The sequence below is a fragment of the Algibacter sp. genome (genome assembly GCF_029245835.1).
GTDB lineage: Bacteria > Bacteroidota > Bacteroidia > Flavobacteriales > Flavobacteriaceae > Algibacter_B.
The window spans coordinates 1-43,097 of record NZ_JAQWOO010000065.1; the positions used below are offsets into that span (position 1 = coordinate 1).

Below are 43,097 nucleotides of genomic sequence, written 5' to 3' on the forward strand. Positions count from 1 at the left end.
CAAAATAAATCTGTAATTTTAGAGTAACAAAACATAGATAGGTTTTTAGATTAATAAATTGAATTTCAGTACTTTAATTTACTAAAAATCTATCTTTTTTACTATTAAAACTTATCTAAATATTAATCGAACTCAGGTTAACACCAAAAACATTATCTGACTTAAATAGGTTTTAAATGTAAAAGATTATTTAAATTCTGAAACAAAATGAAATTTCAAACTCGGATATTTTTGCTGGCTCATTTGAAGAGAAAATGGTGAGTCTGATAAAAACACCAATTGTTTTCTTTTGTCTTTAGCTAAAAAGCGTTGTTTTACTCTCAGAAACTCCTTGAATTCTTCACTTTTTTCATCTTCAGCCTCAATCCAACACGCTTTATGTACATTTAAGTTTTCATAAGTACATTTGGCACCATATTCATGTTCTAGTCTATATTGAATCACCTCATACTGAAGCGCACCTACAGTTCCAATTACTTTTCGACCATTAAGCTCTAGTGTAAACAATTGTGCAACACCTTCATCCATTAATTGGTCTATCCCTTTATTTAACTGTTTTGATTTTAAGGGGTCAGCATTATTAATATACCTAAAATGTTCTGGTGAAAAGCTCGGGACACCCTTATAGTTTAATACTTCTCCTTCTGTTAATGTATCACCAATTTTAAATGTGCCAGTATCTTGTAAGCCAACAATATCACCAGGGTAGGAGATATCTACGATTTCTTTCTTTTCAGCAAAAAAAGCATTCGGACTGGAAAACTTTACTTTTTTATTATGCCTAACATGAAGGTATTGAGTGTTTCGTTTAAATTCACCTGAAACAATTTTAACAAAAGCCAAACGGTTTCTGTGGTTGGGATCCATGTTAGCGTGTATTTTAAAAACAAAGCCTGTAAATTTATCTTCTTCAGGTTTTACTAAGCGCTCTTCACTTTGTTTTGGCCTTGGTTTTGGGGCTATTTCGACAAAACAGTCCAATAGCTCTCGTACTCCAAAATTATTTAAAGCTGAACCAAAGAATACGGGTTGTTGATTTCCATTTAAATAGGCTTCTTTACTAAAGTCTGGATAAATACCTTCTACAAGTTCAATCTCTTCTCGTAATGTATTAGCCGCTTTTTCTCCAACTAATTTGTCTAATTCCGGAGAAGATAAATCAGAAATCTCAATAGTCTCTTCAATATCTTTTCTGCTATCACCACTGAAAAGATTAATATTTTTCTCCCAAATATTGTAAATACCTTTAAAATCATAGCCCATACCAATAGGGAAACTTAATGGAATAACCTTCAATCCTAATTTTTGCTCAACTTCATCAAGCAAATCAAAAGCATCTTTTCCTTCTCTATCCATTTTATTAATGAATACAATCATCGGGATGTTTCGCATGCGGCAAACTTCAACTAATTTTTCAGTTTGTTCCTCAACACCTTTTGCTACATCAATAACTACAATAACACTATCTACAGCTGTTAATGTTCTAAAGGTATCTTCAGCAAAATCCTTATGCCCTGGTGTGTCAAGAATATTTATCTTAATACCATCGTATTCAAAAGCCAAAACAGAAGTTGCTACAGATATTCCACGCTGGCGCTCAATCTCCATAAAATCACTCGTAGCGCCTTTTTTTATTTTATTACTTTTTACAGCACCTGCTTCTTGTATGGCGCCACCAAAAAGGAGTAATTTTTCCGTTAAAGTGGTTTTACCAGCATCGGGATGAGAAATGATACCAAAAGTGCGTCTGCGTTCTATTTCTTTTAAAAAGCTCATAATAATAATAATACAAATAAGTGTGCAAAGATACTATTATTAAGTACAATTAAAATACTGGATATTCTGCATTATAAATAAATTGAAAGTAAAAATTAAGGTTTCTTCATTTTAGAACAAAAATGAATGTATTCAGAACATTTTGTATTAAAATTTTTAAGCTATATTTACTTTATAACATAACAAATTATATATTCAATTTGAGCTTAAATGTGTCTTAAGATGTTCTACAAAAAGAAGTATTTGCATTAAACAACAATAGTCAAAAAGCATTAATATATTTTATTAGTGTCTGGTTAAAATACGATTTTATCTAAAACCAGTCTACAATACCAATAAAACTGTTTTGTTTTTGATTTTTTTAAATAGCAAGGGGTCTATTTTAGAATAGGGTCAATTGTTTGTCTGGTGGTTTGGTTGTTAATTCGATCCATTTTTTATCTGGGTTTTCAAGGAATTTAAACAAGTCTATATAGGTCATCAAATGAAAGCGTATTACTGACACCATATTGGAATACGCCCATCTACGCTTAGTTTTTCGCTGTATTACTAGCATTAGCAATTGTATGATGAGTCCACACCAAATCTGTATTTCGATGGCATTTTGATTGTCTCCCAAGAAGTATTTTAGCGGAAAATTTTGTTTAAGTCTCTTAAACATTGTTTCTATCTGCCATCTGTGTTTATATATAGCTGCTATTTTATCTGGACTAATTAGAAAATTGTTTGTAATAAACTCAAAGACCTTGTTTGTATTTGCATCCCAGTATGCTACTCTTCTGAGTTCAACTTTATTTTTATTTTTACTAACGCTGATATGCTCGTCCTTTAATACGGCATCACTAGTGGTATCGGACAGGTCAAACTCTTGAATGTTTACATAACGAGCATTATCTTTCTGTCTGGTGACAAAATAAATGTCTTTGTCAATCCACCGCGCAAATTGCGTGTAATCGTTGTAAGCTTTATCAAAAACCACAAAAGAGCCCTTTTCCAAATTCAAATCTTTCAAAAAAATGTGGTCGTGTTTTGCAGCGCTCGTAAATCGGACAAGACAAGGAACATCCTCCAAGGCATTAATCATTGTATGCATTTTAATACCACCTTTCTTTTTGCCGTTAATTGGGTTGCGACCAACTCCTTTTAAGATGTCACTGAAGAGACTTATGGTACTGGAATCGACTATTTTTAAATGTTTTACTGGTATAGACAAGGAACTGCTGTCCGATAAAAACCCACGATACTGATTAAACAAGCTATAATAGATATTAGCAAACACCTCACTACTACGTTTTTTATTAGCGTTAGAGAGTGTGCTGCGTTTTGGAAAATGTTTTAGGTTCAAATGTCCTATTCTTCCCTCACAGGCAAGCAATATGGTAGATAGTTCACGTAATGAACTTACCCCGCTTAGAGTTCCATAGAGCATCGTCACTAAGTGGTCATAAGTCTTGAACCGCTTATAATACCTATCACTATTGTATTTTTTAGCTGTCCGACTAATTATTGATGGTGAAAGTAGCTTTAATAGTTGTTTGATAATAGGTTGTCCGCTAAAGTTATTACTTTTGTTCATGTATCGAGTTTTGTGGTAAAAACACGATATAAACTAAAGCGGGAAATCCATACTGGAAATCCCGCTTTTAAAAATGTTTATCGGACACTAATGATTTAAATGATATTTAACAAGTTGTAATTTTGTTTGTATTTTTGTGAAACTATGAAATGAGTGATAATAATTAAGTCGATTAGAACGCATAATTTTATTTACGAATTACATCTGACCCCCAAATAAAAAATAAAAATTAGCAGATGAAAGAAGAAAAAGTTATCCTAGTTAATGAAAAGGATGAACAAATAGGTTTAATGCCAAAAATGGAAGCTCATGAAAAAGCAGTATTACACCGAGCGTTTTCAGTTTTTATTTTTAATGATAAAAATGAACTCATGCTTCAACAAAGGGCATTAAATAAATACCATTCTCCTGGACTTTGGACAAATACGTGCTGCAGTCACCAAAGAGATGGTGAAACCAACATTCAAGCTGGAAAAAGGCGCTTACAAGAAGAAATGGGTTTTGTTGCAGATTTAAAAGAATCTATTTCATTTATTTACAAAGCCCCTTTTGATAATGGTTTGACTGAACATGAATACGATCATGTTTTGTTGGGTAAATATGAAAAAGAACCTGTAATTAATACAGATGAAGTTGCCAGTTGGAAATGGATGCCATTAGAAGAAGTAAAGGTTGATATTTCATTACATCCTGAATCATATACTGAATGGTTTAAAGTTATATTTAATAAATTCTATAAACATATAAACATCACAAATTAATGAAAGTTACCGTTAGTAGAAAAGCACATTTTAATGCCGCACATAGGTTATTTAGAAAAGATTGGACTTTTGAAAAAAATGATGAAATTTTCGGAAAATGTAATAATCCTAATTTCCACGGCCATAATTATGAACTTATTGTAAGTGTTACTGGTGAAATTGATAAGGAAACGGGTTATGTTATAGATATGAAGATTCTTAAAGACATCATTAAAAGTGAAGTTGAGGATGCCTTTGATCATAAAAATTTAAATGTAGAAGTTCCTGAATTCAGAGATTTAAATCCTACTGCTGAAAATATTGCAGTTGTAATTTTTAATAAAATGAAATCTAAGTTAGATTCAGATTTAAGTCTAGAAATTACACTTTATGAAACACCACGAAACTTTGTAACTTATTCTGGATAATAAAAAATGCACAAAACACTATACCCGTTAAAATTTACTCCTATTTTAAAAGATAAAATTTGGGGTGGTACAAAACTAAAAACGCTACTTAATAAAGCATCAGATTTACCAAATATTGGTGAAAGCTGGGAAATTAGCGATGTTGAGGGAGATGTTTCAATAGTTTCAAATGGAGATTTAAAAGGACAACCTCTAAAACACCTCTTAGAAACTTATAAAGACCAATTAATTGGCGGTAAGAACTATAAAATTTTTGGGAATAAATTTCCTTTATTAATCAAGTTTATTGATGCTAAGGAAGATTTATCAATTCAATTACACCCCAATGATGAACTAGCAGCAAAACGACATAATTCTTTTGGGAAAACGGAAATGTGGTATACCTTGCAAGCTGATGAGGGCTCCAATTTAATAGTTGGGTTTAATCAAGACATGACACCCGAAAAATATTTAAGTCATTTAGAAAATAAAACGCTTACCGAGATTGTAAATTTCGATAAAGTTAAGGAAGGCGATACCTATTTTATTGAAGTAGGACGAATTCATGCTATAGGAGCTGGTGTTATGGTGGCTGAAATACAACAAACAAGTGATATTACTTATCGAGTTTATGATTGGGATCGGGTTGATGATGAAGGTAATGAAAGAGAGTTACATAATGATTTGGCTATTGATGCCTTTGATTTTAATATGCCAGATAATTTTAGAGTTAATTATTCTAAAGAAAAAAATCAATCCAATCAAATGGTAAGTTGTCCCTATTTTACAACAAATTATATAGAGGTAAATGGCTTATTAAAAAAAGAAAATAATAAAGATTCTTTCTTTATATATATATGCGTAGAAGGTTCCGCTATAATTACTGCTAATGGTATATCTGAAGACTTAAAAAAAGGGGAAACTCTATTAATACCAGCAGCACTTGAACATTATGAAATTAATTCAAAAAAAGCTACGCTATTAGAAGTTTATGTGTAATTAAAAATAAATTCATCACCGTTTACTTTGATGCATCAAATAAAATTATCATTCCCGCTAAGTCGGGAATCTTTATATAAATTAATTACTTATTTTTGCGTAAATTTTAAAAAATACAAAATGGCAAACGTTAGAGAATTAAAAAAAGATATTAATTACGTTTTAGGCGATATTATAGAAGCTGTTTACATCTGGGAATACTCAAATACAGATAAAGACACTAAAAAGAGTGAAGCTATTATAGATGAAGCCATTGAAACTTTTGACGAGTTAATAGCAAAAGTAAATGCTAAAAATATAGACAATCCAAAAGCACATTTTAAAGCTATTAATAATGATCTTGAAAGAAAAGGAAGAGCTTTAATCGAAAAAATTAATAAACTAGGATAAGATTTTTAATGGAGTACTTGCAAATATTATTTTTGCGATTATATTTGCACCCATTAAAACGCCGATGTAGCTCAGCTGGCTAGAGCAGCTGATTTGTAATCAGCAGGTCGTGGGTTCGAGTCCCTCCATCGGCTCTAAAAAAAGCAAAAGCCTTTCCATGTGGAAAGGCTTTTTTATGAGTTCTTGTTTTATTTTAAAAATGTTAGTTGCTTGCCTCTGTGTTTTTGATTTTTTTGATAAAAGATTCTAATTCTTTTCCATATTTAGAAGCTTTTACTTTAGGTGTTAATGATTTATTTATTGTGTCTAATAAATCAATTCTAGCGTTATAAATTTCGGTAAGTGCTAAATAAGGCGCAACTTCACTATCTTTATTATTTAGTGCAAAGTTTACAGTAAATAGATATTTGCGTTTTAAATTATTGTCACTTTCTTTTATTAGTAAATTAAATGTAGCGGTGTCCCCTTTTTTTTGTGCATCAAATTGTTCTTTAATTAATTCTAAACTTCTGTTATTCATTCTAGAAATCAACTTCTTATAGTCTTCTAATACTTTTTGTTGTTCAGAACCTTTAATGTTAGCTTCAAAAGCAAAATTTTTCAATGTTGTATTAATTTCAGTAATACCTTTATCAGCAAAAAAGGTAATTCTATCTTCTTCAGCACTATGTTTATCTAAGTATAAATAGAATATCTCAGGAGCGTCTAAATCACTATGTAATTGGATATTAGAATGACCATTAACAACTAGTGAGTCTACAGTTACTAATAATGTATCTTCAACTTTTTTAAGATAAAGCGTCCCTTTTTTTAATCCTTTTATATTAACTTTTACAGTTAAGTCTTTTTGGTCTTTACCGCAAGCAACAAAAAATAGAGATATTAATAATATATATGATAATTTTTTCATTGAAATACTAAATATTTAAAGTGCCACAAATATCAAACAATTAAATGGCTTTTACTAGTTGCTTATTATTAATTTATAGTGTTAAATAAATTATAAAATAAGTAAGTAGTAGTTTTTGGCATGAAGTTTGAAATCTATTAAAAGTAATTACATTCGTAGAATAGTTTATTGAGTGGTTACTTTAAACTTAAGAATTGTAATTCATATTTTGGTTGGTTAGTTAGTAAAAAAGCATCCTGTTTCAGGGTGCTTTTTTTATGTTATCTGGTCTTCAATTAATGATTTATTAAAAGTATAAATATGTATTTCATCGATTATATTGATATTTTCATCTGTAAATGTTAAAATTTAGTGTATTACAACGATTTTAAATGTATTTAATCGTATTAGTGTGTTTAATAATTATATATTTGGAGTGTACTAAATAACACACTTTTTAGTTCAATGGATTAATTAATTAATATTTGCATTATGTTGTTAAAAATGGAAACCCCAAATCTAGCATCATAATAAAAAAAGCAAATTGAAAGAAAACCGAGTTTGAGGGAACTCGGTTTTTTTATGCAATAATTCTAAATGTTAAATTAATTCGATTTCCTACATTCTTTTTTGTTTTAGGTATTTGATGAAGCCAATTTGTTTGAGTTTCACCTTGCATCAATAACAAGCTTCCATGGTGTAAAATAAGTTTCTTTTTTAACGATTTATTATTTTTATGTTTAAAGTGAAAGACTCTTTCTGCACCAAAAGATACGGAAGCTATAATTGGGTTTTTTCCAAGTTCTTTTTCATTGTCTGCATGCCAACCATTACTATCATTTCCATCTCGATATAGATTTGCTAAACAACTTGTGAATTTAATTTTTAGTTCCGTTTCAATTGTATTCTTGATTTCTAATAAATCAGCTTCAAAAGGATGCGGCTGCATAACAATGTTGCTATACTTATAGCTGTTTTTATTATCAGCGTAAAAAGCTGTTAAACGCGGTTGCTGGTAAGTTTTTCCAAAGACGGTAATTTCATCTTGTTTCCAATTTATAAACTCTAATAAGTTTTTAAAATATATATCGGCTTCATTGATGTTGAAGAAGTTTGGATAGTAAACAACATCAGCATCTTTTAAGTTTAAATTAATAGAACTTTCAAAAAGCATATTCTTTTATTTTCTAAATTAGCATAATTCAAAATAAAAATGAAGTATACTTTAACTTTTTTACTCTGTTTGTTTTTTTCTAATCTTTATGCTCAACTTCCAAAGGGTTTTGTATACGTTAAGGATATTATTCCAGATTTAGAAGTAGAGTTACGTTATTTCACCTCAAATAATTTTGTAGGAAAGCCTATTGAAGGTTATTATTCTAATAAACTTATTTTAACAGAGGAAACTGCAAAGGCTTTAAAATTGGTTCATGAAGCCTTACAAGAGAATAATTTGTGCTTAAAGGTTTATGATGGTTTTAGACCACAAAGAGCTGTAAACCAATTTGTAAAATGGGCTAAAGATTTAAATGATACAATTAATAAACACACGTTTTATCCTAAGGTTAAAAAAAGAAACTTATTTAAAGCGGGTTACATTGCTTCAAGTTCTGGACATAGTAGAGGAAGTACCGTTGATTTAACCATTGTTGATGGTAATACAGGAATGCCATTAGATATGGGTAGTCTTTATGATTTTTTTGGACAAGAGTCTTGGGTTAATTATAAAAATATAACAGAGAGGCAGAAAGCTAACAGGCAATTGCTTCAAACTTATATGTTGAAATTTGGTTTCAGAAATTATCCTAAAGAATGGTGGCATTTTACGCTTCGGGCAGAACCATTTAGAGATACTTATTTTGATTTTGCTATAAAATAAATTCCTGCTTTCTGATAAGCTTTTTGATTCATAAAGGTTTTAACAAAAATATTTAAATAGTTTATAAATCTAATGCTCCAAAAGTCTAAATTAATACCAGCGTTTCTTTTTCTTTTTTGAAGCTTCACTCTTGCGTCCTTTTCTATGCTTACTCCCTGTTTTTTTAGACTTGTGGATAATTGGTTTTGCTTTAGGGTCTAAAGGATATGGGTGTTCTTCAACTATATCCAATTGTAATTGAATAAGTTGCTGAATGTTTTTTATATACTCTTTTTCGTCAGCAGAACAAAAAGAAAATGCCATTCCTGTATTTCCAGCTCTGGCAGTTCGTCCAATTCTATGTACATAAGTTTCGGGTACGTTTGGTAAATCAAAGTTTACTACGGCATCTAAATCATTAATATCAATGCCCCGTGCTGCCACATCAGTAGCTATTAAAATATTAACGTCACCTTTTTTGAATCTGTTTAAAGCATCTTGTCGCCCAGTCTGACTTTTATCGCCATGAATACTATCTACTTTATAGTTATTCTTTAAAAGTGTTTTTTCCAATTTATCAACTCCAAATTTTGTGCGTCTGAAAATGATAATATTACCTTTAATTGTGTTTCTAAGTAAGTGTAAACACAGTTCAATTTTATTCTTTTTAGGAACATAATATAGTAACTGAGCTACATTTTTTGAAGTAGAAGAATTTTGCGTCACTTCCACACGTTCAGGCGAATTTAAAATAGAATTTGCTAATTGCTCTACTTTATGGGGTATAGTTGCCGAGAACAAAAGAATCTGTTTTTCTTTGGTACATAAACGTTCAATCTTTCTAACATCATCAATAAAGCCCATGTCTAGCATTAAATCGGCTTCGTCTAAAACCAAGGTTTCAACATAATCTAAATTGATAATATCTTGCTTGTGTAAATCCAATAAACGCCCAGGAGTAGCAATTAAAATATCAACTCCTTTTTTTAAAACATCTTTTTGTGGCTCTATAGGTGTTCCACCATAAACAACAGTAGTTCTTAAGTTGGTATAAGTACTATAGGTTTTGAAATTATCTTCTATTTGAATGGCTAACTCACGGGTGGGACTAACTATTAAAGCTTTGATGGTTTTTCCTTTTTTAGGAGCGTCTTGTTGGTCTAATAAGGATTGTAAAATAGGAAGTGCAAATGCTGCCGTTTTACCAGTACCGGTTTGTGCAGAAACTATCACATCCTTTTTATATAAAACAAGAGGAATTGTTTTTTCTTGAACTAAAGTAGGATTATCATATCCTGCTTCTGCTACGGCACGCAAAATGGGTTTACTTATTTTTAAATCTTTAAAAGACATCTATAGTATAATTTGCCGCAAAGATATGATAAACAAGTTCAAAGCTTCATGAATAACACTTCCATCTTTAAATTGCTCAAATAAAAGAAGTCTTTTTGCCCTACTTTTTAAAATAAAAATAAACCGTAACAAAGGCTATGCTTTTTTTTTCTTTTTCAATTAGAACAAAAATCTATCATTTTCTTTTGAGCGCTTCAAAAACAGGACTGTTATAAAAAAGATTGCAGTTTATCTCTTTTTCGTTTTGGCAGTGCATTATTATTTATGATTAATTTGATATGCTCCTTATTTTTTTCTTTGTTGTAAAGTAAATTAAAAAACTGCCAAGTACTCAGGCTGTTTTTAGATTTTTTAACGGGCTCTAAAACATGCCCTGTTTTAACAAATCCTTCCTTTAAAACGCGAATATAAGTCCCAGAAAAACCATGGTCAATAAATTGCTTTAACACGTTTTGAGTGCCAAATTTTACTCCAAATTTATAGCATGGTTCTCTAGGTTGTGTTATTTGAACAAGCGCAGAGCCTATTTTGTAGATATCACCAATATGAATCTCTTTTTCATCTAATCCAGAAACGGTTAGATTTTCACCAAACATGCCCCAATTCCAATCTAGGTTAGGATATAAGCTTTTCCAATATTCATATTGATTTGCTGAAAATAAGTAACAGGCTTTGAATTCTCCACCGTGGTGTTTTCTATCGGTTACTTCGTCACCTTTTACGTCGTGTTTTCCTAAGGAAATCGGTTGATTTGTTGGTATTTTATAAATGCCAGTTGTTTCTTCTTTGCTATTCCAAATGATGGTGGTTGGTTTTGCTATGTTTGTTGAGATTATTTTCAAAAGGTTCGTTTAATACAAAAAAAAGTTTTGTTTCTGTGAGTTTTATTGATTGTTAAACGAAGTTAGGATGTTTTTCTGATAAAGTCAAGTTTCATTTCAAACAAAAAAACCACCCTGCTTTCACAAAGTGGTTTTTATATATAATTTAAAATTATCTTTTAGTTTACAGAAATAAGGTTTACATCGAAAATTATAACTGAGCCACCAGGTATTCCAAAAGTGCCATTGTTACCATAAGCTAAATGAGAAGGTATAAGTAAAGTTCCGTTTCCACCTTCGTTAAAATAGGGCATACCTTCAGAAAATCCTTCAATTAATCCTGTCAAATTAAAATTTACGTTTTGTGCACTTTCATCAAAAATAGTACCGTCAGTAAAATAGCCTTTATAAGTTACCGTAACATTATCAGTAAGGGTAGGTTGTTCACCATTTCCTATAGTGTCTATGGTGTAATACATACCAGAACTTGTTTTTTGCGCAACCAAATCATTATCGTTTAAATAAGTTTGAATGTCTTCATCATTTTCAGTTACATAATTCACGTAGATAAGTTTAATATCAAAAATAATAACAGAGCCTCCGGGGATTTGCTCATTTTTACTACTTCCATAAGCCAAATGTGCTGGGATTATAAGTTTTCCTTCGCCGCCTTCGTTAAAATAGGTAAGTCCTTCTGCAAACCCTGGAATAAGTCCTTGTAAACTACTAAATGAAACACCTGCTTCGTTTTCGTCAAAAATAGTTCCATCAGTTAAGTAGCCTTTATAAGCGACCTTTACTCTGTCTGTTATTTCAGGTTTCTCTCCAGTACCTTGCTCATCAATTACATAGTATAATCCTGAAATACTACTTTGTACATTTAGATTATTGGTTGCAATAAATGCTTGAATTTCTTGGTCGTTTTCTGTTCTATAATCTTTTGGAGCATCGTCAGAACTACAAGCAGTAAAAAAAACGATAGCAAAAGCAATTATTATATTTTTCATCATCTTAAATTTTGAGCAAATATAGCAGAATAAATTAGACTCAAATGTGTTTCTAAGTTTTAAAAAGACTTGAAAATCATTTGTTATTTAGTTTGCGCTCATGTTTTAAAATAGTACTTACAGCTTGTTTGTATTTAAACGGATTGGTTGCTTTTTTTATAGTTTTATACGTCTTTTGAGGATTAGAACACGACTGTGAAAAGAATTCCCAAAAGCCTAACATTTTCATTTTTATGGGTGTAGGTCCAGAAAGGTAATCGTTGTATTGTGTGTAAATAGTATTATGGAATTCCTCAAAAATATCCCAGCGGTTTTTTGGATATTCTGTGGTGTTATTTTTAATCATCTGTGGTAAAAATGGGTCGGCAATTAACCCGCGACCAATCATAAAATGATCTACACTAGGGAAGCGTGCTTGCATGCTTTTAAAAGTCGCTACACTTGTAATATCGCCGTTATAATATAATTTGTGCTTGGTGCTGGTAATACAACGCTCAAAAGCATCCAAATCTACAGGGCCTTTATACAATTGCTTTCCTATTCTGGCATGAATAGCAATGCTTTTTATGGGGTATTGGTCTAAAATAGGGAAGACGTCTAAGATTTCTTCAGCATGCTCGTACCCCAGACGCATCTTCATAGAAACTAAAATATCAGTTTCTTTATGTGTGCGTTCTAAAATGGTATTTATTTTTGATGGATTACAAATTAAACCCGAACCCATTCCAGATTTAGCAACCATAGGATATGGGCATCCTAAATTCCAATTTAATTCTTTGTAACCTAAACTTTGTACGTATTTGGCAACAAACAAAAACGCTTCGGCATCATTGGTTATAATTTGTGGTATAACCTCTAAAGAGGTATTGTTTACTTGTAATAAATCGTTCTGATAAGAAGCTTTAATTTTAAATTTACCATTAAGCCGGATATAAGGCGAATAAAAGGTATCGATACCTCCAAAATAATGATGGAAGGCATTACGAAATCTAAAATCTGTAAACCCTTGTAATGGTGAAGAAAGTAATTTAAAAGCCATTTATAAATGATGTGTTACAAAGATAGGGATATCTTTTTTTTGAATTTGAATAAGTTTTGCGAGTGCAGAGTGGTATTTTTTGAGAATTCTTTTAATATTTTCGCAAATTGATTACCTAGTGATGTCATTTTTTTTTGTACCTAGACTTTAAAATATAATTAATAAACTTGTAGTTTGTATTTTTTAAATTGAGTATCTCTAGGCATCTTAAAAAAAAGTAATTTTAAAATGAAATAGAATGAAAAATTTGTTGTTTTACCTTTTGTTTTTTCCCATCTTTCTTTCAGCACAAATAAACGAAAGTGATACGCTTAGGGTTAAAGCAAGTCTTTCTTTAACTGGTTTTTATCAAAGTGGAAATGTAGAAACTTTAATTTTTAGAGCAAAATCTGATTTAAGTTTTAAACCCTGGAAGGATTGGGTTTTTAAAAACCAAAACTCCTATGTCTTTCAAGAGTTTGGTAAGGCAAAGGCAGATGAAGATATATTGAGTCTCAATTTTTTGTACCTTAATCCTGAACGAAAAATATATCCATTTGTTTTGGGTTTTGTGAGTACTAATTTTCGAAGAGAAATTGATTTACGATATCTGTTAGGTGCAGGAGCCACTTTTCAAATTCTAAGCAAAAAAAATAATTGGCTCAAATTTTCGGTTTCTAGTGAATATGAACAGACTGATTTTTCTGAAACAACCTTTAATTATTCGGAGTATAATGGCAACCAGTCTATAAATACTTTGCGCGGTACTATTTGGGTAAATGGTAAATATCATGTGTTTAAAGAGAAAGTTATTTTAAATCATGAAATTTATTTTCAGCCTTCTTTGGAGCAAAGTAATAATTTTCGTTGGCAAGCAGATCTTGGTTTAGAACTGCCCATTTGGAAGTATTTAAACTTTAAAATAAATTACCGACATACTTATGAAAGTATAGTGATAGAGAACCAAAAACAAGAAGATAAGTTTTTAACTTTTGGTTTTACTCTAAAAAGTTATCAATAAAATAGAGAATCTAACTTTAAGATGTTTTTGTTTATATTATATGTATTGTAGCGATAAAGTTAAGTTTCAATTCAAACAAAAAACCACCTTGCTTTTACAAAGTGGTTTTTAGTTCGTATTCGTTCCGCGTAAGCAAAATAGTCATAGTTTTCTTATTCAATAACAGTAACTAGATCTTCTATAGGTTTTCTAACTTTAGGAAGACTAACTAACCAGTCATTTTCAGTATCTCTATAACCAACAGGAAGCATAACACAACTTCTGAGTCCTTTAGCTCTTAAATCTAAAATTTCATCTAAAGCATCCGGGTCAAAACCTTCTAGAGGTGTGCAATCTACGCCTTGAAAAGCAGCAGCTGCTATAGCTTGTGAAAAAGCAATATAAGCTTGTTTCGCAGCGTGGTTAAAGTTTACTTCTGGATCTTTTTGAGGATAACTACTCAATAACATTTGGCGGTAATTTTCCCAACCTTCATTTTCAAACCCACGAACGGTATTGGTTAAATCGAACATTTTATTGATACGATCTGCTGTATAGGTATCCCAAGCAGCAAATACTAATAAATGCGAACAGTCTGTTATTACTGGTTGATTCCAAGAAATAGGTTTGATTTTTTCTTTCAACTCTTGATTGGTAATAACGATAATTTCAAAAGGTTGTAAGCCACTTGAAGTAGGCGCAAGGGATGCTGCTTCAATAATATTATTTATTTTTTCTTGAGCTACTTTTTTGCCATTCATAGCTTTTGTAGCGTAACGCCATTTTAATTTTTCTAATAATTCCATAGTATTTTTTTGTATTGGTAAAAAAACCACCCTGTTTTCACAAAGTGGTTTTGATTTTTTATTTGTTCCGCGAAAGCGAAAAAAATTATAGTTTTAATTTATGGGATTGCCACGTTATCCGTTCTCGCAATGACGTTTCTATTTAATCATTTCGTAACTGCGCTTAATAAAGTTAGTTAACTCTTCGCCTTTAAGCAACCCTTGAGATAACCTAGCTAAATCTAAACTTTGCTTAATTAAACGTTCTTGTTTCTTTTTGGTTTTAGTACCAAGAATTTCTCCAACCAATTCAGAGTTTGTATTCACAACTAGGTTGTACATTTCTGGCATGCTTCCAAACATATTCATACCGCCACCGCCTCCGGTTGCTTGCATTTCTTTCATTCTACGCATAAATTCTGGTTGCGTTATCGTAAATGGAGATTCATTACTATCCATAGCCTCTAACTGTACCATGAATTTATCAGAAGGAATAACGTCTTTTAATAAGTCATCTAAAGCTTTCGTTTGATCTTCATCTAATTTAGAAATTGTGTTTTCATCTTTCTTAATTAAATTATTAATGTGATCTCCGTCTACACGTGCAAAGGTAATGTTTTCTTTAGTGCTTTCTAATTTCTGAATTAAGTGAGATACAATAGGAGAATCTAGCAATAACACTTCATAATTTTTAGCTTTAGCAGTTTCAATGTAACTGTGTTGTGCATCTTTATCTGAAGCGTAAAGAATCACTAATTTGTCATCCTTATCTGTTTGATTTGCTTTTATTTTATTGAAAAGCTCTTCGTAAGTATAGTATTTACCATCAACCGTTGGGTATAATGCAAAGGCATCCGCTTTTTCAAAGAATTTTTCTTCAGAAAGCATACCGTATTCAATCACGATTTTTATATCGTTCCATTTTGCTTCAAAATCTTCACGGTTATTATTGAATAACGATTTTAATTTGTCAGCAACTTTTCTAGTAATGTAAGATGAAATCTTTTTAACCGCACCATCAGCTTGTAAATAAGAACGTGATACGTTTAATGGAATATCTGGCGAATCAATAACACCACGAAGCATGGTTAAAAATTCTGGAACAATACCTTCAACATTATCAGTTACATAAACTTGATTTTGATACAGCTGAATTTTATCTTTTTGAATTTGAATATCATTCGACATTTTTGGGAAATATAAAATACCTGTTAAATTGAACGGGTAATCTACATTTAAGTGAATGTTGAATAACGGCTCTTCAAATTGCATAGGATACAATTCTCTGTAAAAACCACTGTAATCCTCATCTTTTAAATCTGCTGGTTGTTTTGTCCACGCTGGATTTGGATTGTTGATGATGTTATCAACCGTTATTTGTTTGTGAGGCTCAGTTGTTTCTTTACCGTCTTTATCTTTTGTTGTTTCGGGTGTATGCTCAGGATCGTTTATCTCCTTAGTTCCAAATTTAATAGAAACAGGCATGAATTTGTTGTACTTCAATAACAACTCGCTAATACGAGATTCTTCAAGAAATTCTGTAGAATCTTCAGCAATATGAAGAATAATTTCTGTTCCTCTTTCAGTTCTGTCAGAAGGTTCTAAAGTGAATTCTGGAGAGCCATCACAAGTCCAATGTGCAGCAGGTTCATCTTTAAAAGATTTAGTAATGATTTCAACTTTTTCAGCAACCATAAAGGCTGAATAGAAACCAAGACCAAAATGCCCAATAATCCCTGAATCTTTAGCAGAATCTTTATACTTATCTAAAAACTCTTCAGCTCCAGAAAAAGCCACTTGGTTAATGTATTTCTCTACTTCTTCCGCAGTCATCCCTAAACCTTGGTCTATAATATGAAGTTTTTTACCTTCTTTATCAATTTTAACTTCAATCTGTGGGTTACCATATTCAACTTTCGCATCACCTACATTTGTTAGGTGTTTTAGTTTTAAAGTGGCATCTGTAGCGTTACTAATAAGCTCACGTAAAAATATTTCGTGATCGCTGTACAAGAATTTTTTAATGAGTGGGAAGATGTTTTCTACCGATACATTAATGTTTCCTTTTGTCATGATATAATTGTTTTTATTTTTCTTTTCCACAAAGGTGGAAAACTGTTTATACTTTTTTATTTGTTCTAAAAGTAATAGTCAACAAAAATGCCAATTGATGAAATATGACAAACTGACACGATTTTTTCGTATAAGAAAGTAAAATTCAAAAGCTAAATTTAAAAAACAAAAATATGTTTAGACCTAGATTTGGAATTTGGGTTTTTATAATTTTGGAATTTGATAGTATTATTTCGTACTTTGGTTAATCTAATTAATAGTGAAAACATGTATAATTCAAAAATAATAGGATTAGGTAAGTATCTACCGGATAATGTGGTGACTAATGATGATTTGTCTAAAATGATGGATACTAATGATGAATGGATTCAAGAACGAACAGGTATAAAAGAGCGAAGATGGATTCCTGAAGGATCTGAGGACACATCGGCAGTAATGGGTGCCAAAGCTGCAAGAATAGCTATTGAGCGTTCTGGTTTAACAAAAGATGATATCGATTTTATAGTATTTGCCACGTTAAGTCCAGATTATTATTTTCCAGGTTGTGGTGTTCAAATTCAAGATATGCTAGACATGCCAACCGTTGGTGCGTTAGATGTAAGAAACCAATGTTCTGGTTTTGTGTATGCCATATCTGTGGCAGACCAATTTATAAAAACAGGCATGTACAAAAATATTTTAGTTATTGGTGCAGAATATCATAGTAACGGATTAGATAAATCTACACGAGGCCGAGGCGTAACCGTTATTTTTGGCGATGGGGCAGGAGCGTGTGTACTATCTAGAGAAGAAGATAATACAAAAGGCATCCTTTCAACTCACTTACATAGCGAAGGTAAATATGCCGATAAACTTATTGTAGAAGGACCAAGTATAGCGCATTGGGTTCCAGAAATTCTTGCAGCAGACGAAGAAGATTTAACGTATTTCCCGTACATGGATGGTACGTTTGTTTTCAAACATGCCGTAGTACGTTTTAGCGAGGTTATAGTAGAGGGTTTAACAAAAAATGGCTTGCAAAAGGAAAATATAGATATGCTAATCCCGCATCAAGCTAATTTAAGAATAGCACAATTTATTCAGAAAAAGTTTGGTTTACGAGACGACCAAGTGTTTAATAACATCATGAAATATGGTAACACCACAGCGGCATCAGTTATCATTGCGTTAACAGAGGCTTGGGAAGAAGGTAAAATAAAAGCAGGAGATAATGTAGTTCTCGCAGCTTTTGGTAGCGGATTTACTTGGGGAAGTGTGATTATTAAGTGGGCATAAACTAAGTCAAAACATTTTTGAAAAATAATAGATTATCAAAAAACCCAAAACTTTTTAGTTTTGGGTTTTTCTAGCTATTAATCAACTTCAACTAACACTTAATGTGAAGAATCTTAATGTGTTAAACGTATAGGTTTGAAAAATATTTCATCAACAAACTAGATTTAACGTGTTTTTAAATTATACAAATCCTAAATACGAATGGTATGTTTTGTAGATGACTAACTCTAAATAATTACGACTTCGTTTTTTGGTTAGATTGTATATTATTAAGTTAACGTATTTTCAGGTAAATTATTATGTTTAGTATTATATTTTAACATTATTTTTAACATTTTGGCATAAAATAGCACAATAAAACACAAAACCACTGACTAAAAGTTTAGGGGTTTCTATTTAATAAACCTACATGAACACTAACCATCAAATATTATGCTGGCTATTAAAATTTAATTAAATTTTACAAAAACCCACCAGTGCCAGATTTAGTGTTATTATCTCTTTGTTTTCTTCTTAAAGCACGGTATTTGCCACCACCAAATCTGTATGAAAGTGCAATGTTCCAAGTATTACTTTCCCAATTAAAAGCACCAACAGAAGGGAAAGGTGTATCGCCTTCAAATTCAAATTTCATAGTATTTAAAATATCGCTGTAGTTAAAACTAAACGTCGCTCTATTATCTTCTAAGAAACTATATCGCATCCCCGTATTTAGCATAAACATAGGTTTTCTGGTAAATTGAATGCCTTCTTCCTTGCCACGATACATAGCAAATACTGAGAAACTCAATTTTTTTGAAACTTTAAAATTATTAAAAGCTCTTAAATTCCAAATAACATTATCAACCTCTGTGTCCTGTCTAACAATATCATTAATTGTAGCATTCTGTATATCATCAGCATCTAGTATTTCAGTAATGCCTTGTTGTGTTTGTGAGTATAAATCAAAACTAGCATTTAGGCTCCACCATTTTGTTGGTTTGTAATTGGTTGATAATTCAAGTCCGTATGCTGAGGTATTTTCAAAATTATCAAAAGATAAAATGGCGTTTCCAGAAGTAATGTCTGTTCTGTCTATAGCTACAAATCTACTTATGTTATCTTCAATAATTCTATAAAACACACCTGCTGTAATACTTCCACCTTTAAGCTGTCTAGTATAATTTGTTTCAATAGAGTTGGTAAATTGTGGTTGTAATGCAGAGTTTCCAAAAGATGAAACACGAGGCGTGCTCCATTCTCTTATCGGATTTACTTGTTGTAATCCAGGACGATCTACACGACGACTAAAACTTAGTTGGTACGCATTTTTATCTGATGGATTATATGTTAAAAAAGCAGATGGATACACTTGAAAATAATCATTTGTAAACGGAATTAACTCTGTGCTATTATCATCAAAAAGTCTTAAAGCATCGGCAGTAACATTAACTTGTTCTGCTCTAACACCAACTTGGTAATTCCATTTCTCAAGCGTTTTTCCAAAAGTGAAATAAGCAGAGTAAATATCTCTATTATAATCAAAATCAGTACTTGGTGTTGGTATAATATTCCCTTCACTAGAAAATGTTTGTCCTGTAGACATATAATCAATATCAGAGTTAAATAATAGGGCTTGTAGTCCTGCTTCAATCTTGGTTTTATCGTCTATAGGCTTTACATAATCTACATTTACTGTGGTTTGATGACGCTGAGTATCTACATTATCCACATAGTTAGGCGGGAAATTAAAATTGAAGAAATCAAAATTAGCAATTTCATTATTTTCAAAATCATTTAAATCAATTTCAATATCTAGTGTTTCTTGATCATCATTAAACTCATGCTTATAAGCTAGGTTGTATTGACCAGAATTGTTTTCAGAAATATTAGTAAATAATTGACTTTGAGTTAGTGTACTATAATTTATTATTGTATTTCCAAAACCATCACCTTTAAAAATATTTTGGTTGGTAAAAAATGAAATGGTGTTTTTATCATTCATATAAAAATCTACACCAACTTTATATAAGTGCGATTTGTTATCGTTTCCAAATTTAAAGTCTTGACGCGAATTATCATCTAATCTATCAATGTCTCCAAAGTTATCGTACTTACCAATATTATTTCCGTAGTTACCATAAAAATTGAATTTTCCATTTCTATAGTTCATATCAATAGAACTATTGAATTTGGCAAAAACTTCGTTTGTAACTCCAATATTCATATTTCCGTTAAACCCTATTTGAGTGTTTTTATGAAGTTTAATATTGATAATACCACTCATGCCCTCTGGATTATACTTAGCAGAAGGATTAGTTATCAATTCAATTTGCTTTATGGATGTAGAAGGAATTTGTTTTAAAAGTTGTGCAATAGGTACGTTACTTAATTTGCCGTCAACCATAACACGTACATTTTCGTTTCCACGAAGACTGATGTTTCCTGTTTGTTGATCGACGCTTACTGATGGGATATTATTCATAATATCGCTTGCGCTGGCACCAGCAGTTGTTAAATCTTTACCAATGGTAATTACTTTTCTATCTACTTTTTGTTGAATTGTAGATATTTCTGCTACTACGGTTACTTCATCTAAACCTTCTGCTGATTCTTCAAGCAATATATTGCCTAGGCTAACTTTGTAATTGCCTTTACCAATAGTAACATTTTTATTAATCGTTTTATAACCTATGTATTGAATGCTAACAACAATGTTGCCTTCTTCAACCTTATCAATAGTAAAAGAGCCATCGTCTAAGGTTATACCACCAGTAATAATTTTGCCTGCATTATTTTTAATAATTATGTTTACATAAGGTAAGGGTTCTTTTAAACTTGCGTCTAATACTTTTCCTGAAATAGTGCCAGTTTTGTCAATTGTAGGGTCTGGGTTTGCTGCATGTGCTGCTGAAATTAAAAATAGAATAGCACATAAAAAGAGTAGTCTTTTCATTTGATTGATTTTGATTTTTTGATTGATGTTTTATTTAAAGACGCAATATTTCAATTTCTGTTACTGTAATTAGGGTATATTAACAGTCTTTTAACTTTTTTAACAAATGAATAAAAAAACATTAGTACTCGGAGCATCATTAAAACCAAACAGATATTCTAATTACGCCATACAAAGATTAGTTTCAAATAATATTGATGTGGTCGCTTTTGGTTTAAGAGCTGGAGAAGTATTGGATATTAGAATCGATACGGAATTAATGCCATATAAAGATATACATACGGTTACATTATACTTAAACCCAGAAAGACAAAAAGCCTATTATGATTATATTGTGTCTTTAAATCCTGAGCGCGTTATTTTTAATCCTGGCACAGAAAATCCTGATTTTTTTAGTGTTTTAAGAGCAAATAATATTGATTTTGAAGCGGCTTGTACGTTAGTACTACTGTCTACGAATCAATATTAAACCCAAAAAAGTTATTAAACCGTTTATGGGTAAAATTTCCCAATGAAATTTATATGCTCCAATTATACTTTCAGGTAAAAGGGTTATACAATAGGTTATAATGATTGATAGTAATCCAATAATCCAAGTATATTTATCTTTAATTTTATACTTTGTTAAAATGCCAAATGCAAATAAACCGAGTAAAGGGCCATAAGTAAAGGTGGCAAATTTAAATAGGTTGCTAACCACATTGCCTTCAAGGCTATTAAAAATTATTACGACAATAATTAGTACAATAGAAACACCAATGTGTACCTTTTTACGAAGTGGTTTTTGAGCAGCTTTAGGCAGTTTTTCTATGTTTAAAAAATCTACAGAAAATGATGTGGTTAATGATGTTAAAGCGCTATCTGCACTCGAGTATGCTGCTGCTATTAACCCGATAATAAAGGTAACACTCAAGGCAGTGCCTAAATTTTGATTCATGGCAATCTCAGGGAATAACAAATCTGTTCTTACTCTGCCATCTACTGTTGGTACTTGCAGTCCAAATTTATCTGCGTAGATAAATAATAAAGCCCCAAGAGATAAAAAGAAAAAGTTAACAAATACCAGAAGCGTAGCCATTGTTAACATGTTTTTCTTGGCTTCTCTAGGTGTTTTACATGTCAGGTTTTTTTGCATCATATCTTGATCTAGCCCCGTCATAGCAATAGCTATAAAAATACCGCCAATAAAATATTTCCAAAAATAAGTGGTAGTATTCGGATCATCAAAAAAGAAAATTTTTCCTTTAGCTGAAAATTCTGGAGAGTTTAAAAACGCAACGTAACTCCAATCTAATTTTTCGGTAATTAAGAAAATGGCAACTCCTACAGAGGTTAACATCGCTAGCGTTTGGAGGGTGTCAGTCCAAACAATAGTTTTTATACCGCCTCTATTGGTATAAAGCCAAATTAAAAGAATTGATATTACCACTGTTGCCCAAAATGGAACGCCAATAGCTTCAAAAACAATATACTGCATAGCCAAAGCCACCAAGAAAAGTCTAAACGAAGCCCCCGTAACACGAGATAGTAAAAAGAAAAAAGCACCAGTTTTATAACTTACTACACCAAAACGTTGTTCTAAATATTGATAAATAGAGGTTACATTAAGTTTGTAATAAATAGGTAATAGGACAAAAAGAATAAATAAATATCCAACAAAAAAACCAAGAACACCTTGCATATAAGCAAATTGTTGCCCTTCAACCATGCCCGGAACAGAAATAAAAGTAACTCCAGAGAGTGATGCACCAATCATTCCAAAAGCCACTAAATACCAAGGTGCAGATTTATTAGCTTTAAAAAAAGCATCATTACTATCTTCTTTTCCTGTGAAATAGGATATTAAAATTAAAATTACAAAATAGGCTACTATAAGAAGTATGATTTGAGTGGATGTCATAAAAAAAACTAATTTTCAAAATTTGAAAGTACAAATATAAATTTAAAATAGGTTTTTTAACTTCCCTTTGAAGTTGTCCTTACCCTGAAAGATGGGAATCAAAATACTAATTGGATATTTGTATTCTAAAAGGATAGCTTTAAATTAGTGAAATTCATACCTAAATAGTAATTTCGCGGTTATGGAATTTTCTTCAAAATTATTGGAGCGTGCAGTAAACGAAATGTCTCAATTACCAGGTATCGGTAAGCGAACAGCATTACGTTTAGTATTACACATGTTAAGACAGCCAAAGGAACAAACTTTAGCCTTGTCTGAAGCATTGCGTTCCATGAGGAAGGATGTTAAGTTTTGCAAGTCCTGTTATAATATTAGTGATGTTGAGCTTTGTGAAATATGTTCAAACCCTAAGCGTAATGGCGCTATAATCTGCGTAGTTGAAGATGTTAGAGATGTTATGGCTATCGAGAATACCAGCTCTTTTAGAGGTTTGTATCATGTTTTAGGAGGTAAAATTTCGCCAATGGATGGTGTTGGTCCGCATGATTTAAATATAGAATCTTTAGTGCATAAAGTTAAATCGGGTAATATTTCAGAGCTTATTTTTGCCTTAAGTTCAACCATGGAAGGCGACACAACAAATTTTTATATTTTTAAACAAATTAAAGATTATAATGTAACAACCTCCACTATAGCTAGGGGGATTTCTGTTGGCGATGAATTAGAATATGCAGATGAAATTACATTAGGAAGAAGTATTGTTAATAGAATTCCGTTTGAATCTTCTATAAAACTTTAAAAAAAAAACAGAATTTGAAACTATCAGTAATTATATTAAATTATAATGTTCAAAACTTTTTGGAGTTATGTCTTAGAAGTGTTACCGCTGCAATTTCTAATATGGATGCAGAAATTATTGTTGTAGATAATAATTCTGAAGATGGGAGTTGTGACATGGTGAAAAGGGTGTTCCCGAATGTTAAACTTATTCAAAACAAAGAAAACTATGGGTTTTCAAAAGGAAACAATATAGGTGTACTCCAAGCTAAAGGCGAGTATTTGTGTATCTTAAATCCAGATACAGTGGTTTCAGAAGATACGTTTTTGAAGCTACTAGAATTTTCTGAAAATAAAGAAAAACTTGGTATTGTTGGCTGTAAGTTAATTAATGGAAGAGGTGAGTTTTTGCCAGAGAGTAAACGTAAAATCCCCTATGTTAATGCGGCTTTTAAAAAGTTAATGGGAAATACAGATGATTATTATGCTAATAATATAAAAGAGCAAGAGGTTAGTCAAGTAGAGGTTTTGGTAGGTGCTTTTATGTTTGTTAAAAAAGCAGTTTATAATAAAATTGGAGGCTTTGATGAAGATTACTTTATGTATGGAGAAGATATAGATATCTCTTACAAAGCTCTAAAACAAGGGTATCATAATTATTATTATGGAGCTACAACAGTATTGCATTTTAAAGGCGAAAGTACTCTGAGAAATAAGAATTATGCACGTCGTTTTTATGGCGCTATGCAAATTTTTTACAAAAAGCATTTTAAGAAAAATATACTTTTTGATGTCTTTGTTTGGGTGGGTATCAGATTAGTTTATATTTTTAGAAAACAATATATCAGTAAAATAAAAACAGTGTATAAATACATATTTATTTCTGATAGTATAAATAAAGATTTAGAGCAAATTTTAGATAAAGAGGTTATTTTAAAATCAGAACTAAAAAATATCGAAAAAGAATCAGAAATTATTTTTGATGCAAATGTGCTTAGTTTTAAAAACATTATTGGTTGTATGGAAGCTAATCTTTTAGATGCATCGGTGACCTTTAAAATACTCCCTAAAAACTCTAAATTTATAATTGGAAGTGATAGTACTGTAAACAGAGGTGAGGTTATTAGTTTTTAATTGGTGTTTTTTGAATATAATAAAAAATAATACCACATTTTTTGCTAATTTCGTAAAATATAATTAAAAGTAAAGTGTTACATTATTGATATGGCAAAGTTTGAGCTGAAGTTACCAAAAATGGGAGAGAGTGTTGCAGAAGCAACCATAACATCTTGGTTAAAAGATGTTGGTGATACTATCGAAATGGATGATCCGGTATTGGAAATAGCTACAGATAAGGTTGATAGTGAGGTGCCTTGTGAAGTTGAAGGGGTGTTGGTAGAGCGTTTGTTTAATGTAGATGATGTCGTGCAAGTAGGACAGGTGTTAGCTATTATTGAAACGGAAGGAGAAGATGATTTTAATTCCGATTCAAAAGAAGAAACATCTGTTGAAGCAAATAAATATGAAGCTGTTAAGGAGGTAGAGCAAACAATAATTAAAGCTCAAGATGCGGTTGCTGCAGTGGTTTCAAGTGGCGATCGGTTTTATTCCCCTTTAGTGAAAAATATTGCAAAAGCTGAAGGTGTTTCTCAAGCTGAATTAGATGGTATTTCTGGTACAGGAAAAGATGGACGGGTTACTAAAAATGATATTTTAGATTATATCCAAAATAAAGGAATTAGTCAAAACCAACCTGAAGCTGTTAAAGTCGAAGCACCCGTTACGCAAGTGAAAACTGTTGAAATACCAAAAGCAGAAAAGCCAGCTGTAATTTCTAATGGAGAAGATGAAATTATAGAAATGACAAGAATGGGTAAGCTTGTTGCGCATCATATGGTTGAATCTGTTCAAACTTCGGCACATGTACAAAGTTTTATTGAAGCCGATGTTACTAATATCTGGAATTGGAGAAAGAAAGTTAAAGATGGTTTTATGAAACGTGAGGGTGAAAACTTGACATTCACACCCATTTTTATGGAGGCTATAGCCAAAGCGTTGCGAGATTTTCCAATGATGAATATCTCTTTGCAAGGGGATACTATTGTAAAGAAGAAAAACATCAATTTAGGTATGGCTGCAGCTTTACCGGATGGTAATTTAATTGTGCCAGTTATAAAAAATGCAGACCAACTCAACTTAGTTGGCATGACCAAGCAGGTAAACGATTTAGCCACTCGTGCTAGAACAGGTAAATTAAAACCAGATGATACTCAAGGTGGTACTTACACAGTAACTAACGTTGGAACTTTTGGAAGCATCATGGGAACTCCTATTATTAACCAACCACAAGTTGGTATTCTAGCGCTTGGAGCGATAAGGAAAGTGCCTGCGGTAATTGAAACACCAGAGGGTGATTTTGTTGGTATTCGTTACAAAATGTTTTTATCTCATTCTTACGACCATCGCGTGGTTAATGGCGCATTAGGTGGTATGTTTGTAAAAGCTGTTTCAGATTATCTGGAGGCTTGGGATATTAATAGAGAAATATAAAATCAAAATATAAAGAATAGTTAAACCCGACCTTAAAACTGTTGGGTTTTTTTATTTTTGTGAAATATCATAGTAATAAAACAATTAAAATTAATGCAATTAAACCTAACAAAACCCATCTGTTTTTTCGATTTAGAAACTACGGGAATCAATATTACTCACGACCGTATTGTAGAAATTTCTATTCTAAAAGTATTTCCTAATGGTACAGAGGAAAGTAAAACGTGGTTAGTAAATCCGGAAATGATTATCCCGAAGGAAGTTATAGAGATTCATGGAATTTCTAACGAGAGAGTAGCGAATGAGCCAACCTTTAAGGAATTGGCTAAAGACGTTTACAATATGATAAAGGATTCAGATTTGGGCGGGTTTAACTCAAACCGATTTGATATTCCGTTATTGGCTGAAGAAATGCTGCGTGCTGGGGTAGATTTTGATATGAAAAATACGTTAGCCGTTGATGTACAAACCATATTTCATAAAATGGAACAACGCACATTGAGCGCCGCTTACAAGTTTTATTGTGATGAGGGTTTAGATAATGCACATAGTGCCGAAGCCGATACTAAAGCCACTTATGAAGTTTTAAAAGCACAGTTAGATAAATACGAAGATTTGGAAAATGATACTAAGTTTTTAGCTGAATTTAGCTCGCGTAAAAAGTTTGCTGACTTTGCTGGTTTTATTTCTTTTAATAAAAAAGGCGAAGAGTGTTTCTCATTTGGAAAGCATAAAGGGAAGTTAGTTACCGAAGTTTTAGAAAAGGAACCTGGGTATTTTGGTTGGTTGTTAAATGCCGATTTTCCGTTGTACACTAAAAAGGTTTTAACGGCCATTAAGTTGAGAAGCTTTAATAATAAGTTAGGGTAAAAAGGAGTCGCAGTTGTCAGTCTTAGTTACAGGCTTTGGCGGATGGTTGCGTTAGGGATTGCAGAGGAAAGCCCACAGCGAGGTACGAGTGAGGACTTGTAACGAAAAGCCCGACCCTTGTGGTAACGCCGAAATAAAAATTAAAAAAATGAAACTAATCTGCATAGGTAGAAATTATACCGAACATATTATAGAATTGCAAAATGAAAAACCGACTGATCCTGTTGTTTTTCTAAAACCAGACACGGCCATTTTGCTTAAAAAACAGCCATTTTTTATTCCAGACTTCTCTGACGATGTGCATTATGAGGTTGAGGTTTTAGTTAAAATTAATAGGGTAGGGAAGCATATTGATAAAAAGTTTGCGCATAAATATTACAGTGAGATTGGTTTAGGAATAGACTTTACAGCTCGCGATTTACAAAGTGCGTTAAAGGCTAAAGGCTTACCATGGGAAAAGGCAAAATCGTTTGATGGTGCAGCGGTAATTGGTAAATGGATTGCTAAAAATGAGGTGGCTAATGTTAACGATTTTGAGTTTTCCTTAAAAAAGAACGATGATATTGTTCAAAATGGCAATACAAGCCATATGCTTTGGAAAATTGATGAAATAATAGAATATGTGTCAAAATATTTTACTTTAAAGATTGGAGATATTATATTTACAGGCACACCGGCAGGAGTTGGCAAAGTTATTGCTAATGACAAATTAAAAGGATTTATAGAAAACAAAGAAATGTTTTCGATAACAGTAAAATAAATGGAATTACATTACAAATTATTTAGAGTACGAGAATTAGCTGATAATGATGAAGAGTTTATCGCAGCTCTTGCTGAAGCCTTTTTAGAAGAAGTTCCTGAAGATGCAGAACGTTTAAAAAATGCCGTTGCTGCTAAAGATTATCAGGAAGCTTATCAAGCGGCTCATAAAATGAAACCTACAATTGATTTATTTGAATTAGGTGTTTTAGATAAATTGATTGAAGTACAAGATTGGGGTAAATTTACGCAAACAGATGTAGATATTACTCCGCAGTTAGAAACAGTTCTTTCTGCTGTAGAGCGAGCTAGTGCAGAAATTAAGTCTGATTTTAAACTATAATGCTAGCAGAAATTATCACCATAGGTGACGAACTTCTTATTGGGCAGGTGGTAGACACCAATTCCGCTTTTATTGCTAAACAACTTAATAAAATTGGTGTTTCTGTTTATCAAATCACTTCTATTCAAGATGATAAGGAACATATTTTACAAGCTTTAGAAGACGCTGAAAATCGTGTAGATATTGTTATTTGCACAGGAGGTTTAGGGCCAACAAAAGACGATATTACCAAAAAAACCATCGCCGAATATTTTAATGATACATTAGTTAAAAACGAATCTGTTCTTCAAAATATTGAAAACATCTGGAAACAACATGTAAGAACAGAGTTGCTTCAGGTTAATAGAGATCAGGCTTTAATTCCTTCAAAATCAAAACCACTAATGAATCGTTTGGGGACAGCCCCGGGTATGTGGTTAGATAAAGATGAAAAAGTTTTTATTTCATTACCAGGCGTGCCTTACGAGATGAAGGCTTTAATAGATGGTGAGGTTATTCCTGGAATAAAAAATAAATATAACTGCCCTTTTATTCTTCATAAAACCATGATTGTTTATGGTTTAGGGGAAAGTGCTTTAGCTGCAAGAATAGAAGTATGGGAAGATGCTTTACCAAAACATATTAAACTGGCTTATTTACCTAACTTAGGTAAGATGCGTTTGCGTTTATCAACAAAAGGTTATGATGAAGTACAACTAAAACAAGATGTACAAGACCAAATAAATAAAGTAATTCCTTTTATTGAAAAAGAATATGCTGGTTTAGAAGATGAAGATGGTTCAGTAGAAATGGTTATAGCCAAACAACTTACTAAACTAGGACATACTTTGGCAATCGCAGAAAGTTGCACAGGTGGTGCCGTTGCAGAGCGTTTTACAACACATTCTGGTGCGTCAGCGTTTTTTAAAGGCGGTTTAGTAACCTATTCTACAGAGTCCAAAATTAATGTTTTAAAGGTATCAAAAGCAGATATCGATACGTTTTCTGTTGTAAGTTCTCAGGTAGCTGAGGCTATGGCTAAAAATGCACAACAATTATTTCAGTCAGATTACGCTATTGCAACTACTGGAAATGCAGGACCAACAAAAGGAGATTCTAATGCCGAGGTTGGAACTGTTTTTATCGCTATTGCTAATAAAACAGAGGTTTATTCACAAGAATTTAACTTCGGAAATTCGCGTTTAAAAGTTATAAATAAAGCCGTAAATAAAGCGCTGGAAATGATGCTCAAAGAAATTTTTAAAAATTGATAAAATTTAGGTTGTCATAATATAAAGATTTTATATATTTGCACCTCGATTTTAAGCAACAAAGAATTTAAAGTTATATAGAATGTCAAGAGTTTGTGAACTTACAGGAAAGAAGGCCATGGTTGGAAACAATGTGTCTCATGCAATGAACAGAACTAAACGCAAATTTCATGCGAATTTAGTAAAGAAACGTTTTTACATTCCAGAAGAAGACAGCTGGATAACTTTAAAAGTTTCAACATCTGCATTAAAAACTATTAATAAAATAGGTATATCTGCAGCAATTAAGGATGCTAAATCTAAAGGATTTTTAAAATAATAGCTGTATTTAATAATAACAAGACATGGCAAAGAAAGGCAATAGAATACAAGTAATCTTAGAGTGCACAGAGCACAAAGGGACTGGAGAACCAGGAACTTCAAGGTACATCACAACCAAAAATAAAAAGAATACGCCAGATAGAATGGAGATTAAAAAATTTAATCCTATCCTTAAACGTATGACAGTTCATAAAGAAATTAAATAATTAGAGATTTTTAAAAAATCTCAAATAACCTTATAAAGTATAGGTCATGGCAAAGAAATCAGTAGCATCATTACAAACAGGATCTAAAAGATTAACAAAAGCAATAAAAATGGTTAAGTCTCCAAAGACAGGAGCTTACATGTTTGTTGAGTCTATAATGAATCCAGATCAAGTTAACGACTTTTTAGCTAAAAAGTAAAAAACATCGTTTCAAAATATTATAAGCTGCTTTCTACTGAAAGCGGCTTTTTTATTTTTATATTTGATCCAATCATTATGTTTCTGCCATAATAGCAGGAAATAAATGTGGTAAGATGATTGATAATGTTTATTTGGGCGTTACCACAAGGGTCGGGCTTTCCGTTGTATCTTTTTAAAACGGCATTGCGAGGACAAAGGACTTGGCAATCTGCCAAATTTTAGTTCTCAGTAATGATTGTTTTAATTTCTTTTAAAAAGGATGCCACTGCAATCCCTAACGCAACCACCTCGTCTTTATGTTTTTAATGAAAACATAAAGCCACTCCTCCTTTTAAAGGAGGAGAATTACTGAGCATAAAGTCCTACCCTTTAAAAGGGAAGGTGGATTTATCCCAAGTACAAGGGATAAAGACGGAAGGGGTTTAAAAAGAACTCCAAAGTCTAAATTGAATGAACAAACAACAAATAGTAAAAATGAGCTTTTTTAAAAAAATATTTTCTTCAGAAAAAAAAGAAACTCTAGACAAAGGATTAGAAAAATCCAAATCCAGCTTTTTAGGCAAATTAAGTAAAGCCGTAGCAGGGAAATCAAAAGTAGATGATGAGGTTTTAGATAATCTCGAAGAAGTTTTAGTCTCTAGTGATGTTGGTGTAAACACGACGCTTAAAGTTATTGAACGTATAGAAGAACGTGTCTCAAAAGATAAATACTTAGGAACCGACGAGCTAAATCAAATACTTCGCGAAGAAATTGCAGCACTTTTAAGTGAAACCAATTCTGGAGAAGAAACCGAATACTCCATTCCGGAGTTACCAAAACAAGAAAACGGAACAAAAACACCTTATGTGCTCATGGTTGTTGGTGTAAATGGCGTTGGAAAAACAACAACCATTGGTAAGTTAGCATACCAATTCAAGAAAAAAGGTTTAAAGGTTGTTCTAGGAGCGGCAGATACTTTTAGAGCTGCAGCTATAGACCAACTTCAAGTTTGGGCAGACCGTGTTGATGTGCCAATGGTGCGTCAAGACATGGGAAGCGACCCGGCATCCGTAGCTTTTGATGCTTTAGAATCTGGATTGAATCAAGAAGCAGATATTATTATTATAGATACCGCAGGCCGTTTACATAATAAAGTAAACCTCATGAACGAGCTCACAAAAGTAAAACGTGTCATGCAAAAAGTAGTCGCCGATGCTCCGCACGACGTGTTGTTGGTTTTAGATGGTTCTACGGGGCAAAATGCATTCGAGCAAGCCAAACAATTTACCGCAGCTACAGAAGTCACATCATTAGCAGTTACCAAATTAGATGGTACAGCAAAAGGGGGTGTTGTTATTGGAATTTCAGATCAATTTCAAATTCCTGTGAAGTATATAGGTGTTGGCGAGGGTATTGAAGATTTGCAGGTTTTCAATAAGTATGAGTTTGTGGATTCGTTTTTCAAATAAAATTACTGCGAAAGCAGGAATATCATAATCCAGAATTTTTCGTATTTTTAAGATTATGAGTTTTTCAATCTACCATAATCTTCAAATAAAAGCGACGCCAAAAGAAATTTTTGATGCGGTATCACAACCCGAACACCTCAATAATTGGTGGACCTTAAAATATTCAGGAACACCAAAACTAAATTCAGAATACAACTTGAATTTTACCCATAAATACGATTGGTATTGCAAAGTTTCAAAGGTAAAGCCAAATGTATCTTTTCATTTAAAAATGACCAAATCTGATAAAGATTGGGAACCTACAACCTTCGGTTTTGAAATGGAACCCAATCAAAAGGGCACTTATTTAAGATTTCGTCATGAAAATTGGCCAGAGCAAAACGATCATTTTAAACATTCATCGTTTTGTTGGGCATTGCTTTTAAATGGCTTAAAAAACTATCTTGAAAAAGGCATAATCATTCCATTTGAAGCAAGAGGTTAATTAATTAACTTGTTGATTTCTGCCCATAAGTCGTTATCAAAACTTGATGGACCTAATAAGGCTTCACCAGCATCGTCTCCCATTCTAATAATAACAAGGTTTCGACTAGGAATAACGTACATCTTCTGATCATTTTTTCCCAAACCAGCAATTAAATCATCTGGAGCATTGGGAATTAGTTTTCCTTGAAATTCTTGAGTTAAACCAGGGCCTCTAAAACTATCTTTACCGTTTAACCACCATAAATAACCATAAGCTTTATTATGGTTTTGAGAAGTATTTGTCATGGCATTAAAATAATCACTATCATCCAAAATAGTAGTGCCATTCCAAACGCCCTTGTTCAAATTAAGCAACCCGAATCTAGCCATACTTCTAGCATTACTGTAATATAATTTGAAATACCCAAAAGGAATCCAAGCACCTTGCATTCCAATTTTACTTTTTAGTTTAGCAATAAAATAACTATCAAAATCGGTTCCTACAGCACCCGAAACAATATTATGTAATGTGGTGTACGTAGCATTATGGTAATACCAAAAACTATTGGGTTCATCTTTATAAATTAGGCATTCTGGGTCTGTACAGTTGTTATTTGGAACTGTATAATCTAAACCCGTGGTCATGGTTAAATGGTTCCAAATAGTAATATTGTCTTCTTGTTCTGTTGTTAAACTCGTCCAGCCATTGCCTAAATAGGTGTTTGAAGGTTCATTAATATTTAAAAAAACCTTCTTCCTGTGCTATACCAGTTGTAAAAGCCATTAAGGTTTTAGCAGCAGAATTCCAAGGCAAGTTGGAATCTGCATCGCTATTAGTACCATACCATTCCACAATCATTTTACCGTTTTTCAAAATCAAAAAAGCTTTTGTGCCTTTACTTTCTACATAATTTAAAAGTGGTTGTATCTCAGAGGTATTCCATCCTAATTCAGAAACTGTAGTTGTTTCCCAAGTATCTGAATTTATTGGAGGGAAATAAAGTGTGTCCGTTTCAGGCTCTTCATTTTCATTGGTATCATCAGAAGAACAACCTAATGTAAAAAAAAGGACGAGCAATGAAAGGTATAATTGAGGTTTCATATCAGTAGGTTTTTCAATTTAAGACATTCAAATATATAAAAGGTTTAATTAAGTTGTATCTTTGCGCACTGATTTATAAAAGGTATGCGCACAAAAACTCTGAAGAAAAATAAGATTAATGTTGTTACTCTTGGTTGTAGTAAAAATGTTTATGATAGTGAAGTGCTGATGGGACAATTAAAGGCCAATGGTAAAGATGTGGTGCACGAGGAAGAGGGTAATATTGTTGTGATTAATACCTGCGGATTTATTAATAATGCCAAAGAAGAAAGTGTAAATACCATTCTTGAATACGTTCAGAAAAAAAATGATGGTGATGTTGATAAAGTGTTTGTAACAGGTTGTTTAAGTGAGCGTTATAAACCAGACTTGGCAAAAGAAATCCCGAGTGTAGATGAGTATTTTGGGACTACAGAATTACCTGGATTATTAAAAGCTCTTGGTGCAGATTACAAGCATGAATTAATCGGAGAGCGTTTAACAACCACACCAAAAAACTATGCGTATTTAAAAATTGCTGAAGGTTGTGATAGACCATGTTCGTTTTGTGCCATTCCAATTATGCGTGGTAAACACAGAAGCACACCTATTGAAGAGATTATTATTGAAGCTGAAAAGTTAGCCGCTAATGGTGTTAAAGAATTGATTCTTATTGCTCAAGATTTAACCTATTACGGGCTCGATTTATACAAAAAACGGAACTTAGCCGAATTACTTGAAGCCTTAGTAAAAGTAGAAGGTGTTGAGTGGATTCGTTTGCATTATGCGTTTCCAACAGGGTTTCCGTTGGATGTGTTGGATGTGATGAATCGTGAGCTTAAAGTTTGTAATTATTTAGATATTCCGTTACAGCATATTTCAGACTCGATTTTAAAAAGCATGCGCCGCGGAACAACAAAAGAAAAAACAACGAAGTTATTACAAGAGTTTCGAGCTAAAGTGCCTAATATGACTATTAGAACCACACTTATTGTTGGTTATCCCGGAGAAACCGAAGCTAATTTTCAAGAATTAAAACAATGGGTTACCGATATGCGTTTCGAGCGTTTGGGCTGTTTTACTTATAGTCATGAAGAGAATACTCATGCTTATAATCTAGAAGATGATGTGCCTGAAGAGGTTAAAATTGACAGAGCAAACCAAATTATGGAAATTCAATCACAGATTTCTTGGGAATTGAATCAACAAAAAATAGGGCAGGAGTTTAAAGTTGTTGTTGATAGAAAAGAAGGGAATTATTTTGTTGGACGAACGGAGTTTGATTCTCCAGATGTGGATAATGAGGTGTTAATTGATGCAACCAAAACGTATCTGAAAACTGGCGAATACACGACCATAAAAATTACAGAAGCTGAAGATTTTGATTTGTATGGGGAAGTAGTTGCTAAGTATTAGAACTGCTAAAACTTAAATCGACTTTATCACCTTGGGCGCAGTTGAAGGTTTTTTTAAAGATTAGTTTCTTATTTTTAGGTAATGAAATCCAAAAAATTTACCGATTTTTTAAAAAATATAAGTTCAGACCCACTTCGTGTTATGGATGGTTCCATTTCAAATGCTAAATACATTCCAATAGATTTATCTGAATCCAGCCAAACACTAAATACGGTTGATCTGTCTTCCTCTACAAAACTAGGCGTGTTTGTAAATAACCATATAAAAAAGCATGATGCTTTAGTGGCTTATGGTGGTTATTTAGAAGTTAGAAACATCTATAAACGCAGTAATTATTTTAATAGTCAAGCTGAAGACGAACGCAACATTCATTTAGGAATCGATTTATGGTGTGAAGCAGAAACACCAATTTATACGCCGTTAGATGGCACAGTTCATAGTTATAAAAATAATACGAATTATGGCGATTACGGACCGACGATTATTTTAAAGCATCATATTTCTGGGGTTGAATTTTATACGCTTTACGGACATTTAAGTTTAGCATCCATTGAAAAAATAAATGAAGGTCAGGTATTTAAGCAAGGTGCCAAAATCGCAACTTTAGGTGATGCTTCTGTAAATGGCGATTACCCGCCACATTTACATGTTCAAATCATTAAGGATATACAAGGTTTTAAAGGTGATTATCCTGGTGTTTGTAGTAAACGGCATTTGGAGTTTTATAAAACGAATTGCCCTAATCCTAATTTGCTGTTGAAGTATGGGAAATAAGAAGTTTGTTCTCTAGTGGAGATATAAAAATCGCTTTAAATTGTTTAATTAAAATTAAAATAAATTAAACAAAAATCTAAATGTATTAGATTAAGTCATTTCAGGAGTGTATTTTTGTATCATAATGAAATTATCAATCAAAGAGATACTAAAATTATCCAGACCAAGATTCTGGATGTATGTGCTCGGTACCTTTCTTGTAGGTGTTATGGCTTCTGGCAATTTGTTTTTGTATGATACCTTTACAATCGTTCTTTTAGTTGTTTTCGGATTCTTTTTTCTACTTCCTGCAAATATTTTAATCTATGGTGTGAATGATATTTATGACTATCAAACCGATATTTATAATGCCAAAAAAGTAGCATACGAAAAAGTTTTACATCCAGATAAGCACAAAACATTATGGATGGTTATGGTTATTCTTATTTTACCCTTTTTGCCTTTGTTTTTTTTAATTAATACGGAAACTAAGTTGGCTTTGTTGGTCTTTTTATTTACCGGCGTCTTTTATTCGGCTATGCCAATTCGAGCGAAGAGCAAGCCCCCTTTAGATGTATTTTTTTCCGCTATTATATATGTTTCGCCTTCACTAGTTGGTTTTTTTTTAACAGGAAATACAAATATTGAATGGATAGCAGTTTTTGGGGGGCTTATTTGGGCTTTCGGAATGCAAACCTATTCTGCTGTGCCAGATATTGCAGCCGATAAAAAAGCTGGAGTGAATACTTTAGCGACTTTACTTGGAGAAAAAAAGGCACTATGGTTTTGCTTATTATGCTATTTAATATCTGCCTCAATTGGTTCCTACTATTTGGGCTATATAGTTATTCTCTTTGGCGCAGTGTATGGTATTATTGTACTACTTAGTATAAATAATATTACCAAACTTTTTAGCTACTATACTTACTTTCCTATCATTAATGTGGTAACAGGGGCTATGCTATTTTTTTACATGTTCTTCAAAGAAGTGATGTAGGTTTAACTACAAAGATTCTAAGGGCTTAGATGTTTTTATTTTCTCAATACGCTTGTATACGAGTTCTGCAGAAATCAAACAAATGGGCATTCCAATACCTGGACTAGTACCAGCCCCAACATAATATAGGTTTTTTACCTTTTTGCTATAATTTAAAGGACGCTTTAATGTTTGCTTTAAAGTATGTGCCAGCCCCAATGCAGTTCCTTTATACGCGTTATAATCTCTTCTAAAATCATCACTCCAATAAGAGCGCTCATAAGTAATATAATCTTCAATATTGGGTAAATTCAAATCGGTTTTCATCAGATTTAAGATCTTTTGGCGATAATTTTTCATTTCTGCCTCATAAAGATTTAAACCTGGAGGAATTGGTACCAAGACAAATAGATTGTCAGTGCCTTTTGGAGATAAGCCTGGATCTGTTTCTGTAGGTTTACAAATGTAGTAGCTCGGGTCTTCTGGAAGTTGAGGTGTATCGAATAATTCTTTAAAATTCTGTTTCCAATCTTCACCAAAACGCAAATTATGATGACTTAAAATATCTAATTCTCTGTTTAAACCTAGATACATAATAAAGGCACTTGGACTCAAAACAGATTTTTCCCAATAGCGTTCAGGATAGGTTTGATGGGGAGGCTTCAGTAATTTTGTTTCTGTAAACCATAAGTCGGCATTTGATATAATAATATCAGCTTTTAATTCTTCATTATTATTTAGCTTTACCCCAATGGCTTTTTTATTCTCAATAATAATTTCGGATACAGGTGAATCAGTAATAAATTTAGTGCCATTTTTTTTATTAATTTTAACTAACGCCTTTACAATTTCATAAATACCACCTTTAGGATAATATACACCCATATTAAAATCAATGGCATTCATAATGTTGTACATAGCGGGTGTTTTCGAAGGGTCAGATCCCAAAAAAACTAACGTGTATTCTAGTATTTTCTTAAGTCGGTCACTTTTAAACCATTTATTCAGATAAGACTGCATCGTTTGAAAAGGGTTAAGTTCAATACCCTTTTTAATAACCTTCCATTTCAGAAAATCTATTGAAAAACCCAGATTACGATACATGAAGGTGTCTTTAGCCATTTCATATTGCTCACCAGAACGTTTTAAGTATGCTCTGATTCTAGGCGTTACGCCTGGTTCAAGTTTTTCAAATAGAGGTAAATCTTTCTCCAAATCGGAGTGAATATCAACAATAGGTAATTCCTTGTCATTTGAAAAAAACACCCTATAAGAAGGTGAGAGTTTAACCAAATCCAAATAGTCTGAAATATCTTCACCTAATAATTTAAAGTAGTGTTGAAAAACATCTGGCATGAGATACCATGAAGGACCCATATCAAAAGTATAGCCTTCAGCTTTAAAAATATTGGCACGACCTCCAATATTAGTATTTTTTTCGATGACAGTTACATCGTAACCTGATTTAGATAATAACGCAGCGGATCCTAGGCCTCCTATGCCAGAACCAATAATTATAACTTTCTTTTTCACGTTTACAAAAATAATGAATAGTTGCTTGTTCGAAACTATTTTAGATGTAATAAAAAAGTATACTTTTAATAGACTAAGTATTAAAAATTGCGATAGCTTCCAATCACATTTTTATACATTTTAAATAAATTAGTATTGTTGATTTAATTCGGAATCAAATTAAGAGTAAAGCGTTTAAAATTTATCGGAGGATTTAAGGTAATTAAATGTAGGAATCAGAAATCTCATAACCTATTATGCATAACTGAGACTTAGGTGTATTTTCATGCATTTTCAGACTGTGCTTATTTTCTGTTATGTCTTCATCCCAGTAATTATTAATACGTTTGCTTTTATTTTTGATAAGTCTTTAATGGGTATATTTGGCTGAAAATCCCCGTTTTCAATCCAATAATACAACCATCGCTCCACCCAGCAAAGTACTGTGGTAAAAAACAAGTAAAACGCATTAATTTTTTACTAGAGTACTTTGTTGGCTTTTAATGCTTTTATTTTATCGGTTTTTGTTTAGTTCCTCTAAAGTTAATGATTTCAATTAATTTCTTTTTGGGTTGAATTCTGTAGATTATAAAATTGTTTTTATCAACCAATCCTTTGTGGGTATTTTTAAACTTTACAGTTTGGGGACAAATTTTGGGATATTTGCTTATTCGGTTTAAAAGGTTATTTATATTCTGTTCAAAATTCAGAATTTCCAGTATTGTCCATTCTTTTTGTAAATAATCCAAAACTTATCTAATCCATTTTCTGCTTGTGGTGTCCAAACGATTTTAATGCCATTTATCAAAACGTTTCATTACTGTTTCGTTAGTTTTATACTCCCCTTTATCAGCTTGAGCTATACCAATCTTGATTTCTTCTTGTTCCTTTTTAGACATTTCACTCCACCAATCCACTTGTTCTTCCTTAAAAATAGATTTGAGTTTTCTTAAATGCTTTCTTTCTGTATTTGAAGTAAAAGATGCATTAATTCTAATTTTGTGTTTTCTATATTCGTAATCCTAACTTTTATTACAATAAAGATAATTTTTTATCTACAAACTTTATTCCGAATTAATTTGATAGTAATATTTTTGAGTTTGGACTTAAAGTTTAATGATTTTCAATGTCCTCCAGCATGTCTAGTCCTGAACAAAATACAAAATCCATATGTATTTTCATTTTATTAGCATCAGGTCATACTTTGTATTATCCTTTAAAATATCTAGTTTTTAAATCATTATGGGTTTCTTATACAATTCTTTTGTATGCTGACCAAGTCATTAAATATTCAAATAATTCCGTTTTTGTCCAATCCTGTATCATTTTAAATTCAGGTAATGTTAACTTTATAAAAGGGAAATCAATATTTTTTTCCGTCTTTATTTACTTTTCAAAATTTTCCAGATACTCAACGAGTTTTTCAAAAGTATTAAGCTCCTGTTCTTTTTCGGAGGAAGAACTAATCCATGTTTCTATGTATTTGGTAGGTTTCGATATTAACTGATATTCCTTTTCTTCTTTGTTTACCGATACATAATCGTCTGGATTATATATGATAGCTGCTCCGATAGCTGATTGATATGCAGCTACATCTTCGGGATGTATTCCCCATGTACAAATATAATTTTCCCTTCTTTGGTTTGAGTTCCTGGATGATAATTTAGTCCGGTTAAGAACTGAACCGGTTTTTCGCTTAATGCAAAAGTTTCCACTTTGGCCGAACGGATACCTGAAAATACAGTAACCCTCATCAAAATATCAACACTATCTCCTTTATAAGGCACTCCTTCTGATAGCATTTCCATATAGGAAATATTCGCTTCTTTACGAACACGTGCCGTTCTTAAACGCACCGGATCAAGAAATACCACTTTTTCTCCATCCCATAAGCGTACACCACCACATCCTACAGTATTTCCTGCTTTGTACAGATCGGCACCCCATCCTTCTTGCTGTTGCTTTTGTGTAGGATACCAGGCAGCTTCTTCTAATTCTAATGCCGTACGGGTTTTATTGTAAACATCGATAGCACATTTACTACTGAAATATATACGAAGTCCCAAAAATTCATTCTCAATAGCAGGTCCATGATGACTTAATTTATTATACAAATCTCCTATTTCTGATGCTATACTGGTTTCTTGTTGAACTTTATCTTTCCATTTAAGACTAATATCTGTATTGTTTTACGAAAATAATATGCTATTATAAATAAATACTGTACAAAGAATAAGTAAATGTTTCATTTTTATTAAAATTAATCTGTGCAACTAAAATATAGACTTTGAAATAAAATACTACTAAAAGCCAGGTGTTTTTTTAATTAATTCTGACTAACGTTGTTGTACATACTTCTTAAGTTAGCTAAAGTTTAATTCACAAAATACATTTCCAATTCCCCTTTTCCCTTTGCATGGATTTTTCCACGAGAAAAGCATGTAAATTCATTTTTAATCAGTTTATAGGTAGATGAAGATATATTGATTTCACCTACTTCACCAGCGGATTCTATCCTGCTTGCAGTATTTATGGTGTCTCCAAAAAGGTCGTATGCAAACTTCTTTTTGCCTACAACACCTGCTACAACAGATCCTGAATGTATCCCAATCCTCATTTTCCATTTTATTTCATGGTTTTTATTTCTCTCCTCAAGGAAGGATTGCATCATTTTTGCTGCTCTAATGCAGTTAGCAGCATGATTTGTCATTTCTTTTTCAAGGCCACAAGCTGCCATATATGCATCACCAATCGTTTCAATCTTTTCAACTTCCGTTTCTTCCATTATTTGATCGAATCGACCAAAAATGTCATTGAGTTCATTCACCAAAGTGATTGCTGGTATAGATGCTACAAGCTCTGTAAATCCTTTAAAGTCAGTAAATAAGATAGTGACATTCTTATGTCTCTTAGGAATTGTCTTACCGCTTTCTTTTAAGTCCCTAACTATGTTTGCTGGCAGAATATTGTGCAGAAGATCATCTGATTTTTTCTGTTCAGCCATTAAAGATTCCTCTGATTTATCAATTAAAATAGACATACTCGCTATGAGTATAAGGCAAATAAACCCAGTAATGCTGATATTAATTATTTGTGATATGTAGGGATCTAATCCGTCAAAATGAGCTGTTATATTTGATTGAAATATTACAGTAACAATCAAAGTCAGGCAAGCTAGAATACTAAAGACATGGGCTATATGCCTTGCCTTTCTGGGGAAAGTCATGTATGGTAGGATAATAATTAGGAAACAAACAACTGCAACTCCTGAGGAGTATCCCAACAAATAAAGAAACAAGAGGACAGATATATAAGATGCTAGAATAAGCCATACGGAAGCCAAGACTCGCCACCCTTTCCTGTTGAATATTAACGCTATTAGGAACATCAATCCCAAGAAAGTATTGCTCCCGTATATCACTAATGCGTCTGTGAGAAATAATGCAATTAACATCCAAGTTACATTATATAATACTCCTAAAACGGATGCAATATTCGTTACACGCAAATATCTGATTTCAGTGATTGAAGAGTTATAGTCAGCGCCAATGTTAACCATTCTTAGAAAGTATCTAGACTTGTTTTTATCATAATTTAACATAAGTGCTTCTTAATTTCTATGGATTACTAACTTCTTTGTTATTGTAGCTAAAGTCCTTGTGTATTGAAAGTTGCGGTTTTGTGTGCGAGGAATTTCCAACGAAAATTCTGAAGTACGCAAAAATGCAATTCCAATTGATTAAGCACTAATTTAGCAATTTTTATACACGGTGTGCCTGTTGCACAAGTTTGTTTATAAAGATAGCAATCAAAATTAAAATGGTTGTATTAATTTCATAACTTTAGTTATGAAAGGCAAGAAAGATTACCAAGAGAAGCCTACAATTTGATAGTAGCGATATTCAATTTTTTGGTGTTAGATTACATTAATAATACGCAAACTTCAATTTGGTGAACCGCCGTATACGAGACCCTTACGTACGGTGGTGTGAGAGGCGCACTCTCCTCAATTATGGGGAGAGCCGTCTACTCGATTGTGCCCAGTTATTTTAATCGGTAAATTGTTTTATTTTTTTCTCCTATTTTTTCAAATAGGTCTAATTCAGCTCCTTTTTTTAAATCTCTACTTGCTGTCGCTGAAGAAATGCCTTTAAAAATTTCCATATAATCTTTTCTTGTAAATTCAGTTTTATTCAATGAAGCATAATATTCTAATCTGTCTTTTTCATTTAGTGTTCGATTATTAAAATCTAATAATTCACTAATTGAAATGTCAATTATATTTAGCATATATTCAATAAACTTAGTCGATTTCCCTGATTTATCAGATTCGGCCAAAGCTTTATAATATTTCTCTTGGTCTGTACTAATTAAAGTTTCAAAAGGCAAAAACTCAAATATTGGATATTTTTCCATTAAAATTAAAGTTTGCCATAACCTTCCCATTCTACCATTTCCATCTAAAAATGGATGTATGAATTCCATTTCGTAATGGAAAACACAACTTTTAATTAATTCAATTTCATCAGACTTTTTTAAATATTCAAAAAGTTCTTTGATTAAGTATGGAACATTTCCAAAAGGTGGTGCTAAATGCTCAACTTTTGAACCTTTTACAATTCCGACACTTTGATTTCGGTATTTTCCAGCATTTTCAATTAGATTTTCCATTAAATTTTTATGAGCCTTTAGGAACGATTTTTCGTTCAAAGGATTGTATGTTTCTAAATTTTCATAAATTTTAATTGCATTTAAAACTTCAAGGACATCTTTTTTTGGACCAATGACTCTCTTGTTTTCAAGTAGAGCAGTAATTTGTTCTTCTGTAAGTGTGTTTCCTTCAATTTTTAAAGAAGAGTGAATAGTTTTAATTCTATTTTGTTTTCTCAATTTAGGCGAAGGTCTATTCAATAAATTTGCATTTACTTCACCTATTTTTTCTGAAATTGAAGTAATTAGTTTTAAAATGGATGATGTTATTTCGTAAGGTGGTTTCATTTTGTGATACTATCATTTGATACTATCAAAGATACATTCATTTAATTTGAATTATATTATGAAACGGAATTTTTTAATAATTGGGCACAACGTGAGTCTGCGCAAGAACTCCAATAACTACTCAAAAGTATGATTTTCTTTTCAAACAGTTATGGTTATAGAGAGTTATGGTTAAAGGAATATAGATTTTAAAGTTTTGTGCCTTAAAATTGAAGGGCTCAAAATGGTCCTAATAACCTGAGTTCGATTATTAAAACAGGCAAACTTGATTGGAATTTATAGTTTGAAATTTAATAGACGGTTTTTTAGGCAAGAAGCTATATGCGATAAGCCCTGAAATCAGGTTGCTAAGAAAGTTCCCAAAGCTT

At 32.1% G+C, this 43,097-nt stretch carries 42 protein-coding genes and 1 tRNA gene; 24 read left to right on the forward strand and 19 right to left on the reverse strand.

Going from position 1 to position 43,097, the window contains the following annotated elements:
* Positions 1-186 precede the first annotated feature (186 nt).
* Entirely contained in the window at positions 187-1,776 is a 1,590-nt protein-coding gene (locus tag P8K68_RS10355; RefSeq protein WP_300250483.1) for a peptide chain release factor 3, read from the reverse strand.
* Between the two features lie 382 nt (positions 1,777-2,158).
* The gene (locus tag P8K68_RS10360; protein ID WP_300250485.1) at positions 2,159-3,352 is read right to left on the reverse strand and encodes an IS4 family transposase; all 1,194 of its coding nucleotides are present in this window, start codon (positions 3,350-3,352) and stop codon (positions 2,159-2,161) included.
* 236 nt (positions 3,353-3,588) lie between these two features.
* Between P8K68_RS10360 and idi the strand changes: the two genes are divergently transcribed.
* The 5 genes from idi to P8K68_RS10385 all read left to right on the forward strand — a co-directional run bounded on the left by idi (position 3,589) and on the right by P8K68_RS10385 (position 6,022).
* Positions 3,589-4,113 (forward strand): isopentenyl-diphosphate Delta-isomerase, encoded by a 525-nt coding sequence (idi, locus tag P8K68_RS10365; protein WP_300250488.1) that lies wholly within the window; start codon positions 3,589-3,591, stop codon positions 4,111-4,113.
* Entirely contained in the window at positions 4,113-4,520 is a 408-nt protein-coding gene (locus P8K68_RS10370) for a 6-carboxytetrahydropterin synthase (protein ID WP_300250491.1), read from the forward strand. Before idi ends, P8K68_RS10370 begins: the two co-directional genes overlap by 1 nt.
* Before the next feature lie 6 nt (positions 4,521-4,526).
* On the forward strand, positions 4,527-5,498 hold the full coding sequence (locus tag P8K68_RS10375) for a type I phosphomannose isomerase catalytic subunit (protein ID WP_300250493.1): 972 nt from the start codon (positions 4,527-4,529) through the stop codon (positions 5,496-5,498).
* Positions 5,499-5,618: 120 nt separating this feature from the next.
* Complete coding sequence (locus P8K68_RS10380) at positions 5,619-5,888, forward strand: hypothetical protein (RefSeq protein WP_300250496.1); 270 nt, start codon at positions 5,619-5,621, stop codon at positions 5,886-5,888.
* A gap of 60 nt (positions 5,889-5,948) precedes the next feature.
* Positions 5,949-6,022, forward strand: a tRNA-Thr gene (locus P8K68_RS10385).
* A gap of 68 nt (positions 6,023-6,090) precedes the next feature.
* On the opposite strand, the gene P8K68_RS10390 is transcribed toward P8K68_RS10385, so the two are convergent.
* Together P8K68_RS10390 and P8K68_RS10395 are read right to left on the reverse strand one after the other, a co-directional pair.
* A complete protein-coding gene (locus P8K68_RS10390; RefSeq protein WP_300250498.1) occupies positions 6,091-6,798 on the reverse strand; it encodes a DUF4369 domain-containing protein in 708 nt (235 codons plus the stop codon).
* Between the two features lie 559 nt (positions 6,799-7,357).
* Positions 7,358-7,951: an alpha-ketoglutarate-dependent dioxygenase AlkB gene (locus tag P8K68_RS10395; RefSeq protein WP_300250500.1), complete on the reverse strand. Its 594-nt coding sequence runs from the start codon at positions 7,949-7,951 to the stop codon at positions 7,358-7,360.
* 39 nt (positions 7,952-7,990) lie between these two features.
* Here P8K68_RS10395 and P8K68_RS10400 point away from each other — a divergent pair, with 39 nt between their 5' ends.
* Positions 7,991-8,656, forward strand: a complete 666-nt coding sequence (locus P8K68_RS10400) for a M15 family metallopeptidase (protein ID WP_300250503.1) — start codon at positions 7,991-7,993, stop codon at positions 8,654-8,656.
* Positions 8,657-8,746: 90 nt separating this feature from the next.
* Here P8K68_RS10400 and P8K68_RS10405 read toward each other — a convergent pair whose 3' ends face one another.
* The 4 genes from P8K68_RS10405 to P8K68_RS10425 all read right to left on the reverse strand — a co-directional run bounded on the left by P8K68_RS10405 (position 8,747) and on the right by P8K68_RS10425 (position 12,855).
* Complete coding sequence (locus P8K68_RS10405; RefSeq protein WP_300250505.1) at positions 8,747-9,988, reverse strand: DEAD/DEAH box helicase; 1,242 nt, start codon at positions 9,986-9,988, stop codon at positions 8,747-8,749.
* 209 nt (positions 9,989-10,197) lie between these two features.
* Positions 10,198-10,830, reverse strand: a complete 633-nt coding sequence (locus P8K68_RS10410; protein ID WP_300250509.1) for an MOSC domain-containing protein — start codon at positions 10,828-10,830, stop codon at positions 10,198-10,200.
* Positions 10,831-10,988: 158 nt separating this feature from the next.
* Positions 10,989-11,816, reverse strand: coding sequence for an FKBP-type peptidyl-prolyl cis-trans isomerase (locus P8K68_RS14935; protein WP_366143745.1), 828 nt, complete (start codon positions 11,814-11,816; stop codon positions 10,989-10,991).
* Between the two features lie 76 nt (positions 11,817-11,892).
* Positions 11,893-12,855, reverse strand: coding sequence for a tRNA-dihydrouridine synthase family protein (locus tag P8K68_RS10425; RefSeq protein ID WP_300250512.1), 963 nt, complete (start codon positions 12,853-12,855; stop codon positions 11,893-11,895).
* Positions 12,856-13,093: 238 nt separating this feature from the next.
* On the opposite strand from P8K68_RS10425, the gene P8K68_RS10430 reads away from it, so the two are divergent.
* Complete coding sequence (locus P8K68_RS10430) at positions 13,094-13,855, forward strand: DUF481 domain-containing protein (protein WP_300250516.1); 762 nt, start codon at positions 13,094-13,096, stop codon at positions 13,853-13,855.
* 152 nt (positions 13,856-14,007) lie between these two features.
* On the opposite strand, the gene P8K68_RS10435 is transcribed toward P8K68_RS10430, so the two are convergent.
* Together P8K68_RS10435 and htpG are read right to left on the reverse strand one after the other, a co-directional pair.
* On the reverse strand, positions 14,008-14,640 hold the full coding sequence (locus tag P8K68_RS10435; protein ID WP_300250518.1) for a nitroreductase family protein: 633 nt from the start codon (positions 14,638-14,640) through the stop codon (positions 14,008-14,010).
* Between the two features lie 138 nt (positions 14,641-14,778).
* Positions 14,779-16,692 (reverse strand): molecular chaperone HtpG, encoded by a 1,914-nt coding sequence (gene htpG / locus P8K68_RS10440; RefSeq protein ID WP_300250521.1) that lies wholly within the window; start codon positions 16,690-16,692, stop codon positions 14,779-14,781.
* 267 nt (positions 16,693-16,959) lie between these two features.
* Here htpG and P8K68_RS10445 point away from each other — a divergent pair, with 267 nt between their 5' ends.
* Positions 16,960-17,967, forward strand: coding sequence for a beta-ketoacyl-ACP synthase III (locus P8K68_RS10445; RefSeq protein WP_300250524.1), 1,008 nt, complete (start codon positions 16,960-16,962; stop codon positions 17,965-17,967).
* Positions 17,968-18,427: 460 nt separating this feature from the next.
* On the opposite strand, the gene P8K68_RS10450 is transcribed toward P8K68_RS10445, so the two are convergent.
* Positions 18,428-20,902 (reverse strand): outer membrane beta-barrel family protein, encoded by a 2,475-nt coding sequence (locus P8K68_RS10450; protein ID WP_300250526.1) that lies wholly within the window; start codon positions 20,900-20,902, stop codon positions 18,428-18,430.
* Between the two features lie 106 nt (positions 20,903-21,008).
* On the opposite strand from P8K68_RS10450, the gene P8K68_RS10455 reads away from it, so the two are divergent.
* Positions 21,009-21,371, forward strand: coding sequence for a CoA-binding protein (locus P8K68_RS10455; protein ID WP_300250528.1), 363 nt, complete (start codon positions 21,009-21,011; stop codon positions 21,369-21,371).
* On the opposite strand, the gene P8K68_RS10460 is transcribed toward P8K68_RS10455, so the two are convergent.
* Entirely contained in the window at positions 21,348-22,802 is a 1,455-nt protein-coding gene (locus P8K68_RS10460; protein WP_300250530.1) for a sodium:solute symporter, read from the reverse strand. The two genes, P8K68_RS10455 and P8K68_RS10460, sit on opposite strands and share 24 nt — an antisense overlap.
* 181 nt (positions 22,803-22,983) lie before the next feature.
* On the opposite strand from P8K68_RS10460, the gene recR reads away from it, so the two are divergent.
* The 12 genes from recR (at position 22,984) to P8K68_RS10520 (ending at position 32,012) form a co-directional block, all read left to right on the forward strand.
* Entirely contained in the window at positions 22,984-23,601 is a 618-nt protein-coding gene (gene recR, locus P8K68_RS10465; protein WP_300250533.1) for a recombination mediator RecR, read from the forward strand.
* A 14-nt stretch (positions 23,602-23,615) separates the two neighbouring features.
* Complete coding sequence (locus P8K68_RS10470) at positions 23,616-24,713, forward strand: glycosyltransferase family 2 protein (protein WP_300250536.1); 1,098 nt, start codon at positions 23,616-23,618, stop codon at positions 24,711-24,713.
* A gap of 90 nt (positions 24,714-24,803) precedes the next feature.
* On the forward strand, positions 24,804-26,129 hold the full coding sequence (locus P8K68_RS10475; protein ID WP_300250538.1) for a dihydrolipoamide acetyltransferase family protein: 1,326 nt from the start codon (positions 24,804-24,806) through the stop codon (positions 26,127-26,129).
* Between the two features lie 93 nt (positions 26,130-26,222).
* Complete coding sequence (locus tag P8K68_RS10480; RefSeq protein WP_300250541.1) at positions 26,223-26,999, forward strand: 3'-5' exonuclease; 777 nt, start codon at positions 26,223-26,225, stop codon at positions 26,997-26,999.
* A 148-nt stretch (positions 27,000-27,147) separates the two neighbouring features.
* Positions 27,148-27,759 carry a fumarylacetoacetate hydrolase family protein gene (locus P8K68_RS10485; RefSeq protein WP_300250543.1) on the forward strand — a complete coding sequence of 204 codons (612 nt, stop codon included), beginning with the start codon at positions 27,148-27,150 and terminating at the stop codon, positions 27,757-27,759.
* Positions 27,760-28,101, forward strand: coding sequence for an Hpt domain-containing protein (locus P8K68_RS10490; protein ID WP_300250546.1), 342 nt, complete (start codon positions 27,760-27,762; stop codon positions 28,099-28,101). It abuts the gene before it with no gap.
* Positions 28,101-29,351 (forward strand): competence/damage-inducible protein A, encoded by a 1,251-nt coding sequence (locus P8K68_RS10495; protein ID WP_300250549.1) that lies wholly within the window; start codon positions 28,101-28,103, stop codon positions 29,349-29,351. Before P8K68_RS10490 ends, P8K68_RS10495 begins: the two co-directional genes overlap by 1 nt.
* Positions 29,352-29,433: 82 nt before the next feature.
* Positions 29,434-29,670 carry a 50S ribosomal protein L28 gene (gene rpmB / locus P8K68_RS10500; RefSeq protein ID WP_300250551.1) on the forward strand — a complete coding sequence of 79 codons (237 nt, stop codon included), beginning with the start codon at positions 29,434-29,436 and terminating at the stop codon, positions 29,668-29,670.
* Positions 29,671-29,695: 25 nt separating this feature from the next.
* Positions 29,696-29,878, forward strand: coding sequence for a 50S ribosomal protein L33 (gene rpmG, locus P8K68_RS10505; protein ID WP_300250554.1), 183 nt, complete (start codon positions 29,696-29,698; stop codon positions 29,876-29,878).
* A gap of 46 nt (positions 29,879-29,924) precedes the next feature.
* Positions 29,925-30,077 (forward strand): DUF4295 domain-containing protein, encoded by a 153-nt coding sequence (locus P8K68_RS10510; RefSeq protein ID WP_144116496.1) that lies wholly within the window; start codon positions 29,925-29,927, stop codon positions 30,075-30,077.
* A gap of 476 nt (positions 30,078-30,553) precedes the next feature.
* Positions 30,554-31,528, forward strand: coding sequence for a signal recognition particle-docking protein FtsY (ftsY, locus tag P8K68_RS10515; protein ID WP_300250588.1), 975 nt, complete (start codon positions 30,554-30,556; stop codon positions 31,526-31,528).
* A 55-nt stretch (positions 31,529-31,583) separates the two neighbouring features.
* On the forward strand, positions 31,584-32,012 hold the full coding sequence (locus P8K68_RS10520; protein ID WP_300250559.1) for an SRPBCC domain-containing protein: 429 nt from the start codon (positions 31,584-31,586) through the stop codon (positions 32,010-32,012).
* Here P8K68_RS10520 and P8K68_RS10525 read toward each other — a convergent pair.
* Both P8K68_RS10525 and P8K68_RS10530 read right to left on the reverse strand, forming a co-directional pair.
* Complete coding sequence (locus tag P8K68_RS10525) at positions 32,009-32,731, reverse strand: serine hydrolase (RefSeq protein WP_300250592.1); 723 nt, start codon at positions 32,729-32,731, stop codon at positions 32,009-32,011. The genes P8K68_RS10520 and P8K68_RS10525 overlap by 4 nt on opposite strands.
* Complete coding sequence (locus P8K68_RS10530; protein ID WP_300250562.1) at positions 32,727-33,095, reverse strand: hypothetical protein; 369 nt, start codon at positions 33,093-33,095, stop codon at positions 32,727-32,729. The genes P8K68_RS10525 and P8K68_RS10530 overlap by 5 nt, the downstream gene beginning before the upstream one ends.
* 84 nt (positions 33,096-33,179) lie before the next feature.
* On the opposite strand from P8K68_RS10530, the gene rimO reads away from it, so the two are divergent.
* The 3 genes from rimO to P8K68_RS10545 all read left to right on the forward strand — a co-directional run bounded on the left by rimO (position 33,180) and on the right by P8K68_RS10545 (position 36,240).
* Entirely contained in the window at positions 33,180-34,490 is a 1,311-nt protein-coding gene (gene rimO / locus P8K68_RS10535) for a 30S ribosomal protein S12 methylthiotransferase RimO (RefSeq protein ID WP_300250564.1), read from the forward strand.
* A gap of 81 nt (positions 34,491-34,571) precedes the next feature.
* Positions 34,572-35,264: a peptidoglycan DD-metalloendopeptidase family protein gene (locus tag P8K68_RS10540; RefSeq protein ID WP_300250566.1), complete on the forward strand. Its 693-nt coding sequence runs from the start codon at positions 34,572-34,574 to the stop codon at positions 35,262-35,264.
* A gap of 124 nt (positions 35,265-35,388) precedes the next feature.
* On the forward strand, positions 35,389-36,240 hold the full coding sequence (locus tag P8K68_RS10545) for a prenyltransferase (protein ID WP_300250569.1): 852 nt from the start codon (positions 35,389-35,391) through the stop codon (positions 36,238-36,240).
* 6 nt (positions 36,241-36,246) lie between these two features.
* Here the strand turns inward: P8K68_RS10545 and crtI are convergent, their stop codons facing one another.
* From crtI to P8K68_RS10570, 5 genes are all read right to left on the reverse strand, one after another.
* Positions 36,247-37,752: a phytoene desaturase family protein gene (gene crtI / locus P8K68_RS10550; protein ID WP_300250572.1), complete on the reverse strand. Its 1,506-nt coding sequence runs from the start codon at positions 37,750-37,752 to the stop codon at positions 36,247-36,249.
* Positions 37,753-38,522: 770 nt separating this feature from the next.
* Positions 38,523-38,648, reverse strand: coding sequence for a hypothetical protein (locus P8K68_RS10555; protein WP_300250574.1), 126 nt, complete (start codon positions 38,646-38,648; stop codon positions 38,523-38,525).
* Between the two features lie 672 nt (positions 38,649-39,320).
* The gene (locus tag P8K68_RS10560) at positions 39,321-39,845 is read right to left on the reverse strand and encodes a DUF4861 family protein (RefSeq protein WP_300250576.1); all 525 of its coding nucleotides are present in this window, start codon (positions 39,843-39,845) and stop codon (positions 39,321-39,323) included.
* A gap of 260 nt (positions 39,846-40,105) precedes the next feature.
* Complete coding sequence (locus tag P8K68_RS10565; protein ID WP_300250579.1) at positions 40,106-41,332, reverse strand: adenylate/guanylate cyclase domain-containing protein; 1,227 nt, start codon at positions 41,330-41,332, stop codon at positions 40,106-40,108.
* Positions 41,333-41,775: 443 nt separating this feature from the next.
* Complete coding sequence (locus P8K68_RS10570) at positions 41,776-42,729, reverse strand: Fic family protein (protein ID WP_300250582.1); 954 nt, start codon at positions 42,727-42,729, stop codon at positions 41,776-41,778.
* Positions 42,730-43,097 lie beyond the last annotated feature (368 nt).

Coding starts and splice junctions, on each gene's coding strand:
- P8K68_RS10355 (WP_300250483.1), bottom strand. CDS start 1,776: ATGAGCTTTTTAAAAGAAATAGAACGCAGACGCACTTTTGGTATCATT.
- P8K68_RS10360 (WP_300250485.1), bottom strand. CDS start 3,352: ATGAACAAAAGTAATAACTTTAGCGGACAACCTATTATCAAACAACTA.
- idi (WP_300250488.1), top strand. CDS start 3,589: ATGAAAGAAGAAAAAGTTATCCTAGTTAATGAAAAGGATGAACAAATA.
- P8K68_RS10370 (WP_300250491.1), top strand. CDS start 4,113: ATGAAAGTTACCGTTAGTAGAAAAGCACATTTTAATGCCGCACATAGG.
- P8K68_RS10375 (WP_300250493.1), top strand. CDS start 4,527: ATGCACAAAACACTATACCCGTTAAAATTTACTCCTATTTTAAAAGAT.
- P8K68_RS10380 (WP_300250496.1), top strand. CDS start 5,619: ATGGCAAACGTTAGAGAATTAAAAAAAGATATTAATTACGTTTTAGGC.
- P8K68_RS10390 (WP_300250498.1), bottom strand. CDS start 6,798: ATGAAAAAATTATCATATATATTATTAATATCTCTATTTTTTGTTGCT.
- P8K68_RS10395 (WP_300250500.1), bottom strand. CDS start 7,951: ATGCTTTTTGAAAGTTCTATTAATTTAAACTTAAAAGATGCTGATGTT.
- P8K68_RS10400 (WP_300250503.1), top strand. CDS start 7,991: ATGAAGTATACTTTAACTTTTTTACTCTGTTTGTTTTTTTCTAATCTT.
- P8K68_RS10405 (WP_300250505.1), bottom strand. CDS start 9,988: ATGTCTTTTAAAGATTTAAAAATAAGTAAACCCATTTTGCGTGCCGTA.
- P8K68_RS14935 (WP_366143745.1), bottom strand. CDS start 11,816: ATGAAAAATATAATAATTGCTTTTGCTATCGTTTTTTTTACTGCTTGT.
- P8K68_RS10425 (WP_300250512.1), bottom strand. CDS start 12,855: ATGGCTTTTAAATTACTTTCTTCACCATTACAAGGGTTTACAGATTTT.
- P8K68_RS10430 (WP_300250516.1), top strand. CDS start 13,094: ATGAAAAATTTGTTGTTTTACCTTTTGTTTTTTCCCATCTTTCTTTCA.
- P8K68_RS10435 (WP_300250518.1), bottom strand. CDS start 14,640: ATGGAATTATTAGAAAAATTAAAATGGCGTTACGCTACAAAAGCTATG.
- htpG (WP_300250521.1), bottom strand. CDS start 16,692: ATGACAAAAGGAAACATTAATGTATCGGTAGAAAACATCTTCCCACTC.
- P8K68_RS10445 (WP_300250524.1), top strand. CDS start 16,960: ATGTATAATTCAAAAATAATAGGATTAGGTAAGTATCTACCGGATAAT.
- P8K68_RS10450 (WP_300250526.1), bottom strand. CDS start 20,902: ATGAAAAGACTACTCTTTTTATGTGCTATTCTATTTTTAATTTCAGCA.
- P8K68_RS10455 (WP_300250528.1), top strand. CDS start 21,009: ATGAATAAAAAAACATTAGTACTCGGAGCATCATTAAAACCAAACAGA.
- P8K68_RS10460 (WP_300250530.1), bottom strand. CDS start 22,802: ATGACATCCACTCAAATCATACTTCTTATAGTAGCCTATTTTGTAATT.
- recR (WP_300250533.1), top strand. CDS start 22,984: ATGGAATTTTCTTCAAAATTATTGGAGCGTGCAGTAAACGAAATGTCT.
- P8K68_RS10475 (WP_300250538.1), top strand. CDS start 24,804: ATGGCAAAGTTTGAGCTGAAGTTACCAAAAATGGGAGAGAGTGTTGCA.
- P8K68_RS10480 (WP_300250541.1), top strand. CDS start 26,223: ATGCAATTAAACCTAACAAAACCCATCTGTTTTTTCGATTTAGAAACT.
- P8K68_RS10485 (WP_300250543.1), top strand. CDS start 27,148: ATGAAACTAATCTGCATAGGTAGAAATTATACCGAACATATTATAGAA.
- P8K68_RS10490 (WP_300250546.1), top strand. CDS start 27,760: ATGGAATTACATTACAAATTATTTAGAGTACGAGAATTAGCTGATAAT.
- P8K68_RS10495 (WP_300250549.1), top strand. CDS start 28,101: ATGCTAGCAGAAATTATCACCATAGGTGACGAACTTCTTATTGGGCAG.
- rpmB (WP_300250551.1), top strand. CDS start 29,434: ATGTCAAGAGTTTGTGAACTTACAGGAAAGAAGGCCATGGTTGGAAAC.
- rpmG (WP_300250554.1), top strand. CDS start 29,696: ATGGCAAAGAAAGGCAATAGAATACAAGTAATCTTAGAGTGCACAGAG.
- P8K68_RS10510 (WP_144116496.1), top strand. CDS start 29,925: ATGGCAAAGAAATCAGTAGCATCATTACAAACAGGATCTAAAAGATTA.
- ftsY (WP_300250588.1), top strand. CDS start 30,554: ATGAGCTTTTTTAAAAAAATATTTTCTTCAGAAAAAAAAGAAACTCTA.
- P8K68_RS10520 (WP_300250559.1), top strand. CDS start 31,584: ATGAGTTTTTCAATCTACCATAATCTTCAAATAAAAGCGACGCCAAAA.
- P8K68_RS10530 (WP_300250562.1), bottom strand. CDS start 33,095: ATGAAACCTCAATTATACCTTTCATTGCTCGTCCTTTTTTTTACATTA.
- rimO (WP_300250564.1), top strand. CDS start 33,180: ATGCGCACAAAAACTCTGAAGAAAAATAAGATTAATGTTGTTACTCTT.
- P8K68_RS10540 (WP_300250566.1), top strand. CDS start 34,572: ATGAAATCCAAAAAATTTACCGATTTTTTAAAAAATATAAGTTCAGAC.
- P8K68_RS10545 (WP_300250569.1), top strand. CDS start 35,389: ATGAAATTATCAATCAAAGAGATACTAAAATTATCCAGACCAAGATTC.
- P8K68_RS10565 (WP_300250579.1), bottom strand. CDS start 41,332: ATGTTAAATTATGATAAAAACAAGTCTAGATACTTTCTAAGAATGGTT.
- P8K68_RS10570 (WP_300250582.1), bottom strand. CDS start 42,729: ATGAAACCACCTTACGAAATAACATCATCCATTTTAAAACTAATTACT.